Here is a 56,853-nt window from a genome sequence, read left to right as displayed (position 1 = left end):
GTCTCGCGAGCTTGATGGCGACATCGAGCTTCTCGGCGCTCAGGTGCGCGAGCAGATCGTCGACGAGTGCTTCGTAGTCGCGGACCAGCTGGCGCTCGATGCGGCGCTCTTCGGTCTTGCCGAAGATGTCGAGGACGCCGCCGCGCAGGCCCTTGAACTTCGCCAGCGTCTTCAGCGCCTTGAAGGTCCAGGAGCCGAGCTCGATCTTCTTCGCGCGGCCGTCGGCGCCCGGCTTGGACAGCAGCGGCGGGGCCATGTGGAAGCTCAGGTGGTCCCAGTCCTCGAACTGAGCCTTCAGCGCGGCCTCGAACTTGCCATCGGTGTACAGGCGCGCGACCTCGTATTCGTCCTTGATCGCGAGCAGCTTGGCGTAATAACGCGCGACGGCCTTGGTCAGGCGCAGGCCCTTGCCGGCCGGATCGCCGTTCGCCAGCGCGACCTCGGCGGCGCGCACGCGCTGGACGAGCGCCTCGTAGCGCGAGGCGTAGGCGGCGTCCTGGTAGTCGGTCAGGAAGGCCTTGCGGCGCGCGATCAGGCCGGGCTGGCCGTCCTTGTCGTCGAGCTGGTCGAAGTTGAACCACTGCACGGCGGAGTCCGGCTGCTCGCCGGCCAGCCGGCGCAGCGATTCCGGCGCGGCGATCGCGAGGCGACCCAGCGCGAAGGCGGTCTTGTTGTTCTCGACGGCGACGCCGTTGAGTTCGATCGCGCGCATCAGCGCCTCGAAGGAGACCGGCACCAGGCCGCGCTGCCAGCAGGCGCCCAGCATGATGATGTTGCTGGGCATCGTGTCGCCCATCAGGCGCTTGGCGATGTCCTGGGCGTCGATGCTGGCGAGCAGGCCCTTGCCCTCGCCGACGGCATGGCGCATCTTCGCGATCAGCGCGTCGGCCTGCAGGCTGGCGTCGGGGTTGCGGACGAAGGCCGCCGTGGGCAGCTCATGCGTGTTGGCCAGGATCACGGTGCGGCCGGCCTTGATGGTGGCCAGCGCGTCGGCGCTCGCGCCCACGACCATGTCGCAGGCCAGCAGCACGTCGGCCTGCTGCGTGTCGATGCGGACCTGGTTGAGCAGGTCCTGCGTCGGCGCGACGCGCACGAAGGACAGCACCGCGCCGCCCTTCTGCGCGAAGCCCATGAAGTCCAGCACCGAGCTCTGCTTGCCTTCCAGGTGCGCGGCCATGGTGACCAGTGCGCCCACCGTCACGACGCCGGTGCCGCCGACGCCGGTGACCAGCATGTCGAAGGGCCCCGTCCACGCCCAGGGCGCGGGCGGCTGGATCGCGGCGATCTCGCGGGCCAGGTCCGCCGGCCCGAAGGCCGCGCCGGCGCGCTTCTTCAGCTTGGCGCCGTGCACCGACACGAAGCTCGGGCAGAAGCCGTTCACGCAGCTGAAGTCCTTGTTGCAGCTGCTCTGCTCGATGACGCGCTTGCGGCCGAAGTCCGTCTCCACCGGCACGACCGACAGGCAGTTGCTCGCCTGGCCGCAGTCGCCGCAGCCTTCGCACACGGACTCGTTGATGAAGATGCGCTTGTCGGGATCGGGGAACTCGCCCTTCTTGCGGCGGCGGCGCTTCTCGGCGGCGCAGGTCTGGTCGTAGATCAGCACGGTGACGCCGGCGATCTCGCGCAGCTCGCGCTGCACGGCGTCGAGTTCGGCGCGGTCGTGGAACGTCGTGCCCGTCGGGAAGAGGCCGTGGTGGCCCTCGTACTTCTCGATGTCGTCGGAGACGACGACCAGGCGCTTGACGCCTTCGGCCTCGACCTGGCGCGCGATCTGCGGCACCGAGGTCTGGCCGTCGACCGGCTGGCCGCCGGTCATCGCGACCGCGTCGTTGTAGAGGATCTTGTAGGTGATGTTGGCCTTGGCCGCGATGGCCTGCCGGATCGCCAGGTAGCCCGAGTGGTAGTAGGTGCCGTCGCCCAGGTTCTGGAAGACATGCTTCTCGGTCGTGAAGCGCGAGTGCGCCGCCCAGTCGACGCCTTCGGCGCCCATCTGGATCAGGCCCGAGGTGCCGCGTTCCATCCAGCTCGCCATGAAGTGGCAGCCGATGCCGGCCAGCGCGCGCGAACCCTCGGGCAGCTTGGTCGAGGTGTTGTGCGGGCAGCCCGAGCAGAAGTAGGGCTGTCGGCGCACCGCGTCGGCGCTGTTGGACAGCAGGCAGGGCGTCAGGAAGTCCACGACCAGATGGCGCCGGTCCAGCGCCGGGTTCAGCCGCGCCAGCCAGTCGGCGACGGTCGGCATGATGCGCGACGGCCGCAGCTCGCCGAGCGCGCTCAGCACCGCGGCCCCGTGTTCATCGGACTTGCCGACCACGCGCGGACGCTGCGCGTCGGGCAGGTGGTAGAGCAGTTCCTTGATCTGGCGCTCGACGACGGGCGCCTTCTCCTCGATGACCAGCATGTCGGTCAGGCCCTGCGCGAACTCGCGGATGCGCGTCGGCTCCAGCGGATACACGAGGCCGACCTTGTAGACGCGCACGCCGGCGGCGGCCAGCGCGTTGGGGTCCAGGTCCAGGCGGCGCAGCACTTCCATGAAGTCGTAGTGCGCCTTGCCGACGGTCACGATGCCCAGCGTCGCGCGCGGGCTGACGACGATGTGCTTGTCGATCGAGTTGACCTTGGCGAAGGCCAGCACCGCGTCGATCTTGTGCGCGAGGCGCGACTCCAGTTCCAGCGACGGCAGGTCGACGGAACGGATGTGGAGATTCGTCGGCGGCGTGTGGTCGACGGGCAGCTCGAAGTCCATGGGCACCGCGTCGAGGTCGACCGTCATGCCCGACTCGACGACTTCCGAGATCGCCTTGAAGCCGACCCAGGCGCCCGAGAAACGCGACAGCGCCCAGCCGTAAAGGCCGAATTCGAGGTACTCGGCGACGTTGCCGGGATGCACCAGCGGCATCGACCAGGCCTGCAGCGCGAGGTCGCTCTGATGCGGCGTCGACGAGGACACGCAGCCGTGGTCGTCGCCGCAGACGACGAGCACGCCGCCCTGCTTCGCGGTGCCGTAGACGTTGCCGTGCTTGAGCGCGTCGCCGGAGCGGTCCACGCCGGGCCCCTTGCCGTACCACATGGCGAACACGCCATCGACGGTGCGTTTCGGATCGAGCGCCACGCGCTGCACGCCCAGGCAGGCGGTGGCGGCGAGGTCCTCGTTGATCGCGGGCAGGAAATTGACTTCCGCCTGGTCGAGGAACTTCTTCGCCTTCCACAGCTGCTGGTCGACCATGCCCAGCGGGCTGCCGCGGTAACCGCTGACGAAGCCGGCGGTCTTCAGGCCCTGGCGTTCGTCCTGCGCCTTCTGCATCAGCAGCAGGCGCACGAGGGCCTGGGTGCCGGTCAGGAACACCGGCCCGGCGCTGGCTGCCAGATTGTCGGAAAGCTGGTACGGGCGCAGGGCCGGCGCGACGGCAAGACTGGCTTCGGTCATGGCTTGTCTTCCCAATGGGGGGAGCCGGCCGGGGCGACCGGTCGGCTCGGATTGTCAGAAGAAGAATGAGAGGATTTTTTCCGAGACAATGCGCACTTTCTTGCTCCGTTTACTAGGACGGCGGCGTATATCGACAGGCTCATACTCAGAAGACGCCAATATGGAGAATGAACGTTTCGATCGAGCGACGCGCCTGATTCTGGAGTCTCTCCAGACCGACGCGCGCCAGAGCACGCAGCAGTTGGCGGACAAGGTGGGCCTGTCGGCCACGCCGGTCTGGCGGCGGGTCAAGGAGCTGGAGGAGCGCGGCGTGATCAAGCGTCACGTGGCGCTGGTGGACCGGGAGCAACTGGGCCTGTCGATCTGCGTCCTGGCGAACGTCAGCCTGGTGCGCCATACCGAGGGCGCGGTCGACGCCTTCGAGGCGATGGTGGCGGGCAGTCCGGAGATCGTCGAATGCCAGGCTATCACCGGCGAGGCGGACTACGTCATCAAGATCGTCGCGCCCGACATGAAGGCCTACGACCAGTTCCTGCAGAGCAAGGTATTCCGCGTCCCGGGCGTTGCCAGTGTGCGCAGCAACGTGGTGCTGCGCGAGGTGAAGTACGAGACCGCCTATCCGGTGCCGTGATCGCGCCCCGACGCTGCCTGTTCAACGTGCAGTCAGAGGTTGCGGGTGGGGCCGGAATGACGCTGGGGGTTCGCGGACGCGATGCCCCCTGCGTCGTGGAGTGCCCGCGCTTGGCCTCGCGCAGGCGGGCGGCCGTCCCAGTGCGCGTTCTCCTCAATGGGCATCGCGTTTCCGGCATGAGATGCTGAAAGCATGTTCTCCGTCTACGGCACATCCGGAAAGCTGATCACCGGCGGTCTGGAGCAGGTTCGAGACCTTGCTCCGGTGCAGGCCGTGGCGCGCACGCGCGCGGTCGCGCCGATCGGGCGGCAGGGCGACCTGACGCCTTCGACGGTGGTGCTGGCGGGCGTGGGGCAGGGCGGCGGTGGCGGTGTCGGCGGCGGGCCGGGATTTGGTCCGTCGGCCTACATGGCGCACGAGGCGCTGGCCGCCTATGCCGGCGACACCACGCGCGTGCCGCTCACGCAGGTGCATCAGTTGATGAGTCGCAAGCTGATCAGCGTGATGTCAAGCTCGTCATTGCGGCAGGCGATGCGGACGATGTCGCGCGCGGGCGTCGCGCAGGCGCCGGTGCTCGGCGATCAGGGGGAAGTGCGGGGGCTGGTGTCGCGCGGTGATCTCACCCGCGGGCTGGCGGAGGATCTGGAGGAGATGGCCGAGATCATGGTCATCGCGCGGCGTCTGGCTGCGCCGGTGGACGACGTGATGTGGACGCCGGTGCCGGTCGCCCAGTCGGACACGCCGTTGCGCGAGGCGGCTCAGCTGATGCTCGACCTGGGGCTGCCCGGCCTGCCGGTGGGCGATGACAACGGCCGCCTGATCGGCTTTCTTTCGCGCAGCGACCTGCTGCGCGGCATGACGCACGAGCCGCCGCTGGATCTCTGGTCCTGAAGTCGGCGATCCGGGATCAGTACTTCCGGATTCCGCGGTCGGCTTCTTCCTGCTCGATGGCCTGCAGCGTGCGCCAGTCGGTGCAGACGAAGACGCCGTCCTCGACGATGCGGTCCGGCAGCGAACCGTCGCCGCGGGCGACCTTGCCGTCCTTGCAGATCAGGGTGCCGCGCGACTGGCCCTGACCCTGGTCCTGCAGCGCCTTGCCGATCACCATCGAGTCCCGGGTGTACAGGGTCAGCATCAGCAGCGCGAACAGCACGCCCAGCATCAGCGCCACGCCGACGACGATGTCGCTCACGTCGCGCAGGACGGACGGCGGCGCCGGCGGTGCCACCTGCGCGCGAGGTGCGGCCGCAAAGCTGCGGCCGTCGTCCCGGGAGGCGCTCGAAGGCGAACGCGACGTGGACGAGCTGGATCGCGTGTTGGCGCGAGAAAAGCCGGGCGAAGGACGGGTGGTGGCCATGTTCATGAGACGGATCGCTTTGCTAAAAAACACCAGCAGGGCGGACCGGGGACGGACGGGATGAAGGCTACAGGCGACCGGGCTCGTCAACTACTTAAATGCGGGGCTACCTACCAAAAATGCACGGGCGACCTTACCCCTTTCCGTTGGTTACAGCCGTTGCAGAACTAAGATTTCTGCACCATGTCTTACGCCGAAACCCCGCTCACTGCCGCCGCGCATCAAGCGCTGCAGAAGCTGTCGCACGAGTTGCCGGACGCCTGCGAGCGTCTGGACTATGTCAAGCGCATGACCGACCAGGCCGCCAACAAGGTGCTGGGCATCGTCGAGTCGGCGCAGGAGGACGCGCAAGCCGTCGCCCGTCAGGGGCATGAGCTGTCGGCATCGCTTCAGCGCCTGGCCGCCTCGCCGGATCTGAGCGTCGAACGCGCCCGCGCCATGATGCGGTTGTGCGCGGCCTATGCGGCTGGCGCCGCCGGCTTCGCGGACCGCGTGAAGGGCCTGCAGACCGAGATCATGATGGCGCAGGACTTCCAGGACTTGTCCGGCCAGGTGATCAACAAGGTGCTGGGCATGCTTCGGCCCGCGGAGGAGCCCCTGCAACAGCTGCTGGCCGCGCAGCAACACCATGCACCGAGCGCCGCCGTGGAAGAACAGCTCGCCGGTGTGCAGACGCCGGACAAGGCGCTGCAGCAGGACGACGTGGACGCGATGCTGGCCGAGATGGGCTTCTGAGCCCGCTTGCCGGCGACAGGCGTTCGACGAACACCGCTGGCCGGTCCGCGCTCAAGACCAGAGCATCGGATCCACCTCGTAATACCGACGCAGTTCCGCATACAAGGCGGGATGCGCCTGCGCCAGCGCCCACGGCTGACCGAAGAAGCGCTCACTGGCGACCGCGAAGAACTCCGCCGGCTCGGTGGCCGCGTAGTCGCCCAGCGGATCGGGCTCGCCCGCGGCCAGCCGCGCGCGCAGCAGGTCGAAACTGTTCTGCATCACGACCGCCCAGCGCGCCTGCCGCGCCCGGTTGCCCAGCCACGGCGCGCCGTTGGCCAGCCCCTTGACCTGATCGAGCTGGTGCGCGAACTCGTGCACCGCGACGTTGTGTCCGCGCTCGGGCTGTGCGGCGTCTCTCAGCACGTCGTCCCAGGACAGCACGACCTGACCCTCGCCCCACGACTCGCCGCTCAGCACCTGACGGTCCTGCATCTGCAGCGGGCCTTGATGCCGGACGCGGTCGACGATGAAAGCGCCGGGATAGACGAGCACCGTGTGCAGCTTCGGGTAGTAGCCGCGCGCCCGGCCGAGCAGCGGCAGCGTCGCCAGCGCGGCGATGGTCACGCGCACCTCGTCGGTGATGACCTGCCCGGCGCAGCCGATGAAGGACTTCTCCGCGAGGAACACCTGCATCTGCCGCTTCAGCTTCAGTTGCAGATCCGCAGGCAGCCGCGCGACCTGCGGCACGTTGCGGCGCAGGATGGCGCGCCACGAGGCCGGGAAGGCCTTCGCGCGCAGCCGGACGCGGCGACGCGCCTGCCGCCAGGAGTGGCTCATCAGCCAGAAGCAGATCAGCGCCGCGATCAGCGCGAGCAACAGCAAGGTCATGGCGGGGAGCGCGCGGGCGCTTCGCTGCAAGACTCCGGAGATGCGCGCAGGCCGGGCGCTTTTCAAGAGCGGGTCAGGTGTTGCCGCTTGCAATCGTTGTTCGAACAGGAGTGCGGCGTCGGCGCGACGAAGTGCGGCGCGCGGGGCGATTGCCGATCGATCCGGCGGCGAAGACGCCGCCGCCGTCACCCACGACCCGGACAATTTCGGCTTGGACGACCGCGGACTTGAGCGCTGATCGACGCGCCGGCTGACGACGGTCGCCTTGTTACGAACCGACGAGTCATGAGGGAGGGCGGCGACCGGCCGGAAGGCGCGGCAGCCGTCGAGGCGATTTGAAGTTTCCGGAAGTGCAGGCGGCGTCGCTGAGGACGTCGCCGTTCGACGTCAGTCCGCTGCAGCAGTACCGCGCGAAAGTCCAGCAGGAGATGCTGGACGGCCCGCCGCCGTCCGTGGTGCTGCGCCTGTCCCCGTTCATCGGGACGGAAGGACCGCTCAAGGAGATGTACGCGCGAAACAGCGCCGACGTCACCTATGGCCGTCATCCGCTGGGCCAGGAGCCGCCTCCGGTCAGCCGTGTCGAGACGCCGCCCTACTCCCACGGTACCTACACGGCCGCCGACTTCCCCGACCTGCGCGTGCAGGTCGAGCTCGGGCCTGTGCTCGTCAGCCACGTCGACCGCGCCGGCGGAACGCCGCGCGTGCTGGACGTCACCGCCTGACCCGCTTTAGCATCGCCCGATACCGTGTGCGATTGGCGCGCGGGCCGAGCCATGTGGGGGGACAAGATGGGTCAATCAGATCGGCAGGATCATCGCGCGCGCTGGATGCGACGGGTCATCGCGGCGCCGGTCGCAGCGGGACTGGTGCTGGGCGGTGCGCCGGCACGGGCCGCCGAGCAGACGATCGAGCTGAACTCGCGGGGCGGCTATCAGAGCCACCGGTTGCCGGATGGCGCCACCGATGTGGCGCTCGTGCAGCAGACCGGCGGTGGGTGTCGCTTCGGACGGACCTGGGGTTTCGACCTGACCAGCAAGGAAATGTGGGTCGACGGCGGCTGCGGCGGCCGGTTCAAGGTCACGGTGGCGGCGGGCGGCATGGGCGACAGCGGCAGCTCCGAGAGCTCCGACAGCTCGAGCAACGTCGGCGCGGCCGTGGCCGCCGCGGCGGTGATCGCCGGCATCGCGCTGCTGGCCAGCAAGGACAAGGACAAGGACAAGGGCCGCGACGACGACTGGCACGGCGACTCCGGATGGAACAGCCGTCAGATCCGCGGCAAGGGCGGTCTCTGTCTCGACATCGAAGGCGGTGCGCGCCCTGGCCGCAACCTCATCGTCTACGACTGCAACGGCGGCGGGAACCAGCGCTTCGAATGGAACCGCCATGGCGAACTGCGCGTGTCGGGCCTGTGCCTGGACGTGGCCAACGGCAATACCTCCGACGGCGCCCGGGTCATGGCCTACGAGTGCAACGGCGGCGCCAACCAGCGTTGGCGCACGCGCGGCGGCGAGATCCGCAGCGTCGATTCCGGCAAGTGCCTCGACATCGAGAGCGGTCGCGCCCGCCCGGGCACGGCCGTCATCATGTACCGCTGCAACGGCGGCGAGAACCAGCGCTGGTCGTGGTGAGCGCGTCGCGGTGACCGCAGCTCGCCGCGATCAGCGCGCGACGGTCTCCGTGCGCGCGGCGCGGACGGCTTCGCTGAGCACGTCCAGCACCTGGATCGAGTCGTCCCACGCCAGGCAGGCGTCGGTGATGCTCTTGCCGTATTCCAGCTTCGAGGGATCGTCCTTTCCGGGGCTGAACTTCTGCGCGCCGCCCTTCAGGTGGCTCTCGACCATCACGCCGAAGATGCTGGTGCCGCCGGCTCGGATCTGCGCGGCGATGTCGCGCGCGACATCGAGCTGGCGCTCATGGTTCTTGCTGCTGTTGGCATGCGAGCAGTCGACCATCAGCCGCGTGTCGAGCTTCGAGGTCGCCAGGTCCGCGCAGGCCGCCGCGACGCTTTGCGCGTCGTAGTTCGGCGCCTTCCCGCCGCGCAGGATCACGTGGCAGTCGCGGTTCCCCTTGGTCTCGACGATCGCGACCTGGCCGTTCTTGTGCACCGACAGGAAGTGGTGCGGCCGCGCCGCCGCCTGGATCGCGTCCGTCGCGATCTTGATGTTGCCGTCGGTGCCGTTCTTGAAGCCGATCGGCGCCGACAGGCCCGAGGCCAGCTCGCGGTGCACTTGGCTCTCGGTGGTGCGCGCGCCGATCGCGCCCCAGCTGATCAGGTCGCCGATGTACTGCGGCGAGATCACGTCCAGGAACTCCGATCCCGCCGGCATGCCCAGCCGGTTGATCTCCAGCAGCAGCTGGCGCGCGATGCGCAGACCCTCGTCGATGCGGTAGCTCTCGTCGAGGTAGGGGTCGTTGATCAAGCCCTTCCAGCCCACCGTCGTGCGCGGCTTCTCGAAGTAGACGCGCATCACGATCTCCAGCGTGTCGGCGTGCTGCTCGCGCAGCGTCACCAGGCGCTTCGCGTACTCGAGCGCCGCAACCGGATCGTGGATCGAGCACGGCCCGATGATCACCAGCAGGCGGTCGTCCCGGCGCTGCATGATGTCGCGGATGCGCTGGCGCGTGCCGACGACAAGCTGCTCCATGGCCGTGCCACGGATCGGGAAGAAGCGGATGAGGTGTTCAGGTGGCGGCAAGGGCGTGATGTCCAGGATGCGTTCGTCGTCGGTCTGGGAGGTCTTGTCCTGCGGCGAATACCAGCGCTCCGCCTGCGTGGCGCTGGGATAAGGACTGTTCGACTTGGCATTCATGGGTGACGCTTTCAGTGGTGGGCGGTTTGGCTCTTGGTGCCCGGGGCCCGGCCGAAAAAAAACCGCCGGGCTGGTGGGCCCGGCGGTTTTCGAGGAATCTTGGCGCTCTGCTTATGCGTTCGCCTCTCCTCCGCCGGGGCGGTGCGAGAACCAAAAATAAGCAAAGTAAAACTTGGGTGCGGAACGCATGGGGCCAATAGTGCCTGTGCTCACGGCGGCGCGTCAAGCGCCAAGGAGTGACAGCCGCCCGTGTCGCACGACGACATCGGGCAAGCCATCCTTCGTGGATTCCAGGGTCGGCACGCTCAAAAGGGTCAGACCTCTCCGAAGGGTCAGGCCGTGCCGCCGACGGTCAGGCCGTCGATGCGCAGCGTCGGCTGGCCGACGCCCACCGGGACGCTCTGGCCTTCCTTGCCGCAGACGCCGATGCCGGTGTCCAGCTGCATGTCGTTGCCGATCATGCTGACGCGGGTCAGCGCGTCCGGGCCGTTGCCGATGATGGTCGCGCCCTTGACCGGGTACTGGATCCTGCCCTTCTCGACCCAGTAGGCCTCGCTGGCGGAGAACACGAACTTGCCTGAGGTGATGTCGACCTGACCGCCGCCGAAGTTGGTCGCGTACAGACCCTTGTCGATGCTGGCGATGATCTCCTTGGGATCCTTGTCGCCGCCCAGCATGTAGGTGTTGGTCATGCGCGGCATCGGCATGTGGGCATAGCTCTCGCGGCGACCGTTGCCGGTGGGGGCGACCTTCATCAGGCGCGCGTTCATCGCGTCCTGGATGTAGCCCTTGAGGATGCCGTCCTCGATCAGCACGTTGCGCTGCGACGCGCAGCCTTCGTCGTCGACGTTGAGCGAACCGCGACGGTCGGGAATGGTGCCGTCGTCCAGCACGGTCACGCCCTTGGCGGCGACGCGTTCGCCGATGCGGCCGGAGAAGGTCGACGAGCCCTTGCGGTTGAAGTCGCCCTCCAGGCCGTGGCCGACGGCCTCGTGCAGCAGCACGCCGGGCCAGCCGGGGCCGAGGACGACGGTCATCTCGCCGGCCGGGGCCGGACGCGATTCGAGGTTGGTCAGCGCCGCGCTCACCGCCTGCTCGACGTAGGAGGCGATCATCTCGTCGGTGAAATACGCCAGGCCGAAACGCCCGCCGCCGCCGCCGGAACCCACCTCGCGGCGGCCGTTGCTCTCGGCGATGACGGTGACGGACAGGCGCACCAGCGGCCGTACGTCGGCGGCCAGCGTGCCGTCGGCGCGGGCGATGAGGACGACCTCGTGCTCGGCGGCCAGGCCGGCCATCACCTGCGCGATGCGCGGGTCCTTGGCGCGGGCCAGGCGCTCGGTGCGCTCCAGCAGGGCGACCTTCTGCGCGCTGTCCAGGCTGGCGATCGGGTCGGCGTCGCCGTAGAGGGCGCGGCTGCCGGAGATGACCGGCTCGGTCGGCACCTTGACGCGGCGGCTCTGGCCGGCCGACGCGATCGCGCGCACGGTGCGGGCGGCGTCGAGCAGCGCGGCTTCGGAGATGTCGTCGGAATAGGCGAACGCCGTCTTCTCGCCGGCGACGGCGCGCACGCCCACGCCCTGGTCGATCGAGAAGCTGCCGCTCTTGACGATGCCTTCCTCCAGGCTCCAGCCCTCCGCGCGGGTGGTCTGGAAGTAGAGGTCGGCGTCGTCGACGCGGTGCTCCGTGATCAGGCGCAGGGCCTGCGAGAGCGACGCATCGGTCAGGCCGAAGGGTTCGAGCAGCTGGGCACGGGCGGTGACCAGGCGGGCGAGGGTGGGTTCGCGCGAAATCATCGGCTGATTGTAGGCATCGCCCGGGACACCCGCTCACTGCCGGACGGGGCCGACCCTCACGGGGAGATGGTGACCGTCGCCCGACGGCCGGCCGCGGTGCCCGGCGGTGGTCGGTAGCGCCCGGTAGCAATCGCTTCACCGATCTTTACGGCGACCCGGTCACCCGGCGCGCGGTGGTCCTCGTTGTCTCCCCAGCGGCAACGAAAACCGCAGCCAACCTCCCAAGGAGAACCTCGATGAAGCGCATTTCCCTGTCGATCGCCCTTGTGTCCAGCCTGATCGCCGCGTCGGCGTTCGCCCAGACCGCGCCAGCCTCGACGGCGACGCCGCGCGTCGACCAGCGCGAAGCGAACCAGCAGCACCGCATCGCCAACGGCGCCGCCTCCGGTCAACTGACCGCCAAGGAAACGCAGCACCTGGAAAAGCAGCAGGCCCGTGTCGACAACGCCGAGGCGAAGGCCAAGTCCGACGGCGTCGTCACCGCCAAGGAACGTCGCCAGCTGCAGAAGCGTCAGGACGTCGCCAGTGCCGACATCCGCCGCGCGAAGCACAACGACCGTACCGCCGGGAAGTAACCCGGACCTGATGCCGGCTAGCCCCTCTCTCTCTCTCCCTCTCCCGCAGTGCGGGAGAGGGGCTCAAGACGCTTCGTCGTCGGCCGCCGCGTCCTGCTTCCATTCCAGCGCCTGCTGGTACAGCGCCTTTCGCGACTCGCCCGTCAGTTCCGCGGCGAGCGCCGCGGCCTGCTTCAGCGGCAGGTCGCGCACGAGCACGCGCAGCGTGCGCAGCGCCTCGTCGGGCAGACCGTCGGAGGTCGATGCCGCCGGTGCCGCGTGCAGCACCAGCACGAATTCGCCGCGCTCGCGCTGCTTGTCCTCGGCGAGCCAGGCGGGCAGCGTCGCGCAGGGCGCGGTATGGATGGTCTCGAATTGCTTGGTGACTTCGCGACACACCGTCAGCGTCTGCTCGGGCGCGAGCTCGGCCAGCAGCACGAAGAGTTCCTGGATGCGATGCGGCGCCTCGAACAGCACCTGGCTGTGCGGGGCGCCGGTCAAGGCCTGCAGCGCGCCGCGGCGCTCGGCGGCCTTGGTCGGCAGGAACCCCACGAAGCGGAAGCCCTGCGCCCGCGCGTCGCCGGCGACGCTGAGCGCCGCCGCCGCGCTGCTGGCGCCGGGCAGCGGCACGACGCGAACGCCGGCCTTCGCCGCCGCGGCCACCAGCACCGCCCCCGGATCCGAGATCGCCGGCGTGCCCGCGTCGCTGACATAGGCGATGCGCTCGCCGGCGAGCAGCCGCGCGACCAGGCCTTCCGCCGCCTGCTGCTCGTTGTGCTGATGCAGCGCCACCAGCGGCTTGTGCAGTCCGAGCCAGCGCAGCAACTGAGCGCTGACGCGCGTGTCCTCGCAGGCGACCGCGTCGACCAGGCCCAGCACGTGGATCGCGCGCAGGCTGATGTCGGCGAGGTTGCCGATCGGGGTCGCGACGACGTAGAGCGTGCCGGCCGGGTGTTGCTGATGCCCGGCCGCGGCAGTGGCGGCGGCGATCAGCGAAGCGGACGGGGACGTCGACATGTTCAAGAAATTCTCCAGGGGAAGCACGGACGCCACGACGGCGGTGGACCGGCAGGCGCGCGGCGCCGAGGCCGAACAGCGCGCCCTCGACCATCTGCGGCGCCAGGGGTTGCGGCTGGTGGCGCGCAATTATCGGGTGGCGCGCGGACCGTCCGCGCGCGGCGGCGAGGTCGACCTCATCCTGCGCGAGCGCGACGGGACGCTGGTGTTCGTCGAAGTCCGCGCCCGCGAGGGAGATGCGCATGGCGGCGCGGCCGCCAGCGTGACGCGTCACAAGCAACGGCGTGTGATCTTCGCCGCGCAATGTTTCCTGCGGACCCAGGCAGTGCTGCCGCCGTGCCGATTCGATGTCGTGGCCATCGACGGCGACCGCATCGAGTGGCTGCGGGGCGCGTTCGATGTGCCGGCGGAGCATTGAGACAGGCCCGGTCCGCACCCGATGCAGCCTTTATCATCCCCGCACCTATGTTGGAACAACGCATACAACAACAATTCTTCGAAAGCGCGGACCTGCTGTACCAGATCGCCGAAGGCCTGTCGCGCCCGCTGGCGGTCGCGGCGCAGATGATGGTGGACGCGCTGACGGGCGGCGGCCGCGTGCTGAGCGCGGGGCTGGGCATCTCGACCGCGGACGCGACCTACATGGCGTCGCTGCTGTCCGGCCGCTTCGAGCAGGAGCGACCCGGTCTGGCCGCGATCGCGCTGGACGCGCAGGCGCAGGGGTACGCCGATCCGGCGTCGGCGCTGATGCGCCAGATCCAGACCTTCGGCCATCCGGGCGACCTGCTGCTGCTGTTCGAGGCGCAGGCGAGCGGCGCCGCCGCCGCGCTGCTGCAGGTGGCGCACGGCCAGGAGATGAGCGTGATCGTGCTCAGCGGCACCCAGGACGACGACTGGCGCGGCACGCTGCTCGACACCGACGTGCAGCTGCGCGTGCCGCACAGCCGCTTCGCCCGCGTCGCCGAGGCGCACCGCCTGCTGTCGCACTGCCTCAGCGACGCGATCGACCTGCAACTGCTCGGCGCGGGGGAATGACCGCCCGGCGGTCACGACCCGACCCCAGCCCGCGACTTCGCCTTCGCCTTCGACCCTGAACTTGACCCCGACCCGGACGGCGATGCCGACGATTTCCTCCCCGACTCCCAAGGACCTCCGCATGACGACTCCCACCCGTTGGAACCGCCGCCTGATCCTCGCCGCCGCGCTCGGCGGCGCCCTGCTGCAGACCGCCTGCGTGCCGCTGATCGTCGGCGGCGCCGCGGTGAGCGGCGCGCTGGTGGCGACCGACCGTCGCACCTCCGGCACCCAGCTCGAGGACCAGGGCATCGAGCTCAAGACCTCCAACCGCATCCGTGAGCAGCTCGGCGATCGCGTCCACATCAGCGTCAACAGCTACAACCGCATGGTCCTGCTGACCGGCGAGACCCGCAACGACGAGGATAAGGCCGCCGTCGAGCGCATCGCACAGGGCGTCGAGAACGTCAGCAGCGTGCTCAACGAAGTCGGCGTGGGCATGCTGAGCTCGCTGTCCAGCCGCGCCAACGACGTCGCCATCGCGGCCAAGGTCAAGGCCAGCCTGGTCGATGCGAAGGATCTGATCTCGAACGCGTTCTACGTGGTCGTCGAACGCGGCAACGTCTACATCATGGGCCGCGTGACCGAACGCGAAGCCAACCGCGCGACCGACATCGCGCGCGGCGTGCGCGGCGTCCAGAAGGTCGTGCGCGCGATGGAGATCATCAGCGAGGCCGAGCTGGCCGCGATGGGCCAGTCGCAGCAGAACAAGGCCAAGAGCAATCCCTGAACGGCCGGGCGGTTTCCGCCTCCGTCTTCCCTCCGTTCCTGCTTGAAGGGACCGCACATGCGGTCCCTTTTTCATTGGCGGACGGGTCGGTGCAGGGCTGCCTGGAAATGAGGGGCGCATCAGTGTCGCGACCCGAGAGAACGGTGCGATCCCGACTCGTCGCTTTTGGGCTTTTTTGCGCCTCCTTTGACTTGCCTCACACATGAAGGCAGTCATTGCTGACGGATCGGTCAGCGCTCCTCATCATCGCGCCTCCCTCAACAGGCAAAGCAGAGGCCGAGACGATGTACTTCCCCTATCTCCATGGCAAACAGAAGGAGGTGCTGGCCCTGCGGCACCTCGCACCGGTGCTCGGGTCGGAGGGCCGGCTGCAGCCGGTGCTGGAACCGGTGCGTCAGGCGGCGACCTCGGTGCGGCACACGCTCGAGGCCTGCGAGACGCATCGGCTCCAGGTCTGGCTGGTGGTCAATCCGGTGCGCCAGGATTTCGAGCTGCTGCCGCCGGCGCAGTCGCTCGAATGGGGCCGTCAGCTCTTCACGTCGTTGCCCAAGCGGCAATGGATCCATCCGACCCTGATGCTCACCCCGTCGCTGACGCCGAGCGTCATGCGGCGCTTCGTGCAGTTGTTCGGAGTCCGGCCGATGGGACTGGTCGTCGGACCTGACTCGCCCCCGCTGCACGAGGCGATGCTGATGCTCGGCGGCGCGCAGGTGCGCATGGTCTTCTTCAAGGACATCGAGCCCCTGCCGGCGACGCGTGCGTTCCTGGGCGGCGCGGGATGCGTCTGGGTGGAGGACCGGCGGCTGCCGGAAAGCCTGGACCTGCGCGCCAGCGATCGGCACCTGTTCACGGACCGCGCGCTGACCTTCGCCCGGGACGGGCTGGCCGGGTTCTCGGACTACACGACGCTGCCGTCCCGGCCGGAGGCGCCCGAAGTGGCGTCGCGGCTCGCGGCCTTCCGGCTCAGCTGCCTGCGGACGACGCCGGACTCCGGGGAATTCTGGATCGAGCACTTCATGGGCGGTCGCCTGGGTCCGGAGGAGGGCGGCGCGGAGGCCCGCTTCCGCCAGGCGCTGCTGGCCTTCCACGCGGCGCTCGAACGGACCGATGTCTGCTTCGGTCCCACCGAGGCGGTCCGGCGCTATCTCTCCGGCCTGATCGACGGCGTGGTGCCGACGCGCGCGCTGAGCAAGCAGTGGGAGGTGATGCACCACCTCGAACTGGTCAGTGGCGCGCTGGCGGGACGTTTCCCGCTGCCGCCGGCCGGCGGGGCGCCGCGCGGCCTGTTCACGCCGGGGCCGCGCTCAGGCGCACTGGAATTCCGCTGAGCACGGACGTGCCGGAGACCGGATCGCGGGCCTCGTCGTCCAGCAGCAGGTTCATGTTGACGCCGGGGTGCCGCGCGGCGACCGAGAGCCGGCTGCCGGCGAGGTCGTGGCCCCAGCCGTGCGGCAGGCTCACCACGCCGGGCCGCATGTCCGCGCTCAAAGCGATCGGCGCGATCAGGCTGCCGCGTGCGTTGCTCAGCCGGGCGGACTGGCCGTCCGTCAGGCCCGCGCGCGCGGCGTCGTCGGGGTGGACTAGCAGCGTGCAGCGCTCGCGCCCCTTGGCCAGCACCGGCAGGTTGTGCATCCAGCTGTTGTTGCTGCGGGTCTCGCGTCGGCCGATGAGCAGCAGCTCGTCGCCGGTCGGATGGCGCAGGGCGGCATCGGCGTGGACGAGGTCCGCCAGCAGCGCGGCCGGCGCCAGCTCGACCTTGCCCGAGGCGGTGCGCAGGACCTCCGGGATGCGCGGCTGCAGTTCGCCGAGGTCGATGCCGTGCGGGGCGGCGCGCACCCGCTCCAGCGTGAGGCCGTCCGGCTTCGCGCCGAAGCCGTCGCCGTACGGGCCCGAGCGCAGGCCCAGATCGAGCCAGCGCGCCGGGCCGGCGTCGCCGTCCAGCATCGCGAAGATCGCCTCGGCCTGGTCGCCCGCCTGGCGCTTGAGTTCGGCGCGCAGCGCCGCGTCGTCGAACGCCTGCAGATCCGCATCGGCCGGTTCTCCCGCGACGATGGCGGCGAGTCTCAGCAGCGTCTGCCATTCGGCGCGCGCATCGGCATTCGCGGGCATCGCCGGCCCCGACCAGCGCGCGTGATTGCGCCAGGACAGCTGCGCGAACACCATGTCGTAGTGCCAGTCCTCCAGCGGCGAAGGCGGCGGCAGGATCAGGTCCGCGTGGCGGCTGGTTTCGTTGATGTAGGGATCCAGGCTGACCATGAAGTCCAGGCCCTCGAGCGCGCGCGCCAGCCGGGCGCCGTTCGGGGACGAGAGCACCGGATTGCAGGCCACGGTGATCAGCGCGTGGACCTGCCCGTCGCCGGGGGTCTCGATCTCCTCGGCCAGGCAGCTGATGGGGAATTCGCCCATCACTTCGGGCGCCTTGCCGACGCGGCTGCGGCGCCGGCCGGTCGCCACACCCTTGCCCTGGCCGGGCCGGCCCATCGTGTTGGCCGCGAAGGCCGCGGCCTTCGGGAACATCAGACCACCTTCGGTGTCGAAGTGGCCGGTGACGATGTTCAGCGCGTCGATCAGCCAGCTGTTCAGCGAACCGAAGCGCTGCGTGCAGGTGCCGAAGCGGCCGTAGAGCACGGCTTTCGGCGTCGTGGCGAACTCGCGCGCCAGCCGCCGCTGCGCGTCCGCGGGGATGCCGCAGTGCGCCGCGCCGCGTTCGGGCGGGAAATCGGCGACGGCGGCGCGCAGTGCGTCCAGGCCCTCGATGTGATCGGCCATGCGGCCGGGATTCACGAGGTTCTCCTCGAACACCGTGTGCAGCAGCCCCAGCAGCAGGAAGACATCGCCGCCGGGGCGGATCGCGAGGTGTTCGTCGGCGGCCTGCGCGGTCTCGGTGCGGCGCGGGTCGATGACGACGATCCGGCCGCCGCGCGCGCGCATCGCCTTGGCCTTGCCGCGGTAGTCGGGGCTGGTCCACAGGCTGCCGTTGCTGACCATGGGATTCGCGCCCAGGCAGATGAACAGGTCGGTGCGCGGGAGATCCGGCACCGGCACGGTGAGCCAGTGGCCGTACATCAGCCCGCAGGCAAGCTGCTTGGGCATCTGGTCCAGCGTCGAGGCCGAGAACAGGTTGCGCGTGCCCAGCGCGCGCGCCAAGTGGGGAAAGTAGCTGAACAGGCCGATCTTGTGCGAGGCCGGATTGCCGATCGTCAGCGCGACGGCGTCGGCGCCGTACTGCGCGCGCAGCGGGGGCAGGCGCCGCGCGATCTCCGCGAAGGCCTCGTCCCAGCCGACCGGCTCGAAGCCCGAGCGGTCCGCGCGCCGGCGCATCGGCTGGCGCAGGCGGTCGGGATCCTCATGCAGGTCCTTCAGCGCGACGCCCTTGGGGCAGAGGTAGCCGTGGCTGAAGGGGTCCGCCTCGTCGCCACGGATGGACACGATGGCCGTGCCTTCGGCGGAGGTCCGGGTGCGGATCTCCAGCCCGCAGCAGGCTTCGCAGAGCGGGCAGATGCGGGTGTGCGTGCGCTCGGTGGTCGTGGCAGCGGAACTGCTGGCGGCGGCGTCGATGGCCATGGCTGTCTCCCGTCGTTTGGCGACGATTGTGGGAGCCGCTCAGTGCCAGAGCGGTCATGTGCGCGACATCACATCTGCCGGAACAGGTGGGTGTAGCTCTCCGCGACGATCAACGCGTCCTCGCTTTCCTTGAGCTTGACCTGCATGCGGCCGCGGAAGTCGCGCGAGACGCCGGCAACCGCCGCCGCGTTGACCAGCGTCGAGCGGTGGATCTGCCAGAACTGCTGCGGATCCAGTTCCTCGACGAGCTCCTTGAGGGGCTTGCGGATCAGCGCTTCGCCCTGGCGCGTGGCCACGCGCGTGTACTTGCTGTCGGACTGGAAATAGAGCACCTCGTCGACCGTGATCAGCTTGAGCGTCTGCCCGACCGACGCGTTGATCCAGCGCAGGTACTGCCGCTTCGTGGTGCCGCCGGCCTGCGCGCCGAGCTGGCTCAGCACGGCGCTGAGATCGGCGGGCGGGCCTGACAGGCGCTGCTTGATGCGCTGGATCGCGGTGAACAGCCGCGCCGGCTCCAGCGGCTTGAGCAGGTAGTCCACCGCGCCCTCGTCGAAGGCGGCGACCGCGTACTGGTCGTACGCGGTGACGAACACGACATGGGAGCGTCCCTGCACCTGCCGGGCCACGTCCAGGCCGGTGGCGCCCGGCATCTCGATGTCCAGGAACAGCACGTCGGGCTTGACCTCGTGCAGCAGGCGCAGCGCCTGCACGCCGTCGGCGGCCTCGCCGAGGATGTCCAGCTCCGGCCAGAGCTGCGAGAGCCGCTCGACGAGTTCGTGACGCAGCGTCTCCTCGTCCTCGGCGACGACGGCGGTCGGGTGCGGGGTCATGCGGGCAGCTCCAGCGTGAATTCGGTGTCGTCGGCGTTGCTTCGGCACTGCAGCCGCGGCGGCGGCGTGCCGGGCGCGCGCTCCAGTCGCTCCAGCCGCTCGCCGAGGGCATGCAGGGCGGCTTCCTCGCCCCCCAGTCCGCCGCGGTCGAACGACAGGCGCAGGCGCAGGCCCCCACCGGGCGATTCCTGCGCGCTCAACCGGGCCTGGGTCGGCAGCCGCGCGGTGTCGCGCAGCATCAGCTGCGCCAGCGGCAGCAGCAGCATCGGCGGCAGCGCCCGCGCGGCCAGCCACGCGGACCAGTCCGTCGACAGGGTCAGCAGCCGCCGGTGGCGCCCCGCGACCACGGCGAGGTAGCTGTCCAGCAAGGCCGCCTCGGAGGCCAGCGTCACGCCGCGATCGCGCAGCCGGGGCAGGGCCACCCGAAGGTGGCGGATCAGCCGCTCCATCTGCTCCGGGGCCTCGTGGTCCGCACGGTCGTAGGCGCGCTCGATGTCCACCAGCGTGTCGAACAGGAATTGCGGCTCCACCTGCGCCTGCAGCGCGGCCAGCCGCGCGGCGACCGCGTCGCGCTGCATCGTGCTCTGCTCGCGCAGCAGCGCTTCCAGGCGGGCGCGGGTCCTGCGGCGGCGCATGACCAGTTCATACCAGGCCACGGACAGGCTGGCGGTGATGCAGATGGACAGGCACTCGCCGATGAAGTTGAGCCAGCCGATGGGCTGACAGGGCGACTCGCACTTGCGGTCGCGCGCCAGCTGGGCGATCGAGGGCAGGTGCAGCAGCGGCATCAGCTGGTCGTAGAGCAGCTTGGCCAGCACCGCGCCGATGAGCACGGCCGCGCTCAGGCGAGCGATGCGCCAGCGGTTCTCCGGCGCACTGCGCGACGCCGGCAGCCAGGTGAACAGGATCACCGCCGCCACCAGCAGCGGCGTCAGCATCTGGTTGGCGAGCGCCGACGGCCAGCGCGCGTCGTCCATGACGTAGAAGATCGACGACGCGTCGACCAGCCCGTAGAACACGCCGATCAGCAGGAACCAGGACAGCTCCTCGCGGCGCAGCGAGCGCCAGGAGTGCCACAGGTGGGCGACGGGTTCGCGCACGCTCATGAGCCTGCTCCGGCGGGGCTCGTCGACGTGCGGCTCGAGGCGCCCGGCGTGCTCGAGGCGGTCATGGTGGTCGTGGCGCCCGGGCTCATCGCGGGATCCGCGGGTCCGCCCCTCGCGCCCCCGCCGCCCAGCGGCACGCGCACCCGCGCCACGACGCCGCGCGGCTCGGCCGCCTCCAGCTCCAGCCCGGCCTGGCGACCGAACATCGCCATCAGCCGCGCGCGCGTGTTGGCCAGGCCCACGCCGCTGCCGCCGCTGGCGGCGAAACCCTGGCCGGTGTCGCGCACCTCCAGCACCAGGCCCGGGCCGCCGGGCTCGCGCCGGGCGGAGATGTCGATGCGGCCGCCCTCGGGCAGCGGGGACAGGCCGTGCTTGATGGCGTTCTCCACCAGCGTCGGCAGCACCATCGGCGGCAGCGGCGTGGCAAAGAGCGCGGCGTCGGCCTCGATGTCGAAGCGCAGCCGCTCGCCCATGCGCATCTGCAGGATGGTCAGGTAGCTGCGCGCCAGTTCCAGTTCCTGGCCCAGGGTGGACATGCCCTGGCGCATGCTCGGCAGCGCCGCGCGCAGGTAGGCGATCAGGCTGCCCATCATGTCGCGGCCGCGCTCGGGCGCGGTCTCGTAGAGGCGTTTCACGTTGGCCAGCGTGTTGAAGAGGAAATGCGGCTCGATCTGCGCGTTGAGCGCGGAGAACTGGGCTTCCAGCTGCTGCGCCTGCAGCGTGTCGTGCTGGCGGGCCAGCTCGGCGAGCCGGGCCTGGGCGCTGCGTTCCTCGCGCACGCCGTGCAGCAGCGCGGCGAAGAAGCCGCCCAGCACCAGCCACAGCGCCATCGTGGAGGCCAGCCAGTCCCAGTGCAACGGCGCCTCGGGGTCGCCGAGGTTCGCGACCTTGTAGCGCAGCAGGGTGCCGACGGTGGCGCCGGCGGCCACCGCGACGGCGCGTACGGCGAGCGGCCAGCGCCACGCGGTACGTGCGAGCAGCGCTTCCGCCAGCGCGAGGGCGCCCAGCACGCTCAGTGCCGTCAGCAGCGTCTGGCGGGTGAAGCGCAGCCATTCCATGAGCCAGCCGGCGACGCTGTCGTCCTGCGCCAGCCAGGTCAGCGACCGCGCGCCCGCCATCGCGAGGCAGAAGAAGAAGCAGGCCGCGATCATGCGCAGATTGAAGAGCTGCAGCGCGGCGTCGCGCGCCGAGCGCCGAGGCGCGGGCGCGCCGTCGGCGGGCGCGGCGCCGGGTGGGGAGGGGAACGCGGCATCGGACATGGGCCGGATTCTGTCCGCCTCCCGGGGGCCGTGCCAGCGCGTGCGACGAAGCGGGACTGGGCGGGACGAGTCCGTCCCTCGCCGGACCAACGACCAACGGCATACTTGCCCCCCATGAAGATCAACATCGGAAACGGCGCACGCCTGTTCGTGGACGTCGAGGGACCCGGCCTGGTGCCGGACGGGGCACGGATGCGGGAGAAGCCGACGCTGATCTGCATGCACGGCGGGCCGGGCTTCGACCATGCGGCGTTCAAGCCGGCGTTCAGCCAGCTGGCGGACCTGGCGCAGATCGTCTACTACGACCACCGCGGTCACGGTCGCAGCGATCCGCGGCCGTCGTCCGAGTGGACGCTGGACGTGTGGGCCGACGACATCGTGCGCCTGTGCGACGCGCTGGGGATCGAGAAGCCGATCGTGCTGGGGCAGTCCTTCGGCGGGTTCGTGGCGCAGCGCTACATCGCGCGGCATCCAGGGCATGCCTCGAAAGTGATCCTGTCCAGCACCTCGCACCACATGGGCCTGGCGCGCAAGCTCGACGCCTTCGAGCGGCGCGGCGGTCCCGCGGCCCGCGCGCTGGCGGAGGCCTTCTGGAGCCGCCCGACCCGCGAGACCTTCGAGGCCTACTGGTCCGGCGTGCGCCACCTCTACAACACGCAGCCGGCGGCCGATCCCGAGGCGGGCGGCCGCACGCTCGTGAACCTGGACATCCTGCTGCACTTCGTCAGCGGCGAGAAGCAGGACCTGGGCCTCCTGAAGGGGCTGGAGAAGGCGGCGTGTCCGGTGCTGGTGATGGTCGGCGAGGACGACCCGGTCTGTCCGCTGGAGGACGCGCTGGAGATCCACGACGCGCTGCCGCCGCAATGGCGTCAGCTGGCGCGCTTCCCGGGCGTCGGGCACGGCGCGTGGCGCGACGATCCGGTTGCCGCCTTCGCGGTGCTGAGGAAATTCATCGCCGAGTGATCGGCGGACGGACAGAGCGCGTCAGGACGCGACGAGCGCCTTGAGGTCACGCTCGACCAGCGTCGCGTCGCCGAGGTTCAACTCGATGACGCGGCGCAGGTGGGTGATGCTCTCGATGTCGATGCCCAGGCAGAGCAGCCCGGCGCGATCGCCTTCCACGTGCGCCAGCTGCGCGGCCATCGTGATGCGGCCGTCGTGCGGCGCCAGCGGCAGGTCCAGCAGGCACAGCGCGCCGGCTTCGACGCCCGAGCCGGGCGGCAGCAGCAGCAGCGCGCCCTTGAGCGACAGGTCCAGCACCTGCACCGGCAGGCGTTGCTCGACCGTCACCAGCTGCGCCGGGCCGGCGAAGGCGATGCGGGAGAAGTGACGGCGTTCGGCGCTCATGGTGTCGTCGCGTGTGGGGCGGGCGTAGGGGGCGGGCGAATGACCCGGGCGTGTGGCCGCGCTCAGAGCTCGGCGTAGATGGTGCTCTTCTCGATCGCCTGATGCAGGCGCGAGGGCGCCAGCGGTTCCAGGCCCATGGTCTCGAGCAGGTACCACGAGGCGCGCAGCAGCGCGGAGGTGGCCTGACGGAGTTCGGTCGATTCGGGCGACTCGGCGCGCGACAGCATCGCCTGAAGCTGGCGGGATGGGTTGTGGCCGGACACTTCCGGCACCTGCGAGGGCGTGTTCGCCTGCGTGAGACGGCCCAGCAGCTGCTGGACTTCATGGCCGTGCTCGGGGGACTGGATCAGCCGCGCGAGGTCGCCCAGCAGGCGCTCGCCGGCGGCCGCCAGCAGTTGGGCGGAATGGTCCGCGCCGCCGCCAACGTAGAGGGCGGACGCCATGTCCAGGTATTCCAGCGCGCGCGCCAGACGGGGCAGATCACTCACTGCATGTCCTCCTTGATGCACTCTTGTCACGACTGCTGTTCGCATGCATCGCCGTGCCTTGTTCCGCGTTCCCTGACCGGGAACCCGGTCCCTCCGGACGGCGAGAAAGAGGAGTGTATCGGTGCGCCGCGGCGCTGCGCACACCGTTTGTCACGGCGGCGGGTAGCATCCATCGGTTCGCAGGGCGGGCACTCTTTTTGCCGTCCGACCTGGCCCGGCGCGCGCGCTCCCGGAACCTGCGCCATCCAGACTTACCCGGAGATTCACATGGACCGTCATGACATGCCGACCGAGGCGACCGAGGGATTGATCGATCTCAGCGAGGCGCCGTCCCTGCGGACGCGTCGCGACGCGCTGGGGCGGCTGGGCCGTTATGCCGCCGCGGGGCTGGTGCTGCCGCCCGGCCTGGCCGTGCTGCCGGCGTTGGCCGCGGACAACGAGGACGACACCTACGACGAGGATTCGGTGCTGAAGGAGGCGACCGACTTCTTTGGCGAAACGACCGAAGGCCTGGCCAAGGTGATCGAGAAGGCCTTCAAGGATCAGGGCCGGCCGAACGCCTACATCAAGGGCCAGGAAGCCAGCGGCGCGGTGACGGTGGGCCTGCGCTACGGCGACGGCCAGCTGATCATGAAGCGCGGCGGCGGCGGCAAGGTCTACTGGGCGGGGCCGTCGGTGGGCTTCGACGTCGGCGGCAACGCATCCAAGGTCTTCACCCTGGTCTACAAGCTGCCGAAGGCCAGCGCGATCTACCGCCGCTTCCCGGGCGTGGACGGCAGCCTGTACTACATCGGCGGCGCCGGCGTGAACTACCAGCGCGCCAACGGCATCACGCTGGCGCCGATCCGCCTCGGCGTGGGACTTCGCGCGGGCGCCAGCGTGGGCTACGTCCACTACCGCCGCGAGAAGTCGATCAATCCCTTCTGAGTTCAGCCGGTGCGCAGCGGCGCGCCTTCGCGCTGGCTGCGCGAGAGCGCCTGCTCGGCTCGGCCGAGCAGGCCGCTGCCGGTGTCGCCCGGGCCGCGCCAGGCCGTGAGGCCCATGCTGAGCGGACCGGCGGTCGGCTGCTGCTGCAACCACACGGCGCGGAAGCGCTCACAGACCTTGCGGCCGGTGGGCAGGTCGACGTCGTGCAGCAGCATGAGCATCGCCTCGCCCTGTCCGAGCGCCAGCACGTCCTGCGCGCGGCACTGCTGACGCAGCATGTGGGGCAACGCGCCCGCCGGCGCCCGTGACGCGCCGAGCGCGACCAGGCACCAGGCCATGTCGGGGGAGTTCTGCTGCTGGCGCTCGACCAGCCGCGCGAGCAGTTGATCGCGCGAGGCCAGCGGGGAGGACGCGCCGGACTCGATCGCCAGCACGTGGAAGCGCTTGAAGTGGGCGAGGGCGATGCCGAAGTCGCCTTGCGCTTCGGCCAGGGCGCTGAAGGTTTCCTGCATGGGCGCGTGGTCGTCGCCGTGGGTCTTGCGCAGCTCGTCCAAGCGGGTACGGGCTGCATCGAGTTGGCCGTCCAGGATGAGACGGCGGGCCTCGGCGCAGCCTTGTTCCAGATCGCCCAGGGTGCCGGGGCTGGATCGCAAGACCTTGTCTACAGTCATAACGGAAAAGAATAGCGTCCGCTATACGACCAAACCACGGGAACAACCCGGGGAAACGCCGTTGCACTCGCATCAAACGGTGTGTGCGCTGCAAGTGCGCGCTTACCGGTGGTCACGCCGACGACGGATTGGTGACGAGGGGAGGAGCGGTTCGGGACGGCTGCGAGGACCGGGCGAGGGCCGGGCGAAGGGCGACACGGATGACGACGGCGTGTCGACGCCATGACGCTTTCGTGGATTGGGGACAGGGTCCGGGGAGGGGCGGGACTAGGATGGTCCGAGCTCGTGGATGTCGATGTTGATGGAGACCCCTGCATGACCCAGCCGACCGTGCCCCCGACTGTTCCCCCGACCCTGCCTGCGGCCGCTCAGGCGGTATCGACGCAGCTGCCGCTGCAGGCGAGCGCCGAGACGCTGCCGCCGCAGGACATCAGCGCCGAGGTGCTGCTGGAGAAATACGCCAAGGGCGGCGAGCGCAGCCTGGAGGAAGTCCGCGCGCGGGTGGCCAGGGCGCTGGCCGCCGCGGAGTCGCCGGAACAGCGTGCGCACTGGGAGGCGAAGTTCCTGGAAGCGCAGCGGCGCGGTTTCGTGCCGGCGGGGCGGATCGCATCGGCGGCGGGGACGGGCTTGTCGGCCACCCTCATCAACTGCTTCGTGCAGCCGGTGGGCGATGCGATCGCGGAGGAGGAGGACGGCCACCCTGGCATCTACACCGCGCTGACCGAGGCGGCGGAGACGATGCGGCGCGGCGGCGGGGTCGGTTATGACTTCTCCCGGATCCGGCCCAAGGGCGCGTACGTGAAGTCGACGCAGTCGAGCGCGTCGGGACCGGTGAGCTACATGCGGGTCTTCGACCGCAGCTGCGAGACGGTGGAATCGGCCGGCTCGCGTCGCGGCGCGCAGATGGGGGTGCTGCGCTGCGACCACCCGGACATCGAGGAGTTCATCCACGCCAAGGACCAGGGCGATCTGAAGAACTTCAACATCTCGGTCGGCGTGACCGACGCGTTCATGGAGGCGGTGGAGGCGGGCGCGGACATCGAGCTCGTTCACAAGGCCGCGCCGGGTGACAAGCAGCGCGCGGCCGGCGCGACGCAGCGGGCGGACGGACTGTGGATCTATCGCCGGATGCGTGCCCGCAAGCTGTGGGACCAGGTCATGCGCTCCACCTACGACCACGCCGAGCCGGGGGTGCTGTTCCTGGATCGGATCAACGCGGACAACAACCTGCACTACTGCGAGTCGATCAGCGCGACGAATCCGTGCGTGACGGCCGACACCTGGGTGTTGACGGGAGACGGCCCGCGGCAGGTCGGCGACCTGATCGGGACGCCGTTCCTGGCGATGGTTGACGGCAAGGCCTACCGGACGGAGTCAGCCGGGTTCTTCCCGACGGGGACGAAGCCCGTGCTGAGCCTGAAGATGAAGGAAGGGCAGTCGTTGCGACTGACCGACAACCACCTCGTGAGGAGAGTCCTCAAGCGCTCTCGCTATGTGACCGAGACCGATTGGGTGGCGGCCGGTGCGTTGCAGCCGGGGGATGAGGTCGTCCTCCACGAGCATCGCTCGTTCGAAGGGTGGGGCGGCGACTACACGGCTGCGCAGGGATACCTGATCGGTGCGTTGCTGGGGGACGGGTGGCTGAGGGATTCCAAGGCTGTGCTTTCCGTGTGGGCACCAGAGCTGTATCAGGCGGTCAACGGCGTGACGCCGCCGCATTCGGCGGAAGGGATCGCTGCTGCAATCACGGAGGCGATCGCTACCTTGCCTCATCGCGCGGATTTCCGCGGTTGGCAACGCCCGATCGCCGCGCAAGGTCAGATCCGCATGGCGTCTGCGCCCCTCCGCGATCTGGCTTTTGAGCTTGGCATGCGATGTGGCCCTGGGGGCAAGCAGATCACCCCCGCCATGGAACGGGCGTCGTCGGCGTTTCAAACTGCATTCCTGCGCGGCCTGTTTGACGCTGATGGTTCAGTACAAGGAACGCAGGAGAAGGGCGTCAGCGTGCGCCTGACCCAGTCCAACCTGGGCACGCTTCAAGCCGTGCAGCGAATGCTGCAGCGGCTTGGCATCGTGAGCACGATCGACACCAACCGGAGGCTCGCGGGGATGCGCGTCCTTCCGGACGGAAAGGGCGGACAACGGGAGTATCCCCACCCGCCTGTCCACGATCTGGTCGTCGCACGCGACAACCTTCAGGTCTTTGCGGAGCGCATCGGCTTTGCGGACACGGCGAAAGCCGAACGGCTGGCGCAGCGTCTGGCTTCACAGAAGCGCGCGCCCAATCGCGAGCGTTTCGTGGCGACGGTCGCTTCGGTCGAGCTCGATGGCGTCGAGCCAGTCTATGACGTGACGGTCGAGCACGTGCATGCGTTCGACGCCAACGGCCTGATGGTCCACAACTGCGCCGAGCAGCCGCTCCCCTCCTACGGCTGCTGCTGCCTCGGTTCGATCGACCTGACGGTCTTCGTCAAGGATGCGTTTGTGGCGAAGGCCTCGTTCGACGAGGCCGGGTTCGCCGACATCTGCAAGACCGCGACCCGCATGCTCGACAACGTGCTCGACGTGACGCCGTGGCCGCTGCCGCAGCAGGCGCGCGAGGCCGCCAACAAGCGGCGCGTGGGGCTGGGCTTCACCGGCCTCGGCGACACGCTGGTGATGCTGGGCCGGCGCTACGACGGCGAGCCCGCCCGCGCGATGGCGCGCCGCATCAGCGAGATCATGCGCGACGCCGCCTATGAGGCCTCCTCCGACCTCGCGATCGAGCGGGGTGCGTTCCCGCTCTTCAACGCCGATCTCTATCTGTCGGGCGGCAACTTCGCCTCGCGGCTGCCGCCGTGGCTGAAGGACAAGATCCGCGCGCAGGGTCTGCGCAATTCGCACCTGCTGTCGATCGCGCCGACCGGCACCATCTCGCTGGCCTTCGCCGACAACGCCAGCAACGGCATCGAGCCCGCGTTCTCGTGGAGCTACACCCGCAGGAAGCGGATGCCCGACAACGCCTTCAAGGAGTACGCCGTCGAGGACCACGCCTGGCGGCTCTACCGGCATCTGTTCGGCGCCGACGCGCCGTTGACAGACGCCTTCGTCACCGCGCTCGAATTGCAGGCGTCGGACCACGAGGCCATGGTTGCGGCCGTCGCGCCGTACGTCGACACGTCGATCTCCAAGACCGTCAACGTGCCGGCGGACTATCCCTACGCCGACTTCCAGGACCTCTATCGCCTGGCCTGGAAGAGCGGGCTCAAGGGCCTTGCGACCTACCGTCCGAACAGCGTGCTCGGCGCGGTGCTCAGCGTGGAGCCGATCGCCAAGCCCGAGCCGCTGAAGGCCGACATCGGCCCCAACCAGCGGCTGCGCGTCGAGCGTCTGCCCAAGCCCGTGCTCGCCTCGCTGCGCTGGCCGAGCCGGCCCGAGATGCCCGGGGGCAATCCCGCGTGGTCCACCATGATCCGCCACCCGCATGGCGACTTCGCGCTCTTCGTCGGCGAGTTGCCGGCCGAGGGGCCGGATGCGGGGCTCTTCGGCCGCACCTTGCCGTTCGAGGTCTGGGTCAACGGCGCGGAGCAGCCGCGCGGCCTCGGCGCGCTGGCGAAGACCTTGTCCATGGACCTGCGCGCCAACGACGCGGCCTGGCTGCGGCTGAAGCTGGACGCGCTGGCGACGGTCGCGGAGGAACGCGCGTTTGAAATGCCGATGCCGCCGCTGGGCGAGCCGCGGCTGTTCCCGGGCGTGGTCGCGGCGACCGCGGCCGTGATCCGCTGGCGCTGCGAGCAGCTCGGCGCGCTGCAGGAGGGCGGCCCCACGCCGGTGCTCGACGCGATGTTCTCGCGGGAGGAGCCGCGCACCGGCACGGCCGGCACGCTCGCGTGGGCGGTCGACGTCGACAACCCCGCCACCGGCGAGCTGTTCACGTTGACGCTCAAGGAAGTCAGCCTGCCCACGCCCGACGGCGGCACCGTCACGCGGCCGTGCGCGATGGGCTTCTCCGGCAATTATCCGAAGGCGCTGGACGGGCTGGCACGGCTGCTGTCGCTGGACATGCGGGTGCTCGACCCGGGCTGGATCGGCATGAAGCTGCGCAAGCTGCTCAACGTCGGCGAACCGCTGGGCCATTTCATGGCGCCGGTGCCGACGCTGTCAGGGGAAAGACGGCAGCAGGTGTGGCCGTCGACGGTCGCTTATGTCGCGCGCCTGGTCATCCACCGCTACGCGATGCTGGGCGTGCTGGACGAGAGCGGTTATCCGCTCGTCGACATGGGACTGATGCAGCAGGCGCCGTTGAAGGCCGCGGGTGCGGCGGGAGGGGCGGCGCGCGCCGCCTCGGAAGCCGGCGGCATCGTGGCCATGGCCGGCAAGAAATGTCCCGAGTGCGGCAACGCCACGCTCATCCACCGCGACGGGTGCGAGTTCTGCACCGCGTGCGGGTTCGTGGGGCAGTGCGGGTGACCGCCCCGTCGGGGACGGCGCCAGGCGTCTCGCCGGGCCGTCCTGCGAGACCTCAGGCCTGACCGGGGGCCTTGTCCTCCGCCGGGGCGGCTTCGCCGACGGTGCCGGCGGTGTTGTCCACATCGTCCGACGGCGCGTCCGAGCCCGCACCGCTGGCCTTGCGCTGGGCCTTCTCTTCCTTCTTCTTTTTCTTGGCCAGCTCGCGTTGGCGTTTTTCGTATGAGTAGTTGGGGGTAGCGATATCGGCCTCCGATAGGTTGGGGGTGATCGATGAGCCTGACGTTTCCGCCATTGCGCGAATCCGGGCCAGTTCCTGGCGGTGGACGTTGGTCCCGGTGGTGGTCAATCGAAGGCCGCCGCCATGCCATTCCAGCCAGTCCAGGTCGACCAGACGGTCGATCAGCTTTTCCGGAATCTCGTTGGCCTGACGCCGTTGGAGCGCATCGACACTCTGCCGCAACGAAGCGCGGAGCTCGTCGAGGGTTTGTGGGACAGGCATGGTGCTCCTCCTCCGATCTCACCCCGCGACATGCGGAGCGAACAGATTCGCCAGGCAATCAAGGCGAGGACTTGCACGGCTTCCGACAGGAGAGCGAAGCGAAGACTTCGGGATGACAGGCTCACGGTCTATCGGCTGATCGTAGCGCAGACCCGCGCGCGAACCTTTTTCGCCGGAAATGAATCCGTTAAGACGGCGTTTGCGTACAGCGTTCCGGTGAGGCACTTCGGCCTCACCGCCAAACCCTGAGGAGTTGCGATGACCCCGATGTCCCCCCGCTCGAAGTCCGTCCTTGCCCTGTTGGCGCCCGTGGCGCTGCTGGGCGCCTGCGCCATGTCCGGTCCGTCGGGCTCGAACGCCCCGGTGTTCTCCCAGGCCGGCCTGCCCGCCGCCGTCCAGGTGCCGGACGGGCACAAGGTGTCCCTGGAGACCGTCGGCGTCGGCAAGATCACCTACGAGTGCCGCGCGAAGAAGGACATGGCGGGCCAGTTCGAATGGGTGTTCGTCGGCCCGGACGCGGCCTTGAACGACCGGCGCGGCACCATGGTCGGGAAATACTACGGTCCGCCCGCCACCTGGGAAGCCAAGGATGGCTCCAAGGTGACCGGCACGCAGGTCGCGGTGGCACCGGCCGCAGCGGGCAGCATCCCGCTGCAGCTGGTGAAGGCCAACCCAGCCATGGGCATGGGCGCCATGCAGGGCGTCAGCCACATCCAGCGCGTGGCCACCAAGGGCGGCGTCGCGCCGCAGACGATGTGCGACGCCGCCGGCGTGGGGCAGAAGCAGGTCGTCGACTATCAGGCGGACTACATCTTCTGGGCGCCGGTGGCGATGCGGTGAAGGGCCGCCGGGGTCTGGGCAGGCGCAGGAAGGCGCTGACGGCCAGCGCCGCTGGCCCTCACCCCCACCTTTTCCCGCGGTGCGGGAGAGGGAGTAAGACCGGTGGTCTCAGAAGGGGGTGGCGCGCTTGCGCAGGCGCCATCCCAGCACCGCGATGCCGGCGATCAGCAGCGCGTAGGTCGACGGTTCCGGGACCGCGCTCAGCATCGTGAAGCCGTTGCTGAAGCTGTAGGTCGCCGTCAGGCCGTTGACCTTGGTGGCGGCAACGAGGTTCAGGAAACTCGCATCCTGCGACAGGTCGCCGGCGAAGCGGAGCGCGTAGCCGGCGCCGAGTTGCGTCACGGTCAGCACGCTCCCCGCCACCACGCTGCCCACCGAGGCGAAGGTGAGCCCCGCGCCGTCGAGTTCGAACGCGCCGCTCCCCAGCAGCGACAGGCTGGCGAAACTCTGGCTCCCGCCGGAGAGCTTGAGCGTGCCGCCGTTCATTTCGAGCGCGCGGGCCGCGCCCAGGCGCTGGTCGCCTTGCAGCTCGAGCACGCCGCCGTCCAGCGTGACGGTACCGATGTGCTGGCTCTGGCCTGTCAGCACGATGCGGCCGCTCTCAACCTGCATCTGGTTGACGTTGCTGAACGCGCCGGCATAGCTGAACTGGTTGCCGTTGCCCACCTCGAAACGCACCGTCGCCGAACCCGCCCCGCTGGCGCCGCGCACGTCGCCGAGGATCACCGCCTGGCCGCCGCTGACCACCAGCGTGCTGCGGCCGGCGCCCAGGTCGATGGCCAGGCCGCTCGCGCTGCCGTCGATGCGGCCGGCATTGACCACCGTCGTGTCGTAGTCCGAGGCCGAGCGGATCGCCGCCGCGGTCCCGCCCCCGACGATGGCCCCGCCGGTCTGGTTCTCGATGCGGACCAGCTTGCCGCTGCCGCCCAGGCCGCCGATGTAGATTGCCGAATCGCTGTCGCCGCGGATCACGCCGCCGGCGCCGTTGATGACCGTGGCGTTTGCATCAAGCGCCTCGCGCTGGCCGGCGTTCGGGCCGCTGGTGATGTCGTTGCCGACCAGCGAGATCCCGCGGCCTGCCGCGTTGCTGTTGCCAGCCGCGACCAGGCCTTCGATGAGGCCCGTGTTTCGGATCGTGCCGCCGCCGGCGGAAATGCCTTCGCTGAACGCGAGTCCGCTGCCCGACGGCGAGAACGCGTTGATCGAGCGGATCGTGCCGCTGTTGACGAGGTCGATGGGGCCGTCGACGTCGACACCGTCGCCGTCCCCGGTGACGCCGTTGCCGGTGATCAGTCCGGCGTTGCGGACCGTGATCACCTGCAGGGCGTTGAAGCCGTCGAAGTTCAGACCGGCGCCGTTCATGCCGCGGATCGTCGCGCCGGCCGCGTTGTTGATCGTGCCGGTCCAGACGATGGCCGTTTCCGGGCCGCCGGTCACGCCGTGGCGGCCGCCCTCGAGCAGGCCGCCCGACAGGTTGTTGAAGGTGATGCCGGCGTTGGCCTGGAAGTCGATGCCGTCGCTGCTGGAACCCGTCGTGGTGATCGAGCGGATGGTGCCGGCGTTGTTGACGATGCCGTTGACGCCGGGACGGATCGCGTCCGCCTCGTAGGACAGGATCAGTGCGCCTGCCTGGTTGTTCACGACGTTGCTGCCCGAGCCGATCGCGTTGAAGTCGATGACCTGGTTGCCGCCGCCCGAGGCGTTCGTCGAGATCATGCTGCCCCAGTTGGTCAGCGTGACGCTGGCGGGCGACTTGTTCATCTGGATCAGGTCAGCGTCCTGCGCGCGCATCAGCGCGGTGCTGTTGCTCGCGCTGCCGTTGACGATGACCAGGTTCTGCACGCCGGTGTTGTCGCGGATCACGCGACCCGTCCCCGTCTGCTCGATGCGGCCGAGGTTGGTGAGCGTCGCGTTGTGGCCGCTGACCGTCACCGCGACCGTCGAGCCGCCTACCGCCAGCGTGCCGGTCGCGCACAACGCACCGGTCTGGCCGCTGCCGCTGCCCAGCGTCTGCGCCGCGGTGAACGCGCCGCAGAGGTCGAAGGAGGCGGCGCCCGCCGATCCTGACTGCAGCAGCAGCGCGGCGAGCGCCAATCCGCTCAGCCGGAACATCGGCACGCGGCGGCGGTCGGAGGGGGAGCGGGGAGGCGCAAGGGGGACCATGGCGTGAAGTGTCTCGTGTGAAAAATTCACGCGATGCTAGGAGGCCCGCGCCTCGGGCGGCACCGCCCGAGCAGGGTGCCTCCGGAGCGCCTTCCGACACACGCCTGTCATGAACCGATGGGCCGCTGGTCCCCAGGTTCCATCGAGGATGCCCGCGAGCCGTGATCCCCGTCACGGTGCTCCTCCCCGCGAACGCGGGGGAGAGGAAACCCGATTCCGCACTGCATCACGGCGAGGCCGGAGTGACACATTCGAGTTGCCACTTTCAAAAGTAGCATTTCGGCTGTTTCGACGTTTTCCAGGGACTGGTCATGAATGCGCTTTCGGTCAAGAAGCAGCTGATGTTCGCCTTCGCCGCGCTGGTCGCGGCGGTGGTGCTGGTCAGCGTTGTCGCGCTGCGCGACCTCGCCGCCGCAGATGCCCGCTTCAGCGGTTTCGTCAAGGGCATCGACGAACGCGAGTCGATGGCCGTGGACGTCCGCATCGATGCCAATCGTCGCGCCATCGGCGTGCGCGACATGGTCATCGTGAAAGAGCGGGCCGACCTGGAGGCGTCGAAGAAGATGGCAGTGGACGCGCATCTGGCGCTCGGCGAGCATTTGCAGAAGCTGCGGGAGGCCGTCGCCGCTGCGCCGGATGCCACGCCGCGCGAGCGCGAACTGCTGGCTCGCATCGTCGAGGTCGAAGCCAAGTACGGTCCGGTGGCCGCGCGTATCGTCGAGCTGGCGGCTGCCGGCAAGCACGACGAGGCGATCGAGTCCATGACCCGCGATTGCAGACCGTTGCTTGCGTCGCTGCTGACGGCGGCGCGGGAATATGTCGACTACGCCGCCAAGGCCGGAGACGAGGTGGCCGCGGCGTCCTCCGCCCAGTACCAAGCGCAGCGCTGGTGGATGACGCTGATCAGCCTGGCCGCCGTCGGCATGGCGATCGGCCTCGGCTGGATGATCACGCGCCGACTGATGAAGGCGCTCGGCACCGAACCGGCCGAACTCGCCGACGCCGCCCACCGCATCGCCGACGGCGACCTGCGTCCGGTCGAAGGCGCCGCCACGGCGCCGGCCGACAGCGTGCTCGCGTCCATGGGCGTGATGCAGACCCAGCTGGTCACGCTGATCGCTCAGGTGCGCGGTTCGGCTGACCAGATCGCCATGGCCAGCGCCCAGATCGCCCAGGGCAACAACGACCTGTCGGCCCGCACCGAGGAGCAGGCCTCGGCGATCGAGGAGACCGCCGCCTCGATGGAGGAACTCAGCGCCACCGTGCGCCAGAACGCCGACAACGCCCAGCAGGCCAACCAGCTGGCGCTCAACGCCAGCGAAGTCGCCATGCGCGGCGGCGAGGTCGTCGGCCGGGTCGTCGAGACGATGCGCGGCATCAACGACAGCAGCCGCCGCATCTCCGACATCATCGGCGTCATCGACGGCATCGCCTTCCAGACCAACATCCTCGCCCTGAACGCGGCCGTCGAAGCGGCGCGCGCCGGCGAGCAGGGCCGCGGCTTCGCCGTCGTGGCCTCCGAGGTGCGCAGCCTGGCCAGCCGTTCCGCCGGCGCCGCCAAGGAGATCAAGCAGCTCATCGGCGACAGCGTCGCCCGCGTCGAGCAGGGCACCGGTCTGGTCGACCAGGCCGGCGCGACGATGACCGAGGTCGTCGGCGCGATCCGCCGCGTGTCCGACATCGTCGGCGAGATCAGCGCCGCCAGCGTCGAACAGAGTTCCGGCGTCACGCAGGTCGGCGAGGCCATCACGCAGATGGACCGCGCCACGCAGCAGAACGCCTCGCTGGTCGAGGAAAGCGCCGCCGCCGCGGACAGCATGAAGCAGCAGGCCGCCGACATGGTCGGCGCGGTCTCGGTCTTCCGCATTGCCGACGACGGGCGCTCCTCGCCGTCTGCGAAGACCTCGACCGCCGCTCCGGTTTCCCGGCCCGCGTCGTTCGCGTCGTCGCCAATCACGGCGCCGCGCGCCATTCCGGTCCACACCGCGTCCGCCCCGCGCAGTCCTGCGACGGGGGCCGTGCCGGCCGTGTCGCGTCCGAACGTGCGCGTGGTCGCCGCCACGCCCACGCCTCGCCGGCATTCGGCGCCGACGCCGGACCTGCACGTGGTCCGGCCGTCCGCCGCGCCCGCGAGGCAGGCGGCCGAGCCGGTGCTGGCCGGGGATGACGACTGGACGTCGTTCTGAGCGTCGTGCCCGGCGTCGTTCCGACGCGACGCCGCCGGGACTTCCCTGTCCCGAAAGAGAAGGATGTCGTGGCGGACCGCGCCTGACTATGCTTCGTGCACCGGAGCGGTGCTCGCGCCGGAGTCCGAGGAGCGCGCCATGCCGGCTACCCGTCCCGCCAGTCCCCTGGCCCGCGTCGACTATCCGCATCTGGCGCGCCGCGAAATGCTGGCTTTCCTCCCGCCGGTCTGCCAGCGCGTGCTGGACGTCGGCTGCAACACGGGCGCCTTCGGCGAGGCCGTCAAGCAGACGCGCCCCGGCACCGAGGTCTGGGGCGTAGAGCCCGACGCGGGCGCCGCGGAGCGCGCCGCCCTGCATCTGGACCGCGTGATGCAGGGATTCTTCGGTCCGTCCCTGCCATTGCCCGAGGCCCATTTCGACGTCATCGCCTTCAATGACGTGCTGGAGCACATGCCCGATCCCTGGGCCGCGCTGAACCATGCCGCGCCATTGCTGGCGCCGGGCGGCGTCGTGCTGGTCTCGCTGCCCAACCTCCTGCACCTGGACACGATCTGGCCGCTGGTCCACGACCGCGACTTCCGATATGAGCCTTGCGGCGTCCGGGACCGGACCCATCTGCGCTTCTTCACCCGCACCAGCGCGCTGCGCATGTTCGAGGAATGCAGCTACGAGGTGCTCAGCGTCCAGGGCATCAACGAGCAGTGGTATACCGCGTCCATCAGGCGCCGGCTGGCCTTCCGCCTCTTCGGGCGCCAGCTCGAGGAGACCAAATGGGTGCAATTCGCCTTCGTCGCGCGACCGAAAGCGCGCCGGCTGGTGTCCTGAGGTCCCGGGGATCCCGAGCGCGGCGCTTCAAATGACGCCGTCGAATCGCCCCACCGCCGACGGGTGTCCTCCGCAGCCGCGACAATGCGCGGCATGCGCGCCCTGATCGACCTGCTGATCCAACACGACTTCCTGCTCGTCTTCCTCGTGACGCTGGCCGCGCGCATCGGCGCGCCCGTGCCCGCGGCGCCGCTGCTGGTGGTCGCCGGCGGCCTGGCTGCGGCGGGGCGTCTGTCGGCGTTGTCGCTGGTCATCGCCGCGGTGCTGGCCAACGTGCTGGGCGACGCCATCTGGTTCATCGCCGGCCGCAGCTACGGTCACCGCGTGCTGCGGCTGCTGTGCCGCGTCTCGCTCTCGCCCGACGTCTGCGTCCGTCAGAGCGAGAGCCTCATCGCGCGCTGGGGAGGCAGCTCCCTGCTGGCCGCGAAATTCCTGCCCGGCATCTCCGTCGTCGCCGCGCCGATGGCCGGCGCGCTCGGCATGGGCTGGCGCCGCTTCGTTGCCTACGACGCCGTCGCCGGCCTCGTCTGGACCGCGTGTTTCCTGGGCCTCGGCCTCATCTTCAGCGACCAGATCCAGGATGTCCTGGACTTCCTCTCCAACGCCGGCCTCTACGCGGTCGCCGCGATCCTCGCCGTGCTGCTGGCCCTGATCGGCAACCGCTGGCGGCGTCGTCGCCAGCTGGCGAAGCTGCAGGGCGAGGTCGAGCGCATCAGCGTCGAGGACGCCGCCGCGCTCGTCGAGCAGGACATGGCGCCGCTCTTCATCGACGTCCGCAGCGATCCTGGCCGCGCCGCGGATCCGCGCACCCTGCCGGGCGCGCTCAACATCCCGCTGACGCGCCTGCCCGAATACGCCGGGCAGTTGCCCGACGACCGGCTGCTGGTCCTCTATTGCAACTGCCCGAACGAGGTTTCGGCCATCCAGGGCGCGCACGAGCTGCTCAAGCGCGGCCACCCGCGCGTGCTGGCGCTGGACGGCGGCCTGGACGGCTGGCATGAACTCCAGCGTCGCCAGGGGCGCGATCGTGGCGACAGCGGCGACGGCGACGCGGCGGGACTGCCGCCCAAGCCGGCGGCCCAGTCCGCCTCGGCGGCTGGCGCTCCAGCGACGCCGGCGTCCCTGCATTCCGCCACGCCCGCCGTCCCCTGATCTGAGGAGGGGGAGTCCCCGCGGCTGGCCCGGCGCTTGCATACTCGCGCCCATGAGCGTTGCCGTCCTGCCTGCCGCCGCCCCGGTCGTTGCGCCGACCATCCTCGACCTCGAGGCTTCCGGATTCGGGCGTGGCAGCTACCCGATCGAGATCGGCTTCGTCGAAGCGGGCGGGTTGCCGTTCTGCTCATTGATCCAGCCCGCGCCCGACTGGGAACATTGGGATGAGGGCGCCGAGGCCTTGCACGGCATCACCAGGGAGCTGCTGCTGCGCCACGGTCGCCCGCGTGAATGGGTCGTCGACGAACTGAACAAGCGCCTGGCCGGCCAGACGGTTTACTCGGACAGCTGGGGGCATGACTATCCGTGGATGAGCAAGCTCTTCGACAGCGTCGGGCGTCTGCCGCGATTCCGGATCGAGGACCTGCGCCGCCTGCTCAGCGAAGACGAGGCTCAGCGCTGGCACGCCGTGCAGCAGGAAGTCCGTGCCGAGGCCCAACTGCGCCGCCATCGCGCCAGCGCCGATGCCAAGGTGCTGCAGATGACGCTGATGCGTGTGAAGCAGGGGCCGCCGATGCCGAGACCTTTCGGCGTCAACTGACCGGTTTCTTTCGCTCCGCGCACAGGCTGCCGCTCGACCGCCCGCGGCCCGCCCGCTTCGCGCGATAGAGCTGTTCATCCGCCTGCGTGACGAGCTCGTCGATATCGGCTTCCCTGGCCCACTGGACGCAGAACCCGACGCTGCTGCCGATGTGCAGTTCGAGCGCACCGATGCGGAACGGCATGGTCAGCGCGTGCACCAGCTTGTCCGCGACGACCTGCGCGTCGACGGGTCTGGCGACATGGGTGAGGAACACGGCGAACTCATCGCCGCCGATGCGCGCGACCAGGTCTTGGGGACGCAGCGCATGGCGCAGGCGCCCGGAGACGGCCTTCAGCAGCGCATCGCCGACCGGGTGGCCGTACTCGTCGTTGACGGGCTTGAAGCGGTCCAGATCGAGGTACAGCAGCGCCACCAGTTCGTCGCGGTCGGTGGCCCGGCCGAGCGCGGCGTTGACCTGCGACGCGAAGCCCGCGCGGTTGAGCAGTTCGGTGAGGGGGTCCGTGTTGGAGGCGCGCAGCAGCCGCATCTGTTCCTGCTTGACGTCGGTGACGTCGCGCGCGACGCCGTAGGCGCCGATGATGGCGCCGTCGTCGGTGATCAGCGGCGCATAGGTCAGTTCGACGTAGCGCGTTCCGCCGCGATCGCCGCGCTCGCCGCCGTCCGGCGGCATCGGTGGGCTGATGCCGGCGTCGTCGCGCATCTCGACCACGCTGGTCTCGCCCGCGAAGGCGCGAAGGATCAGCGGATGCACGGCCGCGTACAGGTCGTCGAACACGTCCGCCGCCTGGCGGCCGTGCCAGGAGTTTTCGGGGATGTCGAAGCGCCGCTCGAAGGCCTTGTTGCAGAACAGCACGCGTTCGTCGGTGTCGACGGCCAGCATCATCACGTTGACGCTCTGCGCCATCGCGCTCATGACGGCCTGGCTGCGTTCGCGCTCGCGTCGGGCCGCAAGCTCCACGCTGATGTCGGCGATCGTGCCCGCGTGCGCGACGATGCGTCCGGCCAGCCGCATGGGCCGCATGCGCAGCCGCACCAGCATCTCCGTCCCGTCGCGGCGCGTCAGTTGCCGCACGCGGTCCACCGGCTCGCCCATGGCCACCAGCGCGGCCCACTGCTCGCGCGTCAGCTCGCGTTCAGACGCCGGCAGCCGGTCCAGCCAGCCCCAGGCGAGCGTCTGGCGATCGACCTCCAGCAGGTGCAGGTAGGTCTCGTTGGCATACACGGTGCGGCCCAGGAGGTCGCAGCGGAAGAGGCCCATCGGCGACGCGTCGGCGGTGGCCTCGCGTTCCGCCTCGCGCAGCCGCGCGCGATGCTGCAGCCGTGTGAACCAGGCCATGAGCCCGACCGCTATCGCCGTGACCACCAGCGAGAAACCCAGCACCGCGCGCCGCTGCTGCAGATAACCGGCGAGGATGCGGTCGCGCTCGAAGGACACGAACAGGCGCAGCGGGTAGTCCTGCAGCACGCGGTAGGAAACGATGCGGTCGCGCCCGTCGGCCGGGCTTTTCGTCACCATGAACTGGCCGCTGGCCGGCGGGCTCGGCGGCAGCACCTCGCCGCCGGGGACCTGTCGCATGTTGGTGCCGACCAGGCCCGGGACTTCGGGCCAGCGCGCCATGGCGACGCCATCGTCGCGTTCCAGCAGCACGGCCATGCCCGAGCGCATCGATCGCGTGCGGTACACGCGCAGCAGGGTGTCGAGGTCGATGAAGCCGACCGTCGCGGTGAACGCGCCGGTCGGCGCGCTCAGGCGCGTGGCCATCGGCAGCACGAAGTGGGCGCCCGGCCGCAGCCGGATCGGCGTGCCGAGGACGACGCTCGGTCCGCCGGGACGGCCGAGTTCGGACAGGAAGCTCTTCGGGCCGAGGTCGACATAGGGCTCGCCGGTGACCGACGGGATGCGCCACAGGCGGCCGTCGGCGCTGGCCAGCATCACGTCGGTGATCCCGCGCGAGTTGTCGCGCATCGAATCGGCCAGCAGCGACACGGTGGCGTCGAGGTCCTGGCGCTCGTTCCTGCGCGTGAGCAGCAGCAGGTCCAGCGTGCGCAGGCTGCCTTCGGTCTCGCGCAGCAACTGCTCGGTGTCCTGCGCCGCGTTGAGCGCGATGCTGTGCAGGTCGTCCTGCAGGTCCGCGACCAGCGATTTCGGATAGAGCAGCGCGAACCACAGCACCAGCGCCCACAGCACGACCAGCACCAGCCCCAGCGCCAGGAACGGGCCGAAGACCACCAGGCGTCTCACCTGGAGGCGCTCCGCGACCGACTGGCTGAATGGGGAGGGGGGCATCGGTCGGATTGTGGCCGTGCCAGGTACGCCTTCAAACGCCTAACAACGGGGGCACGGGCGGGTTGTTCGGCGGGTCCGGCACGTGGCTGTCCGGATCGTCGCGGGCCAGCTCGGTCAGGCAGCGCAGGCACAGGCACTGGTCGCTCCAGCGGGCGGCGAGTTCGCGCTTGAGGCCCTCGCCCAGCCGCGTGCCGAAGCAGGCGCACCAGCCGTCGTCGACGCCGCAATGGAACCCGCCGCCGCAACGCGGGCAGGCGGTGTTGATGGTGCTGACCGTGTCGGCGGGGAGCGGCGTCGGCGTGCTCATGACGACGGATTGTCGGCGATGCTCAGGCGAACAGCCCCCGATGCCGCTCGCGCAGCAGGTTCTTCTGCACCTTGCCCATCGCGTTGCGCGGCAGCTCGGTCTCGACGAAGACCCGCTTCGGAACCTTGAAGCCGGCGATGCGGTCCTTCAGCGCCGCGATCAGCGTCGCGCCGTCCAGCGCGGCGCCGGATCGCGGCACCACCACGGCGATCACGCCCTCGCCGAAGTCCGGATGCGGCACGCCGACCACGGCCGACTCCGCCACGCCGGGCAACTCGTTGAGCCAGCCTTCGATCTCCGCCGGGTACACGTTGTAGCCGCCGGTGATGATCAGGTCCTTGCTCCGCCCCACGATCGTCACGTAGCCCCGGTCGTCGCGCCGGCCCACGTCGCCGGTCTTGAACCAGCCGTCGGCGGTGAATTCCTCCTTCGTCTTCTCCGGCATGCGCCAGTAGCCCGAGAACACGTTGGGTCCGCTCACCTGGAGGTGGCCGATCTCGCCGTCGCCGGTGCTGGGGCAGGGCGCGCCCGCGTCGTCGACGATGCGCAGCCCCACGCCCGGCAGCGGACGACCGACCGTGCCGCCGCGGCGTTCGCCGTCCTCGGGCTTGTACGGATTCGAGGTCAGCATCACTGTCTCGCTCATGCCGTAGCGCTCGCGGATGGTGAACCCGGTGCGACGCTGCCATTCGTGGAAGGTCTCGATCAGCAGCGGCGCGGAACCGCTGATGAACAGGCGCATCCGCGCGCAGGCCTCCCGGGTCAGCGCGGCCTGTTCCAGCAGCCGCACGTACAGCGTCGGCACGCCCATGAACAGCGTCGCGTCCGGCAGCCGCGCGATCACGCCGCGAGGATCGAAGCGGTTGAACCACAGCATCTTCGCGCCCGACAGCAAGGCCCCATGCGATGCGACGAACAGCCCGTGCACATGGAAGATCGGCAGCGCGTGGATCAGCACATCGTCCGCCTGCCAGCCCCAGTGGTGCTTGAGCACCTCGGCGTTGGACAGCAGGTTGCCGTGACTCAGCATCGCGCCCTTGCTGCGACCGGTCGTGCCGCTCGTGTAAAGGATCGCCGCCAGTTCATCGGCGGTCTTCTCCGCCGTCTGGTGCGTGTCGGGCATCTGCACCGCGCGGTCCAGCAGCGTGCCGCTGCGGTCCTCGTTCAGTGTGAACACCCACGGCACCTTGGCCTGGAACGCCAGCTTGCTGATCCAGCCGAAGTTCTTCCCCGCGCAGACGACGACGGCCGGCTCCGCGTTGTCGATGAAGTACGCCAGCTCGGCGGCCTGGTAGGCCGTGTTCAGCGGCAGGTAGACGTAGCCGGCGCGCAGCACCGCGAGGTACAGCAGCAGCGCCTCGACGCTCTTCTCCGTCTGCACCGCGACGCGGCTGCCCGCGGGCAGGTCCAGCGAGTCCAGCAGGTTGGCGATCATCGCCGTGGCGCGGTCGATGTCGCGCCAGCTGTAGCGCTGTCCGGCGTCGGGGCCGTCGGCCAGCTCGATCGCGCAGGCGTCCAGGTCGTCGGAGAAATTCGCGCGCAGCGCGGCGAACAGGTTGGCGTTCACGGTGTTCATCAATCCAGTTTCGCACCGCTGCGCTTGACCACGTCGGCCCAGCGCACCACCTCGCCGTGCACGAACTTGCCGAAGGCGTCGCCGTAGAGCGTGGGCATGTCGGTGCCCAGGCCGGTCCAGATGTTCTTCAGCTCCTCGGTCGCATAGGCCTTGCGCAGCTCCGCCTGCATCGCGGCGATCACTTCCTTCGGCGTGCCCTTCGGCGCCCACAGCCCGTACCACGTGGAGACCTGGTACTGCGGGATGCCGGCCTCCGCGGCGCTCGGGATGTCCGGGAAGCCCGGCGCGCGCTTGGACGAGGCCACCGCCAGCGCCTTGATGCGTCCGCCGCGGATGTGCGCCGCCGACGAGCCCAGGCCGTCGAACATCAGATCCACCTGGCCCGCCATCAGGTCCTGCAGCGCCGGGCCGGCGCCGCGGTAGGGGATGTGGGTGATGAAGGTCTGCGTCTGCAGCTTGAAGAGTTCGCCCGCGAGGTGGTGCGAGGTGCCGTTGCCCGCCGAGCCGTAGTTCAGCTTGCCGGGGTTCTTCTTCAGGAAGTCGAGCAGGCCCTTCACATCGGTGGCCTGCACCTTCGCCGGGTTGATCACGATCACCTGCGGCACGCTGGAAACCAGCGCGACGGGGACGAAGTCCTCCTCCAGCTTGTACTCGAGCTTGGGATACATCGCCGGCGCGATCGCGTGGTGCACGGCGCCCATGAAGAAGGTGTAGCCGTCCGGCGCGGCCTTGGACGCGAGGGTCGCGCCGACGGTGCCGCCGGCGCCGCCCTTGTTGTCGATGATGAACTGCTTGCCGGTCTGCTTGGTCAGCACGGCCGTCAGCGGTCGCGCGAAGGCGTCGGTGCCGCCGCCGGCCGGGAAGGGCACGACGATGACCACGGGCCGGCTCGGCCATGCGGCCTGCGCGAACGCCGACGGCGCGATCCCCGCGCCCGCGGCGGACAGGGAGGCCAGGGCGGCGGCGCCCAGCAGGCGGCGGCGGGTCGTGGAAGTCTGGGTCATGCGTGTCTCCTGTGGGCCTCTGCGGGCCGCGGTGTCGGTGGGCAAGGGTGGGAACAAGGGTGGAAGGATGATCGGAAGGGGTCAGAGCAGACCGCCGACGGCGCGCGCCGTCGCGATCTCCCCCTGGGTGAAAGCTTCGTGGTGTTCCTCGATGCGGTCGAGGTCGTAGAGGTAATTGACCATCATCCCGTGCGACTGTTTCAGGCCCTTGGCCGAACGGTCGCCGCCGGGGTTGAGTCGTTCAAGACGGGCGCCGTTGTCCAGGTGGAAACGCGCGACGGGATCGCCGCCCGGCAGCGGCGTCTGGCCGATCAGATAGACGGCGGCCAGACGTCGCAGATCCGCCTGCAGCGTCTGATCCTCGAGGGCGGCCGGGCTGGCGAGTCCGGCCGGCGTGTGGTGCCGGAGTCGGTCCAGCGCTTCCGCCGCGCGCGTCCGCTGTGCCGGCTTCAGGCCGGCGAGCCGGTCGAGCCCGGTGCCCGCCGCGGCGGCATCCTCCGCCGTCCGCATCCGCTGCAGCCAGGCGGCGAAGCCCGGGATCGGCGACAGCGTGCAGAACAGCTTCAGCCGCGGCAGTTCGCGCCGCAAGTGTTCAGCCACGCGCTTGATCAGGAAGTTGCCCAGCGAGACCCCGCGCAGGCCCGGCTCGCAGTTGCTGATGGAATAGAAGACGGCGGCCTTGAAGCTGTTCGGCGGCATCGCCTCGCTGCGCTTGCCGATCAGGGGCGCGATCGCGTCCGGCATGTCGGGCAGCAGCGCGATCTCCACGAAGATCAGCGGCTCGTCGGGCAGCTGCGGATGGAAGAACGCGAACAGCCGCCGGTCCGGCAGCAGCCGGCGCCGCAGGTCGTCCCAGCCGTCGATCGCGTGCACCGCCTCGTGGTGGATGATCTGCTCCAGCAGGTGCGCGGGCGAGTGCCAGTCGACCTGCCGCATCTCCAGGAAGCCCGGGTTGAACCACGAGGACAGCAGGTGCAGCAGGTCGGCGTCCACCATGCGCCAGTCCGGGTGCGAGGCCAGACCGTCCAGCAGGCGCCGGCGCATCCGTACCAGCGTTCCCGTGCCGCCGGGCGCGCGGTTCAGGCGGCGGAACAGCTCCTGCCGCGGCGGCTCGCCCAGTTCGGTCAACCGGCGCAGCGTCTCGGTCCCGGGCGCGTCGGCATAGGCCTGCGCGGCCTGCAGCACGGCCGCGGGCTCCGGATTGAAATCGGCGGCCAGCTTGTCGAACACGGCCGGCCAGGCGTCCGCCGGCAGCGCGCCCATCCGCCCGATCAGCTCGCCTGGCCGCGCTCCGACAGCAGCTTGTGCGCCAGCGACAGCACCCGCGTTGCCGCGCGCGCCGAAGTCCAGGAATCCACGATGGCCATGAGGGCGGTTTATAGCCGGATCGCCTCTCGCGCGGCTCGAAGTCCGCCTCGGGGATTCCCCGGGGCGTTCGTCTCACCGGACGGCCTTCGCACCGCGAAGCGGCTGCTACATTGGGCCGCATCAGATCCGGGGCGGCGCCGCGCGACGGCCGTTCGACCTCGGACACCCTTCCGCCCAGCGGAGGGCCGGGACGAACGTCCAGGAAGAATGCCCAGGAGACCAGGCATGAACGACATTCCCCAGGATGCCGAGGCCGTGCTGCGGCTGGCGGCGCAGTCCATGTTCGATGTGCTGGCCAGCACCGCCCAGGGCGCGATGGTCGTCAACCGCGAGCACCGTGTCGTCTGGATCAGCGAAGGCTACAAGCGCTTCCTGCCCGCGCTCGGCTTCCGCGACGAATCCGAATTCGTCGGACGCCGCGTCGAGGAGGTCGTCCCCAACACCTTGATGGCCCAGGTCATCGATACCGGCCAGCCCATCCTCGTGGACCTGCTGACCAACAAGGCGGGGACCTTCCTCGTCAGCCGGCTGCCCTTGCGCGGTCCCGGCGGCGACGTCATCGGCGCGATGGGCATGGTCCTGCTGGACCATCCCGAGACGACGATGCAGCCCTTGATGAACAAGTTCGCCTGCCTCCAGGCCGAGCTGGACGACACGCGCCGCCAGCTCGCGGCCGAACAGTCCCGCAACCGTCGCGCCAAGCACCGGATCGTCGACTTCGTCGGATCCAGCGCCGCTGCCGTCGAGGTCAAGCGCCATGCGCGACGCGTCGCGCAGACGGAGGCCACCGTGCTGCTGCTCGGCGAAACCGGCACCGGCAAGGAACTGCTCGCGCATGCGATCCATGCCGCCTCGCGCCGCGCGGCACGGCCGCTCGTGTCCGTCAACATCGCCGCCGTGCCCGAGACCCTCCTGGAAGCCGAGTTCTTCGGCGTCGCGCCCGGTGCCTACACCGGTGCGGATCGCAAGGGCCGTGACGGCAAGTTCAAGCTGGCCGACGGCGGCACGCTCTTCCTCGACGAGATCGGCGACATGCCGCCGGCGCTCCAGGCCAAGCTCCTGCGGGTGCTGCAGGAGCAGGAACTGGAGCCGCTGGGCAGCAACGAGGTCGTCAAGGTCAACGTCCGCGTGATCGCGGCGACCAGCCGGGACCTGGCGGCGATGGTGCAGCGTGGCGAGTTCCGCGCCGACCTGTTCTACCGGCTGAACGTCCTCCCGATCCGTCTGCCGGCGCTGCGCGAGCGTGGCGAGGACATCGGGACGCTGGTCGACGTGCTCCTGGAGGATATTGCGAGGCGCAGTGGTCTCGCGCCCAAGGTGCTGAGCGCCGCGGCGCTGAAGGCCCTGGAAGGCAAGACCTGGCCCGGCAACGTCCGCGAGTTGCGCAACGCGTTGGAGCAGGCCTTCCTCATGAGCGACGACGACGAGCTGCTGCCGGGACATTTCGGTCTCCATGATGCCGCGCCCGCAGTGCTCAAACCGGTCACAGCGAGCGATGCGGACGTTGCGGGGGCCGGTGCCCCTCCGAGCGACCTTCCGAGCATGCGCAGGAATGGGAGCGAGGAGGGGTACCGGCTCCCGCAACGTGTGCTCGGTGCATCAACCACGGAGACCCTGCCCGCCCGCAAGGCCGAGCTGGAGCGCGCCGCCATCGCCCAGGCGCTCCGCAGCACCAACGGCAATCGCGTGGCCGCCGCGCGGCTGCTGGCGATTTCCCGGGCGACGCTTTACGAGAAGCTTGCGAAGTACCCCGAGCTGACCGCTGCCTGACGCGTACGGTAGAAAACGGTTCGCACGAGAGGGGCCACATCCTCACGTTTGAGCCGTGTTCATGGGCTTCTTCGAGGGTTCGGGGGGCTTGTCCCGCGGTGTGCGGCATGCGCATATTCGAGGTCAGGGCAGATGACGAGGACCGGCTGCACCGGCCCGCCCAGGAGATTTCATGAACACGCTCACCACGACCGCGACCGGATTCCCTGCGGACGCGCCTTCTGGCGCCCGGACGAGTTCGAAGACGACGGCCCCCCGGGCCTGGACGCTGGCCACCAAGCTGCGCGTGGCGGTGCTGGCCGCGGTGGTCGGCTTCGTCGTACTGGTGATGTGGCTGAGCCACCGCTCCGCGATGAGCCTGCTGGACGTCAAGATGATCACGACGGTCGAGCAGGTGAAGAACGCCGAGCAGATCGCCAAGCGGCACTTCGACAAGATCGGCGCCGGCGGCCTCACCGAGGCCGACGCGAAGAAGCAGGCCGCCGCCGAGATCGGCAAGATCCGCTACTCGGGCAACGAGTACATCTGGATCAACGACATGACCCCCAGGATGGTCATGCACCCGATCAAGCCGGAGCTCAACGACAAGGACCTCTCCGGCAACAAGGACCCCAACGGCCTGAAGCTGTTCGTTGCCTTCGTCGACACGGTCAAGGCGCAGGGCAGCGGTTTCGTCGACTACCTCTGGCCCAAGCCGGGCGCCAAGGATCCGGAGCCCAAGCGGTCCTACGTCGCCGGCTTCAAGCCATGGGGCTGGGTGATCGGATCGGGCGTTTACATCGACGACGTGTCCGGCATCGCGCGTCGCGACGCGACGATCGCGCTGGTGCTGGTGATCGCCGTGGGCATCGCCGCGTTGATCGCGGTTGAGTGGTTCGCGCGCGGCCTCAAGCGCCGGCTCAACCAGATGCGCGAGGTGGTCGAAGCCGTGGCCAACGGCGACCTGCGTGCTCAGGTGGTCGGCGGGCAGGGCGCGGGCAACGACGAGATCGGCCAGGTGCTGACGCAGGTCGCGGCCATGCAGGCTCGCCTCAGCGATCTGGTGCGCGCCATCCGCGACGCCACGGACTCCATCCAGCATGCCTCGCGCGAAGTCGCGATGGGCAGTCAGGACCTCTCGCAACGCAGCGAGCAGGCGGCGTCCAGCCTGCAGCAGACGGCCGCGTCCATGCATGAGCTGACGCAGCAGGTCACGCATTCCGCGCAGGCGGCTCACCAGACGAATCAGTTGGCCATCGGCGCGGCCGATCGCGCCAAGCTCGGCGCCGATGTCATGGGTGAGGTCGTTCAGACCATGGACGGCATCGCCGGCGCCAGCCGCAAGATCGCCGACATCATCTCCGTCATCGACGGCGTGGCTTTCCAGACCAACATCCTCGCCTTGAATGCGGCGGTCGAAGCGGCCCGGGCGGGGGAGCAGGGACGAGGTTTCGCGGTCGTCGCTTCTGAAGTTCGGGCGCTCGCGCAGCGCAGCGCCAATGCGGCCAAGGAGATCAAGGCGCTGATCAACGACTCGGTCACGCGTGTCGACGCGGGCGGCGCGCAGGTCGGCCGTGCCGGCGAGGCGATGGGGCAGATCCTGCAGTCCGTGCAGCAGGTCAGCGGCACGGTCGCCGAGATCAGCCAATCGAGCGCGGGTCAGTCTGACGGCCTTGCCCAGATCAACCAGGCCGTGAAGCACCTGGACGACATGACGCAACAGAACGCGGCGCTGGTCGAAGAGACCGCCGCCGCCGCCGAATCGCTGCAACAGCAGGCCCGCCTGCTCAACGAGCACGTCGCCACCTTCCGCACCTGAAGCGCTGTCCGATGTCTGGACATTGACCGGATTCCAGACACTCTTCTGCTTCTCGCCGTACGCCGCTGTCTCGATTCCGGACAGCGGCGTCGTCGTTTCTGGAGCCCGGTCTTCAGCGGCCTCGCCAAAAAACGGGGTCAGCGAGCGTGGGTGGGGCCGGAATGACTCTGGGGGTTCCCGGAGGGACGCCCCCTGAGTCGTGGAGAGCCCGCGCCTGGCCTGCCGACGTCGGCACGGACCTTGCGGTGGGGCAACGCTGAGACCGGCGCACGACCGGTCCGCCCACAGGAGACAAGTTCCATGACCCATGGCTTCATCCGCGCCGCGACTGGCGCGGTTCTGGCGCTGTCCGCCGTCTTGGGCATGAGCGCCACCGCGCTCGCGCAGGGCAAGGAAATCCGCATCGCCCACGTCTACAGCCGTACCGGCCCGTTGGAGGCTTACGGCAAGCAGACGCAGACTGGCTTCCTCATGGGTCTGGACTATGCGACCGGCGGCACGATGACCGTGGCGGGCCGCAAGCTGGTCGTCCTCGAGAAGGACGATCAGGGCAAGCCCGACGTCGGCAAGAGCCAGTTGGCCGCGGCCTACGGCGACGACAAGGCGGACATCGCCGTCGGCCCTTCGTCGTCGGGTGTCGCGCTCGCGTTGCTGCCTGTGGCCGAGGAGTACAAGAAGATCCTGCTGGTCGAGCCGGCCGTTGCAGACTCGATCACCGGCGACAAGTGGAACAAGTACATCTTCCGGACCGGCCGCAACAGCTCGCAGGATGCGATCTCCAATGCGGTGGCGCTCGACAAGCCGGGCACGGTCATCGCCACGCTGGCGCAGGACTACGCCTTCGGACGCGACGGCGTGAAGGCCTTCAAGGATGCGATCAAGAAGGCCAAGGTCGTCCATGAGGAATACCTGCCCACGACGACGACCGACTTCACCGCCGGCGCGCAGCGGCTGATCGACCGGCTCAAGGACCAGCCAGGCCGGAAGGTCATCTTCATCATCTGGGCCGGCGCGGGCAACCCGTTCAAGATCGCCGACCTCGATCTCAAGCGCTACGGCATCGAGATCGCCACCGGCGGCAACATCCTGCCGGCGATGGCCGCATACAAGGCGCTGCCCGGCATGGAGGGCGCGACCTACTACTACTTCGGCATCCCGAAGAACCCGGTCAATGAGTGGCTGGTGGCCAACCACTACAAGCAGTTCAAGACGCCGCCCGACTTCTTCACCGCCGGCGGCATGAGCGCGGCGATCGCAGTCGTCGAGGCGCTCAAGAAGACCGGCGGAGATACCGCGACCCACAAGCTCATCAAGGCCATGGAAGGCATGAGCTTCGAGACCCCCAAGGGCCGCATGACCTTCCGGCCCGAGGACCACCAGGCGATGCAGTCGATGTACCACTTCAAGATCAAGGTGGATCCAGCCTTCGCCTGGGGCGTGCGCGAGCTGGTGCGCGAGATCAAGCCCGAGGAGATGACCATCCCCGTTCGCAACAAGCGTTGAGCGCCCGACGTGGCGCGTTGAGCGCCCCGCTGAAGGTCCATCGACATCCAGGAGGTTTCCAATGAAGTCGTCCGTTGTCCGATTCCTCGTCTCCGCCACGTTGGCATTCGCGGGCGCCGCGCAGGCGGCCGTGCCGCTGCCGTCGCTCAACATCGACAAGACCCAGATCACCGTGTCGGGCCTGTCCTCGGGCGGCTTCATGGCCAACCAGCTCGGTTACGCGCATTCCTCGACGTTCAAGGGCGTCGGCGTCTTCGCCGCCGGGCCCTATAGCTGCGCCGGCCACAGCAACTACACCGCCTGCATGTACAACGCGACGATCTCGTCGTCCGCGCTGAACACGATGCAGGCCGACCTCAACAACTGGAGCGGCACGGCGATCGATGCCAAGAGCAACGTCGCCGCGCAGAAGGTCTTCCTGTTCGTCGGCCTGAGCGACACGACCGTCGGGCCCAATCCGATGAACGCGGTGCAGACGCAATACCTCAACAACGGCGTCGCGGCGGCCAATCTCGAATACGTCCAGCGCAGCGGCACCGCCCATGTGCTGCCGACCGACTTCGACGCCGCCGGCAACAACAGCTGCGGCAGCAGCGCGTCGCCCTACATCGCGAACTGCGGCTACGACGGCGCGAAGGCGGTGCTCACGAAGTTGTACGGCAGCTTGAGCGCGCGCAACAACAGCCCCGCCGCGGCCAACTACATCGAGTTCGACCAGACCGCGTTCAGCACCAATCCCGGCTTGGCTTCGACCGGCTGGGCCTACGTGCCCGCCAACTGCGCGGCCGGTCAGGTCTGCAAGCTGCACGTCGCGCTGCACGGCTGCCAGCAGAACTACGCCACCATCGGTGACAAATTCGTGAGGAACACCGGTTTCTCGCGCTGGGCCGACACGAACAGCATCGTCGTGCTGTTCCCGCAGACCAAGGTCGACAACACCTCGCGCTCGACCGCCGCCAGCGGCCTGCTGCCCAACCCGAACGGTTGCTGGGACTGGGTCGGCTGGTACGGCTCCAACTTCGCGCAGAAGGCCGGCACGCAGATAGTCGCGATCAAGGCGATGGTGGACAAGGTGGCCGGCGGCACGACCGGCAACCCGGGCGATCCCGGTGATCCCGGCGACCCGGGCACGCCCGCGACCTGCTTCACCTCGTCCAACTACACCCACTCCATCTCGGGCCGCGCCTACGCGCTCTACGGCATCACCTACGCCAACGGCTCCAACCAGGCGATGGGTCTGTGGAACATCTTCGTCACCACGACGCTGAAGCAGACCGCGCCCAACTACTACGTGATCGGCACCTGTCCCTGATGCTCGAAACCCGCGACCTCACCATCCGATTCGGGGGCCACACGGCCGTGGACCGCGTCAGCGCTGTGTTCCACCCCGGCACGTTGACAGCCATCGTCGGACCCAACGGCGCCGGCAAGACGACCTACTTCAACCTGATCTCGGGACAGTTGGGCGCGAGCGCCGGCCGCGTGCTGCTGGACGGCGAGGACCTCACGCGTCTGGCCGCGCCGCTGCGCACGCGGCGGGGGCTGGGTCGCGCTTTCCAGCTGACGCAGCTGTTCCCGAGCCTGAGCGTGCTCGAGAACGTGCGGCTGGCCGTGCAGTCGCGCCGCGGCGAGGGCCTGCGGATGTGGTCGGTGTGGTTGAACCACCGGGAGCTGCTCGACGAAGCGCGCGCGATCGTCGAGCGCGTCCGGCTCAGTCATCGTGTCGATGCTCCGGCCGCGAGCCTGCCGCACGGCGACCAGCGCAAGCTGGAGGTCGCGATGCTGATGGCGCTTAAGCCGAAGGTCTACCTGTTCGACGAGCCCACCGCGGGCATGAGCGTCGACGAGGTGCCGGTGATCCTGGACCTGATACGTGCGTTGAAGGCGGAAGGGACCCACACCCTCCTGCTGGTCGAGCACAAGATGGACGTGGTGAGGGAACTGGCCGACCGCATCGTCGTGCTGCACAACGGGCAGCTCGTCGCGGACGGGGAGCCCGAGGCGGTGATCGCCTCGCCGGTCGTGCAGAACGCCTATCTGGGGCTGGCGATGCCGGAGGCCGCATGAATGCGTCGACGGCAAGGACGCTGCTGCGTCTCGAAGGCGTGCACACGCACATCGGGGCGTATCACATCCTGCACGGCGTCGATCTGGATGTCGTCGAGGGCGAGGTCACGATGCTGCTGGGCCGCAACGGCGCCGGCAAGACGACGACGCTGCGCACGGTGATGGGGCTGTGGCGCGCGAGCGCGGGCCGCGTGCTGTTCGACGGACGCGAGATCCAGACCGCGCCGACGCCGGAGATCGCGCGCCTGGACATCGCCTACGTGCCCGAGAACATGGGCATCTTCGGCGACCTGACGGTGCGCGAGAACCTGCTGCTGGCGGCGCGCGGTGCGCACTCGCTCGACGATCTCGACACTGCGCGGCTGGACTGGCTGTTCGGCCTGTTCCCCGCGCTGCGCAAGTTCTGGCTGTACCCGGCCGGCAAGCTGAGCGGCGGCCAGAAGCAGATGCTGGCGATCGCGCGCGCGATGGTGGAACCGCGCCGGCTGCTGCTGATCGACGAGCCGACCAAGGGACTGGCGCCGGCGATCATCCGCAACCTCATCGACGCGCTCGGCGAGATCAAGCGCGGCCGCGACGGCGCGCGCACGACGGTGCTGCTGGTCGAGCAGAACTTCATGGTCGCCCGCGCGCTGGGCGACGGCGTCGCCGTCATGGACGACGGCCGCGTCGCGCACGCCGGACGCATGGCCGACCTCGTCGACGACGAGGCGCTGCAACAGCGGCTGCTCGGACTGTCCCTGGCGGCACATCAATGAGCGGAAATGACACGATGAGGACCGCTGCAATGCCCAAGCCCGTGCACGGCTCGACGGACGGTGCGGAGCCGGTGCCCCGCGCGCGCTTCGACGCCATCCCGCTGGCGCTGGTCCTCGCGCTGGCGCTGGCGGCGCTGCCGCTGATCGGGTCCATGTCGAGCTGGGCGACCTTGACGATCGCCGGCTTGGCGATGGGATTGATCGTCTTCGTCATCGCCTCGGGCCTGACGCTGGTCTTCGGCCTGATGGACGTGCTGAACTTCGGCCATGGCGTGTTCATCGCGCTGGGCGCCTTCGTCGCGACGACGGTGATGGGTGCGATGAACACCTACGGGGGCTTCGTGTCGAGTCCGTCGCTCACGGTCAATCTCGGCGCGGTGGCCGTGGCGGCGCTCGCAGGCATCGTGAGCGCGGCGGCCCTGGGCCTGGTCTTCGAACGGGTGCTGGTGCGGCCCGTCTACGGCATGCATCTGAAACAGATCCTGATCACGATGGGCGGCATGATCATCGGCGAGGAGCTGATCAAGCTGGTCTGGGGCCCGCAGATGATCCCGCTGCAGCCGCCGGAGTCGCTGCGCGGCGCGCTCGTCGTCGGCGACGTGGCGGTCGAGAAGTTCCGGCTGCTCGCCGTCGTCGTCGGTCTCGCGGTGTTCGTCGGACTGCTGTGGCTGCTCAACCGGACCAAGCTCGGCCTGCTGATCCGCGCGGGCGTGCAGGACCGGGAGATGGTCGAGAGCCTCGGTTATCGCATCCGGCGGCTGTTCGTGGCGGTCTTCGTCGCCGGGTCCGGCCTGGCGGGCCTGGGCGGCGTGCTGTGGGGGCTCTACCAGCAGAGTGTCACCCCGCAGATCGGCGCGCAGGTCAACACGCTGATCTTCATCGTGATCATCATCGGCGGGCTGGGCTCGACGCTGGGCTGCTTCGTCGGCGCGCTGCTGGTCGGGCTGATGGCCAACTACTGCGGCTTCCTCGCGCCCAAGGCGGCGCTGTTCTCCAACATCGGGCTGATGGTCGCCGTGCTGCTGTGGCGGCCGCAGGGCCTCTATCCGGTCGGCCACCGTTGAGCGGAGCGACGTTGCCATGCGCCTGATCCCCTCCCTGCTCCGGTCCGTGCTGTCGCACGACCTGCCCCGCAGCCGCGTGCTGGCGGCGCTGCTGCTGATCACCGTGCTCGGGCTGGCGCTCGCGCCGTTCGTGTTCCCGGGCACCAAGGCGCTGAACGTCGCGGCCAAGATCCTCGTCTTCATCGTGCTCGTCAGCAGCTACGACCTGCTGCTCGGCTACACCGGTATCGTGAGCTTCGCGCACACCATGTTCTTCGGCATCGGGGCCTACGGCGTCGCCATCGCGAGCTCGCGGATGGCGCCGGGCTTCACGGCGCTGGCGGTCGGCATCGGCGGCGCGCTGGCGGTGTCGCTGCTGCTGGCGCTCGTCATCGGGCTGTTCTCGCTGCGCGTGAAGGCGATCTTCTTCGCGATGATCACGCTGGCCGTCGCGGCGGCGTTCCAGGGTCTGGCTTCGCAGCTGTCCGACTTCACCGGCGGGGAGGACGGGCTCAACTTCCGGCTCCCGGAGCTGCTCTCGCCGTCGACGGAGTTCCTTGAGGAGCCTGTGCTCGGCGTTGTCATCGACGGTCGGCTGTTGACCTACTACCTGCTGTTCGTCGTCGCCGTGATGCTGGTGCTGGCGCTGCTGCGCATCGTCAACTCGCCGTTCGGCCGCGTGCTGCAGGCCATCCGCGACAACGACTTCCGCGCCGAGGCGCTCGGCTACCGGCTGGTGACCTACCGCACCTTGTCGACGCTGCTGGCGGCCGTCTTCGCGACGCTGGCCGGGGCGCTGCTGGCGATCTGGCTGCGCTACAACGGGCCGGACACGTCGCTGTCCTTCGAGATCATGCTGGACCTCCTGCTGATCGTCGTGATCGGCGGCATGGGCACGATCTACGGCGCGGTGATCGGCAGCGCGCTGTTCGTGCTGGCGCAGAGCTACCTGCAGGACCTGATGCGCATTGGCGCGTCGGCGGTGGAGGGCGTGCCGGTGCTGTCGCAGCTGATCGCGCCGGAGCGCTGGCTGCTGTGGTTGGGCGTGCTGTTCGTGCTGGCCGTGTACCACTTCCCGAACGGACTGGTCGGGCGCCTGCGGCAGGCGAGGAGGGGATCGTGAAGTCGATATCGAACTACCTGCGCTGTGAAGGCCGCGAGATCCATTTCCAAACCTGGGGCGAGCCGGGCGCCGAGCCGGTGATCGCCTGGCACGGTTTGGCGCGCACGGGGCGAGACATGGACGAGTTGGCGGCGCATCTCGCGGGGACGGGGCGCTACTTCGTGGTGTGTCCGGATACCCTCGGACGGGGGCTGTCGCAATGGAGTCCGCATCCGGACAACGAGTACTGCCTGGCGTTCTACGTGAAGCTGGCGGTGGCGCTCGTCGATCAGCTAGGGCTGTCGGAATTCAAATGGGTCGGCACGTCGATGGGCGGCGCGATCGGCCTGCTGGCCGCGGCGACCTCGCTGCGAGGGCGCATCCGTCGGCTGGTGCTCAACGACATCGGTCCCGAACTCGCGGAACCGGCGATCCAGCGCATCCGCAGCTACGCGGGGTCGCCATCGGCGTTCGATACGGTGTCGGAGCTGGAACAGTACTTCCGCCAGATCTACCAGCCCTACGGGTGGATGAGCGACGCGCAATGGCGTCGGTTGACGGAGAGCTCGGTGCGTCGGCTGCCCGACGGGCGAGTGACGCCGCATTACGACCCGGCGATGGTGCGCCAGTTCTTCGTCCATCCGGACGATTACGAGCGCTGGACGGAGTGGGACTCGCTGAGCCTGCCGGTGCTCTGCCTGCGTGGCGAAACGTCGGATCTTCTGCTGCCGGAGACGGCCGACGCGATGCGCGTGCGCGGTCCGCGGGCGGAGGTGGTGACGATCCCGCGCTGCGGCCACGCTCCGGCGCTCAACGTGCCGGAGCACTTCGCGGTCGTACAGCGGTTTCTTGAAGGGGCGTGAAGCCCGTGTTGCGTCACGGCGCTCATCGCTTGATCAGCCAGCCCAGCCCGTGCGAAGTCCGTCCACTTAGAAGACATCGAACGCCTGCTTCAGTTGGTGTTGATGCTCCGGGTCGCACGCCTCAGGCACCCGGACATCGGATGCGGAAGGAAAGTGGAGCACGCACACCGCGCTCGACGCCAGTGCCGCGACGGGGGATTCGCGGAAGCTGTGCTCGCCGTCAAAGACCCTCGAAATAACGAGTGCCCCACCCGTTGTGGCGACGCCTCGTCCCTCGTCGGAGGGATCCCTCGCGGGGGTCAGTCGTTGAGCTGCGGCAGATCCAGCCAGCGCGCCAGCCGGCGACGCAGCGTCAGGAAGTCGAGCGGCTTGGTCAGGTGCTCGTCCATGCCCGCCTTCAGGCTGTCGGCCACGTCGCTGTCCAGCGCGTGCGCGGTCAGCGCCAGGATCGGGAAGCGCGGCAGACGCCCCTGCGCCTGCTGCTCCCGCAGCCGGCGCGCGCATTCCAGGCCGTCCATGCCCGGCATCTGGATGTCCATGAGCACCAGGCTGGGGGCGGCCTGCTCGCACAGGTCCAGCGCTTCCTGGCCGTTGCGCGCGAGCTGCGTCTTCAGGCCCATCAGCGCCAGGAACTCCAGCGCGACGACCTGGTTGATCGGGTTGTCCTCGACCAGCAGCACGAAGGGCTCGCCGGGCGCCGGACGCTGGCCGGAGACGGAAGGGTCGGTCATCGTGGACGGGGGGGCGGGCTTGGAGGACGCGTCCGAGGTCATCAAGACCAGGGTGGTCTCGGAACTTCCGGAAAAGGGATGGCCGTCGTTTCTGTCCATGTCGCTTGTCGTCCCCGACCCGGGCAGGAGGGGGATATGCCCTAGAAAAGTCGTCCGCCGTACGGGTGAAACCGGGCGCCGGTGTTGTTTGGCGACGACGGGGTCCATTGTTGCCGCACCCCACGAAGACTAGCAAGTGTGCGGAAGTCATCAATCGGAGGCCTTGACAAGAGGTAGGCAAAGGCTTCCTGAGCGGTCGCTGGCTTGCAATTGCTTACCACTGTGTCGTGGCGGGCGCCACGGACGACGATCGGCGGTCTCGCAGCGGGCGTCCGCCGCCCGTTCGCCCACTCGTCGACCGCTGCTGCCAATCCGGGGTCCGGCGCTCCCTAAAATCATCGCCCACTGCCTTTTTCGAGGCGCGAGAGCCGACACCACATGTCCGATTCCGATATCCGCATCCGGGGCGCCCGCCAGCACAACCTCAAGAACCTCGACCTGGACATCCGCACCGGGGAGCTGACGGTGGTGACCGGGCCCAGCGGGTCGGGCAAGTCCAGCCTGGTCTTCGACACGCTGTATGCCGAAGGCCAGCGCCGCTACGTCGAGACCTTCTCCGCCTACGCGCGCCAGTTCCTGGACCGCATGGACCGCCCGGCGGTCGACAAGGTGGAGGGTGTGCCCCCCGCCATCGCGATCGACCAGACCAACCCGGTCCGCACCAGCCGC

General features: G+C 69.3%; 49 protein-coding genes (1 of these 49 only partly in view). 28 read left to right on the top strand and 21 right to left on the bottom strand.

Going from position 1 to position 56,853, the window contains the following annotated elements; genetic code table 11:
* On the bottom strand, positions 1-3,424 hold the 5' portion of the coding sequence (locus tag PV762_RS25650; protein WP_421037837.1) for an indolepyruvate ferredoxin oxidoreductase family protein. It extends 173 nt beyond the left edge of the window; 3,424 of the gene's 3,597 nt are visible here — the first part of the coding sequence; it begins with the start codon at positions 3,422-3,424; its stop codon lies beyond the left edge, outside the window.
* Between the two features lie 160 nt (positions 3,425-3,584).
* Between PV762_RS25650 and PV762_RS25645 the strand changes: the two genes are divergently transcribed.
* Both PV762_RS25645 and PV762_RS25640 read left to right on the top strand, forming a co-directional pair.
* On the top strand, positions 3,585-4,055 hold the full coding sequence (locus PV762_RS25645) for an Lrp/AsnC family transcriptional regulator (RefSeq protein ID WP_421037836.1): 471 nt from the start codon (positions 3,585-3,587) through the stop codon (positions 4,053-4,055).
* Positions 4,056-4,247: 192 nt separating this feature from the next.
* Positions 4,248-4,946: an HPP family protein gene (locus PV762_RS25640; RefSeq protein WP_421037835.1), complete on the top strand. Its 699-nt coding sequence runs from the start codon at positions 4,248-4,250 to the stop codon at positions 4,944-4,946.
* Between the two features lie 16 nt (positions 4,947-4,962).
* Here the strand turns inward: PV762_RS25640 and PV762_RS25635 are convergent, their stop codons facing one another.
* A complete protein-coding gene (locus tag PV762_RS25635) occupies positions 4,963-5,418 on the bottom strand; it encodes a hypothetical protein (protein ID WP_421037834.1) in 456 nt (151 codons plus the stop codon).
* Between the two features lie 177 nt (positions 5,419-5,595).
* Here PV762_RS25635 and PV762_RS25630 point away from each other — a divergent pair, with 177 nt between their 5' ends.
* Positions 5,596-6,147: a protein phosphatase CheZ gene (locus PV762_RS25630; RefSeq protein ID WP_421037833.1), complete on the top strand. Its 552-nt coding sequence runs from the start codon at positions 5,596-5,598 to the stop codon at positions 6,145-6,147.
* 51 nt (positions 6,148-6,198) lie between these two features.
* On the opposite strand, the gene PV762_RS25625 is transcribed toward PV762_RS25630, so the two are convergent.
* Positions 6,199-7,017: a zinc-dependent peptidase gene (locus PV762_RS25625; RefSeq protein ID WP_421037832.1), complete on the bottom strand. Its 819-nt coding sequence runs from the start codon at positions 7,015-7,017 to the stop codon at positions 6,199-6,201.
* A gap of 335 nt (positions 7,018-7,352) precedes the next feature.
* On the opposite strand from PV762_RS25625, the gene PV762_RS25620 reads away from it, so the two are divergent.
* On the top strand, positions 7,353-7,739 hold the full coding sequence (locus PV762_RS25620) for a hypothetical protein (RefSeq protein ID WP_421037831.1): 387 nt from the start codon (positions 7,353-7,355) through the stop codon (positions 7,737-7,739).
* Positions 7,740-7,844: 105 nt separating this feature from the next.
* On the top strand, positions 7,845-8,645 hold the full coding sequence (locus tag PV762_RS25615) for a lectin (RefSeq protein ID WP_421037830.1): 801 nt from the start codon (positions 7,845-7,847) through the stop codon (positions 8,643-8,645).
* Positions 8,646-8,675: 30 nt separating this feature from the next.
* Here the strand turns inward: PV762_RS25615 and PV762_RS25610 are convergent, their stop codons facing one another.
* Together PV762_RS25610 and tldD are read right to left on the bottom strand one after the other, a co-directional pair.
* A complete protein-coding gene (locus tag PV762_RS25610) occupies positions 8,676-9,827 on the bottom strand; it encodes a 3-deoxy-7-phosphoheptulonate synthase (protein ID WP_421037829.1) in 1,152 nt (383 codons plus the stop codon).
* Positions 9,828-10,159: 332 nt separating this feature from the next.
* Positions 10,160-11,623: a metalloprotease TldD gene (gene tldD / locus PV762_RS25605; protein WP_421037828.1), complete on the bottom strand. Its 1,464-nt coding sequence runs from the start codon at positions 11,621-11,623 to the stop codon at positions 10,160-10,162.
* A gap of 236 nt (positions 11,624-11,859) precedes the next feature.
* Here tldD and PV762_RS25600 point away from each other — a divergent pair, with 236 nt between their 5' ends.
* Complete coding sequence (locus PV762_RS25600; RefSeq protein ID WP_421037827.1) at positions 11,860-12,198, top strand: hypothetical protein; 339 nt, start codon at positions 11,860-11,862, stop codon at positions 12,196-12,198.
* A 63-nt stretch (positions 12,199-12,261) separates the two neighbouring features.
* Here the strand turns inward: PV762_RS25600 and rsmI are convergent, their stop codons facing one another.
* Positions 12,262-13,194, bottom strand: coding sequence for a 16S rRNA (cytidine(1402)-2'-O)-methyltransferase (gene rsmI, locus PV762_RS25595; protein ID WP_421037826.1), 933 nt, complete (start codon positions 13,192-13,194; stop codon positions 12,262-12,264).
* On the opposite strand from rsmI, the gene PV762_RS25590 reads away from it, so the two are divergent.
* From PV762_RS25590 to PV762_RS25575, 4 genes are all read left to right on the top strand, one after another.
* Complete coding sequence (locus PV762_RS25590; protein ID WP_421037825.1) at positions 13,193-13,612, top strand: YraN family protein; 420 nt, start codon at positions 13,193-13,195, stop codon at positions 13,610-13,612. The genes rsmI and PV762_RS25590 overlap by 2 nt on opposite strands.
* A 47-nt stretch (positions 13,613-13,659) precedes the next feature.
* Complete coding sequence (locus PV762_RS25585; RefSeq protein ID WP_421037824.1) at positions 13,660-14,229, top strand: SIS domain-containing protein; 570 nt, start codon at positions 13,660-13,662, stop codon at positions 14,227-14,229.
* A 121-nt stretch (positions 14,230-14,350) separates the two neighbouring features.
* Positions 14,351-14,998, top strand: a complete 648-nt coding sequence (locus PV762_RS25580) for a BON domain-containing protein (RefSeq protein WP_421037823.1) — start codon at positions 14,351-14,353, stop codon at positions 14,996-14,998.
* 284 nt (positions 14,999-15,282) lie between these two features.
* Positions 15,283-16,326: a sce7725 family protein gene (locus tag PV762_RS25575; protein WP_421037822.1), complete on the top strand. Its 1,044-nt coding sequence runs from the start codon at positions 15,283-15,285 to the stop codon at positions 16,324-16,326.
* On the opposite strand, the gene PV762_RS25570 is transcribed toward PV762_RS25575, so the two are convergent.
* From PV762_RS25570 to PV762_RS25555, 4 genes are all read right to left on the bottom strand, one after another.
* A complete protein-coding gene (locus PV762_RS25570) occupies positions 16,286-18,562 on the bottom strand; it encodes a molybdopterin-dependent oxidoreductase (RefSeq protein ID WP_421037821.1) in 2,277 nt (758 codons plus the stop codon). The genes PV762_RS25575 and PV762_RS25570 overlap by 41 nt on opposite strands.
* A gap of 68 nt (positions 18,563-18,630) precedes the next feature.
* On the bottom strand, positions 18,631-19,392 hold the full coding sequence (locus PV762_RS25565; protein WP_421037820.1) for a LytR/AlgR family response regulator transcription factor: 762 nt from the start codon (positions 19,390-19,392) through the stop codon (positions 18,631-18,633).
* A complete protein-coding gene (locus PV762_RS25560) occupies positions 19,389-20,498 on the bottom strand; it encodes a histidine kinase (RefSeq protein WP_421037819.1) in 1,110 nt (369 codons plus the stop codon). The genes PV762_RS25565 and PV762_RS25560 overlap by 4 nt, the downstream gene beginning before the upstream one ends.
* The gene (locus tag PV762_RS25555; RefSeq protein ID WP_421037818.1) at positions 20,495-21,757 is read right to left on the bottom strand and encodes a sensor histidine kinase; all 1,263 of its coding nucleotides are present in this window, start codon (positions 21,755-21,757) and stop codon (positions 20,495-20,497) included. The genes PV762_RS25560 and PV762_RS25555 overlap by 4 nt, the downstream gene beginning before the upstream one ends.
* A 114-nt stretch (positions 21,758-21,871) precedes the next feature.
* Here PV762_RS25555 and PV762_RS25550 point away from each other — a divergent pair, with 114 nt between their 5' ends.
* On the top strand, positions 21,872-22,720 hold the full coding sequence (locus PV762_RS25550) for an alpha/beta fold hydrolase (protein ID WP_421037817.1): 849 nt from the start codon (positions 21,872-21,874) through the stop codon (positions 22,718-22,720).
* 21 nt (positions 22,721-22,741) lie between these two features.
* Here the strand turns inward: PV762_RS25550 and PV762_RS25545 are convergent, their stop codons facing one another.
* Positions 22,742-23,104 (bottom strand): PilZ domain-containing protein, encoded by a 363-nt coding sequence (locus PV762_RS25545; RefSeq protein ID WP_421037816.1) that lies wholly within the window; start codon positions 23,102-23,104, stop codon positions 22,742-22,744.
* Positions 23,105-23,166: 62 nt separating this feature from the next.
* On the bottom strand, positions 23,167-23,592 hold the full coding sequence (locus PV762_RS25540; RefSeq protein WP_421037815.1) for a hypothetical protein: 426 nt from the start codon (positions 23,590-23,592) through the stop codon (positions 23,167-23,169).
* Positions 23,593-23,859: 267 nt separating this feature from the next.
* Here PV762_RS25540 and PV762_RS25535 point away from each other — a divergent pair, with 267 nt between their 5' ends.
* Entirely contained in the window at positions 23,860-24,519 is a 660-nt protein-coding gene (locus PV762_RS25535) for a DUF1134 domain-containing protein (protein ID WP_421037814.1), read from the top strand.
* Positions 24,520-24,521: 2 nt separating this feature from the next.
* On the opposite strand, the gene PV762_RS25530 is transcribed toward PV762_RS25535, so the two are convergent.
* Entirely contained in the window at positions 24,522-25,172 is a 651-nt protein-coding gene (locus tag PV762_RS25530; protein WP_421037813.1) for a GGDEF domain-containing protein, read from the bottom strand.
* Between the two features lie 333 nt (positions 25,173-25,505).
* On the opposite strand from PV762_RS25530, the gene PV762_RS25525 reads away from it, so the two are divergent.
* Complete coding sequence (locus tag PV762_RS25525; RefSeq protein ID WP_421037812.1) at positions 25,506-29,639, top strand: LAGLIDADG family homing endonuclease; 4,134 nt, start codon at positions 25,506-25,508, stop codon at positions 29,637-29,639.
* A gap of 52 nt (positions 29,640-29,691) precedes the next feature.
* Here PV762_RS25525 and PV762_RS25520 read toward each other — a convergent pair whose 3' ends face one another.
* Positions 29,692-29,880 carry a hypothetical protein gene (locus PV762_RS25520; RefSeq protein WP_421037840.1) on the bottom strand — a complete coding sequence of 63 codons (189 nt, stop codon included), beginning with the start codon at positions 29,878-29,880 and terminating at the stop codon, positions 29,692-29,694.
* A gap of 516 nt (positions 29,881-30,396) precedes the next feature.
* Between PV762_RS25520 and PV762_RS25515 the strand changes: the two genes are divergently transcribed.
* Positions 30,397-30,978 carry a DUF3455 domain-containing protein gene (locus PV762_RS25515; RefSeq protein ID WP_421037811.1) on the top strand — a complete coding sequence of 194 codons (582 nt, stop codon included), beginning with the start codon at positions 30,397-30,399 and terminating at the stop codon, positions 30,976-30,978.
* Between the two features lie 108 nt (positions 30,979-31,086).
* On the opposite strand, the gene PV762_RS25510 is transcribed toward PV762_RS25515, so the two are convergent.
* Positions 31,087-33,141 (bottom strand): PEP-CTERM sorting domain-containing protein, encoded by a 2,055-nt coding sequence (locus PV762_RS25510; protein ID WP_421037810.1) that lies wholly within the window; start codon positions 33,139-33,141, stop codon positions 31,087-31,089.
* 311 nt (positions 33,142-33,452) lie between these two features.
* Between PV762_RS25510 and PV762_RS25505 the strand changes: the two genes are divergently transcribed.
* The 4 genes from PV762_RS25505 (at position 33,453) to PV762_RS25490 (ending at position 37,905) form a co-directional block, all read left to right on the top strand.
* Complete coding sequence (locus PV762_RS25505) at positions 33,453-35,327, top strand: methyl-accepting chemotaxis protein (protein ID WP_421037809.1); 1,875 nt, start codon at positions 33,453-33,455, stop codon at positions 35,325-35,327.
* Positions 35,328-35,465: 138 nt separating this feature from the next.
* Entirely contained in the window at positions 35,466-36,152 is a 687-nt protein-coding gene (locus tag PV762_RS25500) for a class I SAM-dependent methyltransferase (protein WP_421037808.1), read from the top strand.
* Positions 36,153-36,245: 93 nt separating this feature from the next.
* Positions 36,246-37,304, top strand: a complete 1,059-nt coding sequence (locus PV762_RS25495) for a VTT domain-containing protein (RefSeq protein ID WP_421037807.1) — start codon at positions 36,246-36,248, stop codon at positions 37,302-37,304.
* A gap of 52 nt (positions 37,305-37,356) precedes the next feature.
* Positions 37,357-37,905: a hypothetical protein gene (locus PV762_RS25490; protein ID WP_421037806.1), complete on the top strand. Its 549-nt coding sequence runs from the start codon at positions 37,357-37,359 to the stop codon at positions 37,903-37,905.
* Here PV762_RS25490 and PV762_RS25485 read toward each other — a convergent pair.
* From PV762_RS25485 to PV762_RS25465, 5 genes are all read right to left on the bottom strand, one after another.
* A complete protein-coding gene (locus PV762_RS25485; protein ID WP_421037805.1) occupies positions 37,898-40,195 on the bottom strand; it encodes a diguanylate cyclase domain-containing protein in 2,298 nt (765 codons plus the stop codon). The genes PV762_RS25490 and PV762_RS25485 overlap by 8 nt on opposite strands.
* 31 nt (positions 40,196-40,226) lie before the next feature.
* Positions 40,227-40,502: a cysteine-rich CWC family protein gene (locus PV762_RS25480; RefSeq protein WP_421037804.1), complete on the bottom strand. Its 276-nt coding sequence runs from the start codon at positions 40,500-40,502 to the stop codon at positions 40,227-40,229.
* Positions 40,503-40,524: 22 nt separating this feature from the next.
* Complete coding sequence (locus PV762_RS25475) at positions 40,525-42,078, bottom strand: malonate--CoA ligase (RefSeq protein WP_421037803.1); 1,554 nt, start codon at positions 42,076-42,078, stop codon at positions 40,525-40,527.
* Positions 42,078-43,082, bottom strand: a complete 1,005-nt coding sequence (locus tag PV762_RS25470; protein ID WP_421037802.1) for a Bug family tripartite tricarboxylate transporter substrate binding protein — start codon at positions 43,080-43,082, stop codon at positions 42,078-42,080. The genes PV762_RS25475 and PV762_RS25470 overlap by 1 nt, the downstream gene beginning before the upstream one ends.
* An 81-nt stretch (positions 43,083-43,163) precedes the next feature.
* Positions 43,164-44,345, bottom strand: coding sequence for a malonyl-CoA decarboxylase domain-containing protein (locus tag PV762_RS25465; protein ID WP_421037801.1), 1,182 nt, complete (start codon positions 44,343-44,345; stop codon positions 43,164-43,166).
* 330 nt (positions 44,346-44,675) lie between these two features.
* On the opposite strand from PV762_RS25465, the gene PV762_RS25460 reads away from it, so the two are divergent.
* The 9 genes from PV762_RS25460 (at position 44,676) to PV762_RS25420 (ending at position 55,354) form a co-directional block, all read left to right on the top strand.
* Entirely contained in the window at positions 44,676-46,220 is a 1,545-nt protein-coding gene (locus PV762_RS25460; RefSeq protein ID WP_421037800.1) for a sigma-54 interaction domain-containing protein, read from the top strand.
* Positions 46,221-46,392: 172 nt separating this feature from the next.
* The gene (locus tag PV762_RS25455) at positions 46,393-48,018 is read left to right on the top strand and encodes a methyl-accepting chemotaxis protein (protein ID WP_421037799.1); all 1,626 of its coding nucleotides are present in this window, start codon (positions 46,393-46,395) and stop codon (positions 48,016-48,018) included.
* Between the two features lie 300 nt (positions 48,019-48,318).
* Entirely contained in the window at positions 48,319-49,521 is a 1,203-nt protein-coding gene (locus PV762_RS25450; RefSeq protein WP_421037798.1) for a substrate-binding domain-containing protein, read from the top strand.
* A 61-nt stretch (positions 49,522-49,582) separates the two neighbouring features.
* Positions 49,583-50,833, top strand: a complete 1,251-nt coding sequence (locus PV762_RS25445; protein ID WP_421037797.1) for a hypothetical protein — start codon at positions 49,583-49,585, stop codon at positions 50,831-50,833.
* Positions 50,833-51,588, top strand: coding sequence for an ABC transporter ATP-binding protein (locus tag PV762_RS25440; protein ID WP_421037796.1), 756 nt, complete (start codon positions 50,833-50,835; stop codon positions 51,586-51,588). The genes PV762_RS25445 and PV762_RS25440 overlap by 1 nt, the downstream gene beginning before the upstream one ends.
* Positions 51,585-52,346, top strand: coding sequence for an ABC transporter ATP-binding protein (locus PV762_RS25435; protein ID WP_421037795.1), 762 nt, complete (start codon positions 51,585-51,587; stop codon positions 52,344-52,346). Before PV762_RS25440 ends, PV762_RS25435 begins: the two co-directional genes overlap by 4 nt.
* Positions 52,347-52,375: 29 nt before the next feature.
* On the top strand, positions 52,376-53,410 hold the full coding sequence (locus PV762_RS25430) for a branched-chain amino acid ABC transporter permease (protein ID WP_421037794.1): 1,035 nt from the start codon (positions 52,376-52,378) through the stop codon (positions 53,408-53,410).
* 16 nt (positions 53,411-53,426) lie between these two features.
* Positions 53,427-54,512 carry a branched-chain amino acid ABC transporter permease gene (locus PV762_RS25425; protein ID WP_421037793.1) on the top strand — a complete coding sequence of 362 codons (1,086 nt, stop codon included), beginning with the start codon at positions 53,427-53,429 and terminating at the stop codon, positions 54,510-54,512.
* Complete coding sequence (locus PV762_RS25420) at positions 54,506-55,354, top strand: alpha/beta fold hydrolase (protein WP_421037839.1); 849 nt, start codon at positions 54,506-54,508, stop codon at positions 55,352-55,354. Before PV762_RS25425 ends, PV762_RS25420 begins: the two co-directional genes overlap by 7 nt.
* 299 nt (positions 55,355-55,653) lie before the next feature.
* Here PV762_RS25420 and PV762_RS25415 read toward each other — a convergent pair whose 3' ends face one another.
* Complete coding sequence (locus PV762_RS25415) at positions 55,654-56,085, bottom strand: response regulator (RefSeq protein ID WP_331613201.1); 432 nt, start codon at positions 56,083-56,085, stop codon at positions 55,654-55,656.
* 477 nt (positions 56,086-56,562) lie between these two features.
* Between PV762_RS25415 and PV762_RS25410 the strand changes: the two genes are divergently transcribed.
* On the top strand, positions 56,563-56,853 hold a 291-nt coding region (locus PV762_RS25410; protein WP_421037792.1), incomplete at its 3' end, for an ATP-binding cassette domain-containing protein.

This window comes from Mitsuaria sp. CC2 (assembly GCF_048957715.1).
Lineage (GTDB): Bacteria > Pseudomonadota > Gammaproteobacteria > Burkholderiales > Burkholderiaceae_C > Roseateles.
The sequence above is the reverse complement of the archived record's forward strand: the minus strand, read 5'-3'. Positions and strand labels throughout refer to the sequence as shown.

Excerpts from the sequence above, each read along its gene's own strand:
- PV762_RS25645 (WP_421037836.1), top strand. The coding sequence starts at position 3,585 with ATGGAGAATGAACGTTTCGATCGAGCGACGCGCCTGATTCTGGAGTCT.
- PV762_RS25640 (WP_421037835.1), top strand. The coding sequence starts at position 4,248 with ATGTTCTCCGTCTACGGCACATCCGGAAAGCTGATCACCGGCGGTCTG.
- PV762_RS25635 (WP_421037834.1), bottom strand. The coding sequence starts at position 5,418 with ATGAACATGGCCACCACCCGTCCTTCGCCCGGCTTTTCTCGCGCCAAC.
- PV762_RS25630 (WP_421037833.1), top strand. The coding sequence starts at position 5,596 with ATGTCTTACGCCGAAACCCCGCTCACTGCCGCCGCGCATCAAGCGCTG.
- PV762_RS25625 (WP_421037832.1), bottom strand. The coding sequence starts at position 7,017 with ATGACCTTGCTGTTGCTCGCGCTGATCGCGGCGCTGATCTGCTTCTGG.
- PV762_RS25615 (WP_421037830.1), top strand. The coding sequence starts at position 7,845 with ATGCGACGGGTCATCGCGGCGCCGGTCGCAGCGGGACTGGTGCTGGGC.
- PV762_RS25610 (WP_421037829.1), bottom strand. The coding sequence starts at position 9,827 with ATGAATGCCAAGTCGAACAGTCCTTATCCCAGCGCCACGCAGGCGGAG.
- tldD (WP_421037828.1), bottom strand. The coding sequence starts at position 11,623 with ATGATTTCGCGCGAACCCACCCTCGCCCGCCTGGTCACCGCCCGTGCC.
- PV762_RS25600 (WP_421037827.1), top strand. The coding sequence starts at position 11,860 with ATGAAGCGCATTTCCCTGTCGATCGCCCTTGTGTCCAGCCTGATCGCC.
- PV762_RS25590 (WP_421037825.1), top strand. The coding sequence starts at position 13,193 with ATGTTCAAGAAATTCTCCAGGGGAAGCACGGACGCCACGACGGCGGTG.
- rsmI (WP_421037826.1), bottom strand. The coding sequence starts at position 13,194 with ATGTCGACGTCCCCGTCCGCTTCGCTGATCGCCGCCGCCACTGCCGCG.
- PV762_RS25585 (WP_421037824.1), top strand. The coding sequence starts at position 13,660 with ATGTTGGAACAACGCATACAACAACAATTCTTCGAAAGCGCGGACCTG.
- PV762_RS25580 (WP_421037823.1), top strand. The coding sequence starts at position 14,351 with ATGACGACTCCCACCCGTTGGAACCGCCGCCTGATCCTCGCCGCCGCG.
- PV762_RS25575 (WP_421037822.1), top strand. The coding sequence starts at position 15,283 with ATGTACTTCCCCTATCTCCATGGCAAACAGAAGGAGGTGCTGGCCCTG.
- PV762_RS25570 (WP_421037821.1), bottom strand. The coding sequence starts at position 18,562 with ATGGCCATCGACGCCGCCGCCAGCAGTTCCGCTGCCACGACCACCGAG.
- PV762_RS25565 (WP_421037820.1), bottom strand. The coding sequence starts at position 19,392 with ATGACCCCGCACCCGACCGCCGTCGTCGCCGAGGACGAGGAGACGCTG.
- PV762_RS25560 (WP_421037819.1), bottom strand. The coding sequence starts at position 20,498 with ATGAGCGTGCGCGAACCCGTCGCCCACCTGTGGCACTCCTGGCGCTCG.
- PV762_RS25555 (WP_421037818.1), bottom strand. The coding sequence starts at position 21,757 with ATGTCCGATGCCGCGTTCCCCTCCCCACCCGGCGCCGCGCCCGCCGAC.
- PV762_RS25550 (WP_421037817.1), top strand. The coding sequence starts at position 21,872 with ATGAAGATCAACATCGGAAACGGCGCACGCCTGTTCGTGGACGTCGAG.
- PV762_RS25545 (WP_421037816.1), bottom strand. The coding sequence starts at position 23,104 with ATGAGCGCCGAACGCCGTCACTTCTCCCGCATCGCCTTCGCCGGCCCG.
- PV762_RS25535 (WP_421037814.1), top strand. The coding sequence starts at position 23,860 with ATGGACCGTCATGACATGCCGACCGAGGCGACCGAGGGATTGATCGAT.
- PV762_RS25525 (WP_421037812.1), top strand. The coding sequence starts at position 25,506 with ATGACCCAGCCGACCGTGCCCCCGACTGTTCCCCCGACCCTGCCTGCG.
- PV762_RS25515 (WP_421037811.1), top strand. The coding sequence starts at position 30,397 with ATGACCCCGATGTCCCCCCGCTCGAAGTCCGTCCTTGCCCTGTTGGCG.
- PV762_RS25510 (WP_421037810.1), bottom strand. The coding sequence starts at position 33,141 with ATGGTCCCCCTTGCGCCTCCCCGCTCCCCCTCCGACCGCCGCCGCGTG.
- PV762_RS25505 (WP_421037809.1), top strand. The coding sequence starts at position 33,453 with ATGAATGCGCTTTCGGTCAAGAAGCAGCTGATGTTCGCCTTCGCCGCG.
- PV762_RS25500 (WP_421037808.1), top strand. The coding sequence starts at position 35,466 with ATGCCGGCTACCCGTCCCGCCAGTCCCCTGGCCCGCGTCGACTATCCG.
- PV762_RS25495 (WP_421037807.1), top strand. The coding sequence starts at position 36,246 with ATGCGCGCCCTGATCGACCTGCTGATCCAACACGACTTCCTGCTCGTC.
- PV762_RS25490 (WP_421037806.1), top strand. The coding sequence starts at position 37,357 with ATGAGCGTTGCCGTCCTGCCTGCCGCCGCCCCGGTCGTTGCGCCGACC.
- PV762_RS25485 (WP_421037805.1), bottom strand. The coding sequence starts at position 40,195 with ATGCCCCCCTCCCCATTCAGCCAGTCGGTCGCGGAGCGCCTCCAGGTG.
- PV762_RS25480 (WP_421037804.1), bottom strand. The coding sequence starts at position 40,502 with ATGAGCACGCCGACGCCGCTCCCCGCCGACACGGTCAGCACCATCAAC.
- PV762_RS25475 (WP_421037803.1), bottom strand. The coding sequence starts at position 42,078 with ATGAACACCGTGAACGCCAACCTGTTCGCCGCGCTGCGCGCGAATTTC.
- PV762_RS25470 (WP_421037802.1), bottom strand. The coding sequence starts at position 43,082 with ATGACCCAGACTTCCACGACCCGCCGCCGCCTGCTGGGCGCCGCCGCC.
- PV762_RS25465 (WP_421037801.1), bottom strand. The coding sequence starts at position 44,345 with ATGGGCGCGCTGCCGGCGGACGCCTGGCCGGCCGTGTTCGACAAGCTG.
- PV762_RS25460 (WP_421037800.1), top strand. The coding sequence starts at position 44,676 with ATGAACGACATTCCCCAGGATGCCGAGGCCGTGCTGCGGCTGGCGGCG.
- PV762_RS25455 (WP_421037799.1), top strand. The coding sequence starts at position 46,393 with ATGAACACGCTCACCACGACCGCGACCGGATTCCCTGCGGACGCGCCT.
- PV762_RS25450 (WP_421037798.1), top strand. The coding sequence starts at position 48,319 with ATGACCCATGGCTTCATCCGCGCCGCGACTGGCGCGGTTCTGGCGCTG.
- PV762_RS25445 (WP_421037797.1), top strand. The coding sequence starts at position 49,583 with ATGAAGTCGTCCGTTGTCCGATTCCTCGTCTCCGCCACGTTGGCATTC.
- PV762_RS25440 (WP_421037796.1), top strand. The coding sequence starts at position 50,833 with ATGCTCGAAACCCGCGACCTCACCATCCGATTCGGGGGCCACACGGCC.
- PV762_RS25435 (WP_421037795.1), top strand. The coding sequence starts at position 51,585 with ATGAATGCGTCGACGGCAAGGACGCTGCTGCGTCTCGAAGGCGTGCAC.
- PV762_RS25430 (WP_421037794.1), top strand. The coding sequence starts at position 52,376 with ATGCCCAAGCCCGTGCACGGCTCGACGGACGGTGCGGAGCCGGTGCCC.
- PV762_RS25425 (WP_421037793.1), top strand. The coding sequence starts at position 53,427 with ATGCGCCTGATCCCCTCCCTGCTCCGGTCCGTGCTGTCGCACGACCTG.
- PV762_RS25415 (WP_331613201.1), bottom strand. The coding sequence starts at position 56,085 with ATGACCGACCCTTCCGTCTCCGGCCAGCGTCCGGCGCCCGGCGAGCCC.